Here is a 52,723-nt window from a genome sequence, read left to right on the forward strand (position 1 = left end):
ATCCAGCACCTCGCCGGCATGAAGGATTCCAAGACCATCGTCGCCATCAACAAGGACGAGGACGCGCCCATCTTCCAGGTCGCCGACATCGGCCTGGTCGGAGACCTGTTCAAGATCGTCCCGGAACTCACCGAAAAGCTCTGAGGGCGGCGCCGAATTGCCCACCGCTTCCGCGGACGGAAGCGAGCCTGGGCTCATTGAACCTCCGGCGATTCAGACCTGCATGTCGGGATTGTCGAGGCCCAGCAGCACCGCGCCATAATTGCGGGCGGTCACCTGGCTCTGGTTCGAGACATGCTGCCGCGCCGCGATGAGGTCGCTGTAGATCCGGCCGAGCGGCATGGTTTCATAGAGGCCGTGCCCGCCTGCCGATCGGAACAGCTTGCTTGCCAGCTCGAGCGCCCGTTCCGCGACCAGGGAGCTCTGATGCTTGTAGAAGAGGCGCAGGTTGGTCGGCGCCTGCTCGCGCCGCTCCGCATAGCCTTCGAGGACCTCGAAGTTGCGGTGCAGGACGAGCTTCATCTCGTCGACCGCATTGGCGATCTCGGTCACCGCACGCTGCGCGTCCGGGTCGCGCGACGTCGGCGACCCGGTCGTGCCGATGCGTTTGGAGCCGTAGGCGAGGAAGGCGTCGAGCATCGCCTGGAGGGCGCCGATGCAGCCGTTCGAGACGACGCGGCTGAACACCTGGACGAAGGGGACGCGGTAGAGCGGTCCGCTATTGACCGCCCAGCCGGGATTCTCGTCGCGATAGGCGGCGCGCAGGTCGTGTACGCGATAGGCGGGCACGAACACGTCTTCGACGACGATATCCTGGCTGCCCGTCCCCTTGAGTCCCATTACATGCCACGCATCCTCGATCCGATAGTCGGAGCGCGGAAGCAGGAAGGTGCGGTAGTCGCCGTCCGCCGGATCCCCGACCAGGCCGCCGAGCAGGATCCAGTCGCAATGCTCGCTGCCGCTAGAGAATTTCCATTTGCCCGTGAAGCGGAAGCCGTCCTCCACGGGCGTCGCCCGGCCCGTCGGCATGTAGGTCGAGGCGATCAGAACGCCGTCATCCTTGCCCCAGACGTCGGCGGCGGCGCGGTCGTCGAACAAGGCGAGCTGGAAGGGATGGACGCCGAGCACGCCATAGACCCAGGCGGTCGACATATCCCCTTCGGCCAAGGCGATCTGGATCTCGGCGAAGACGCGCGGGCTCATCTCGTAGCCGCCCCATCTTTTCGGCTGGAGCACGCGGAAGAAGCCGGCTTCCTTCATCGCCTCGATCGTCTCGGACGAGAGCCGCCGATCGCGCGCCTGCTGGTTGGCGCGCGACGCGAGGTCGGGGATCATGGCCCGGGCGCGCGCGATCAGCTGCTCTCCGTCCACCTGGATCTTCTCGGCCATGTTCATCCTTCTTCCCTCGTCCTAATACGCCACCACCATTTCCGGCGCCGGCTCCTCCGCGGGCTGCGCCGCCGCAGCCTTCACGATCAGCGCGTCGACGGCGACGATCGAATCGGCGCTGCAGATCAGGGGGTTGATGTCGATTTCGGCGAGCCGGGCAGCCTGGTCGGCGACCAACTCCGAGATCCGGCAGATCGCGTCGGCGAGCGCCCCGCGGTCGGCGGCGGCGCCGCCGCGGAAGCCGTCCAGCAGGGCGGCCCCCTTGAGGCGCGCGATCATCTCGAGTGCCTGCTCGCGTCCGACCGGCGCGAGCGCCAGCACCTTGTCATTCAGCAATTCGACGAGAATCCCGCCGCTGCCGACGATCACCATCGGTCCGAACAAGGGATCGATGCGGCCGCCGACGATGATCTCCACCCCGGCCGGCGCCATCGCCTGGACGAGCACGCCGTTGATCCGCGGCGCCGGATCGAGCTTCGCGGCAGCGACCATGATCTCCCGATAGGCGGCGCGCACGGCTTCCTCGCCGGAGACACCGAGCCGGATCACGCCCGCCTCGGTCTTGTGGAGGATGTCCGGCGATTCGACCTTGAGCGCTACTTTCCCGCCGAAACGGGCCGCCGCGGCGGCCGCCTCCTCCGCGTTGCGGACGAGCGCCTCGCCGATCACAGGCACGCCATATTCGGCGAGCACCGCCTTGGCCTCCCGCTCCGTGAGCGCCGCTGCGGGCGCCGCCTCGATGAGGGCGGCGGCGCGACCCGCCGCCTCCGCGGGCTCAAGGTGGGATGCGGCGCCGCGCGGTTCGGAAAGCCAGCGCGCCCGCCGCGCCTCCCACTGCTGGTACAGGCCGATGGTGGCGAAGCAGCGGTTCATCGACCGGAACACGGCCGATCCGGCGCTCGACTCGGCCTCTATCAGCCCAGGCCCAGCCAGATATTCGGTGATCCAGACGTGGCAGATGAGCTTGCCGTGCTTCTCGCCGAGCTCGCCGAAGCGGCGGACGCGATTGGCGGTGTGGACCGAATAGGGATGCGCCGTGACGAGCTGGCCGTAGCAGGGCTCGGCGAGCAGCAAGTCGACGCAGGCGAAGAAGGTGTCGAGATCATTCGCGACGCCGCCGGTCACGTCGCAGGGATTGCGGGCGGTGCCGAAATCAGGGAGCTGCCGCTGGATCTCGGCCCGCGTCTTCTCGCTTGGCTGCGGCAACGGCACGTCATGTATCTCGGCCTTGTCCGCCGCCATGACGGAGGCGCCGCCGGACGAAGCCAGGACGACCGTGCCGGCCGGAACCTCCCTCCGAGCCTTGGCGAAGTAAGTGGCGGTCTCGATCAGCTCCTCGAAATTGTCGACCAGAGTCATGCCGGCGCTGCGGAACAGCTCGACATAGACGTCGTGCGATCCGGCCAGCATGCCCGAATGGGTCATTGCCGCCGCCGCGCCCTGCTCGCCGGTGCCGAGCTTGTTGATGACGATAGGCTTGCCCGCGTCCATTGCGATCGCGGCCGCCTCGAGCAGCCGCTCCGGGTTCGGCATCGCCTCGAACACGCAGGCGATGGCGCCGCAATGCGGATCTTCGGCCAGGAAGGCGACCAGATCGGCCACATCCACATCGCAGCTGTTTCCGGAGGTCAACAAATGGCTGAAGACCACGCCCCGCTGGATCGCCTGGGCGGCGGCGAAGCCGAGGCCGCCCGACTGGCTGACGAGGCCGATCGGCCGATCGTGCGCCCGCGCCGCCTCGATGCCGCCCTCGGGCAGCGGAACGTTGGTGTAGGTGAGCGCCGCCCCGCTCCAATAGTTGACCGCCCCAAGGCAATTGGGGCCGAGGATACGGATTCCCGTCTCGCGGGCGATCGCGGAAAGGCGATCCTGCTCGCGACGACGTTCCGCCTGCCCTACCTCGCTATAGCCGGCGGCGAAGATGATGGCCGAGCGCGCCCCCGCCGCGGCGGCGTCGAGCACCACCTCCTCCACGCCGGCGCGCGGCACAGTGATGATGACCGAGTCGGGTGCCTCGGGAAGCGCCGAGACCGATGGGTAGCAGGGCCGGTCCGCTATCGCCTCGTAGCGCGCATTGACCAGGTCAATGCGGCCTCCGAACTTGAGCTTTTCCAGCTGGCCGAGCGCACGTGCGCCCGCGGCGGTCGGCTTGGGCGTCGCGCCGACGATGGCGACGCTGGCGGGATCCAGCACGCGCGCCAGCTCGCCACCCCGATAGACCGAACGCGAACCCGCTCCCACTCGTCCACTCCTCACGCAGCCTCGCCGCAACCAGCACCCTTATTCCCGGCGCCCGCACGGCTGGCTAGCGCCCTCCCCTCGGGTTGCTCCCGACAAAAAATCCGTCTGCCTCAAGGGCCAAGGACTAGGAGGCCGCGGGCATAACGCCCTGCTGCTTGAGCATGTCGAGCGCCACGTCGACGATCATGTCCTCCTGGCCCCCGACCATGCGCCGGCGGCCCAGCTCGACCAGGATCGCGCGCGTGTCGAGCCCGTAATCCGCGGCGGCCTTTTCCGCGTGACGCAGAAAGGAGGAGTAGACGCCGGCATAGCCGAGGGAGAGCGTCTCGCGGTCGACCCGTACGGGCCGGTCCTGCAGCGGCCGCACCAGGTCCTCGGCCGCATCCATCAGCTTCATCACGTCGCAGCCGTGGTTCCAGCCCTTTCGGTCGACGGCGGCGGCGAAGACCTCGAGCGGCGCGTTCCCGGCGCCTGCGCCCATGCCGGCAAGGCTCGCGTCGATGCGCACGGCGCCGCCCTGGGCGGCGACGATCGAATTGGCCACTCCCAAGGAGAGATTGTGGTGCGCGTGCATGCCGCGCTCGGTTTCGGGTTTGAGGGCCTGGTCATAAGCGAGGAAGCGCTCGCGAACGCCGTCCATGTCGAGCGCTCCGCCCGAATCGGTGACGTAGACGCAGTGCGCGCCATAGCTTTCCATGAGTTGCGCCTGACGGGCGAGCTCGACCGGGCCGATCATGTGACTCATCATCAGGAAGCCGGAGACGTCCATGCCCAGATCGCGGGCGAAGCCGATATGCTGCTTCGACACGTCCGCCTCGGTGCAATGGGTCGCGACGCGAACCGACCGCACGCCCAGATCATAGGCGCGGCGCAGCTCGTCGACCGTACCCACGCCGGGCAGGATGAGCGTCGTCAGCACGGCCCTGGTCAGCACGTCGGCGACGGCCTCGAGCCATTCCCAGTCGGTATGGGCACCGAAGCCATAATTGAACGAGGCGCCGGACAGGCCGTCGCCGTGGGCGACCTCGATGGCGTCGACGCCGGCCTCGTCCAGCGCCTTCGCGATCGCGCGCACATGTTCGATCCCATACATGTGCCGGATGGCGTGCATGCCGTCGCGCAGCGTCACATCCTGGATGTAGAGCTTGTGCTGAGTCGGATCGAAGCCGGTCATTGGTCGTCTCCGAGCATGCGCCGGGCGATCAGCTCGCCCGTTGCCTTGGCGGCGGCGGTCATGATGTCGAGGTTGCCCGAATAGCTCGGCAGATAGTCGCCTGCGCCTTCCACTTCGAGGAAGATCGAGGTCTTTATCCCGGTAAATTGGCCCTGCCCCGGGATGCGCAGCGGGTTGTTGTCGCCGAAGCGCTCGAACTGGAGCTCCTGCTTCAGCCGATAGCCGGGAACGTAATGCTGCACGCGCTCGACCATCCGCTCGACGGAGGCGCGGATGGCGTTCTCGTCGCCGCCTTCGGACAAGGTGAAGATCGTGTCGCGCATGATCATCGGCGGCTCGGCTGGATTGAGGATAATGATCGCCTTGCCTCGGGCGGCGCCCCCGACCTCCTCGATGGCGCGCGCGGTCGTGCGCGTGAATTCGTCGATATTGGCGCGCGTTCCCGGGCCTGCCGATCGGGATGAGACCGAAGCGACGATCTCGGCATAATGGACCGTCGCCACCTGCGAAACGGCGGCCACCATCGGAATCGTGGCCTGGCCGCCGCAGGTCACCATGTTCAGATTGGGCGCGTCGAGATGCTCTTCGATATTGACCGGCGGGACGGTGAACGGCCCGATCGCCGCCGGCGTGAGGTCGACGACCTTCTTCCCGTCGGCGCGCAGCGTCTCGTCGTGCGCCTTGTGGGCGTAGGCCGAGGTAGCGTCGAAGACGATGCCGATCTCCGCATAGTCCGGCATCGTTCTGAGTCCTGTCAGCCCCTCGTGGGTGGTGGCGATCCCCCGCTCGCGCGCCATGGCCAGGCCCTCGCTCGCCGGGTCGATCCCGACCAGAGCCGCAAGCTCCATATGCTGCGGATATTTGATCATCTTCATCATGAGGTCGGTGCCGATATTGCCCGACCCGATGATCGCTGCCTTGATGCGGCCCATCACCTTTTCCTTACGCGAATCCGATGCAGGCGCGCCCGACGCCGAAAAGCTCCATGTCGAAGCGGTCGCCCGGTGCCGCCGGCTCAAGCGGGACGAGCGAGCCCGACAGGATGACCTCGCCCGCAAGCAGGGACACGCCGTGACGGCCGAGCGTATTGGCGAGCCAGGCGACGGCCGTCAGCGGTGAGCCCTGCACCGCCGCGCCGAAGCCCTCGCTGAGCGGCGCCCCGTTCTTCCACACCTTCACGGCGAGCGAGGGCAGGTCGAGCGTCCGCGGATCGGCGCGGGCGGCGCCGAGAACGAAGATGCCGCAGGAGGCATTGTCGGCGATGGTGTCGACGATCCCGATCTTCCAGTCGCGGATGCGGCTGTCGACGATTTCGAAGCATGGCGCGATTGCTTCGGTCGCTGCGAGCACGTCGGCCTCGGTGACGTTCGGGCCCTCTAGGTCGGATTTGAGCAGGAAGGCGATCTCGGCTTCCGCCCGAGGCTGGATCAGGCCCCGCCGGGCGATGTCGACGGTCTCGCCGTCCTCCGCCACCATCGCGTCGGTGAGGAATCCGAAGTCGGGCTGATGGACGCCCAGCATGTCCTGCACCGCCTTCGAGGTGACTCCGATCTTCTTGCCGACCACCCGCTCGCCTGCGGCCAGCCGCAGGCGCAGGAGTTCAAGCGAGATCGCATAGGCGTCGTCCACGTCGAGACCGAGGCCGCGCGAGGAAAGCGGCTCCAGCGTGCGGCGTTCCCGAAGCGCCCGGTGGAGCTCGGCGCCGATTTCCCGCAAGCCGCTCAATGGAAGGTCCTCCCGCCGTCGACGGCGAGGGCGATTCCGGTCACGAAGGCGGATCGATCGCAGGATAGCCACAGCACGGCCTCGGCGATCTCCCGCGGCTGCGCCATCCGCCCGAGCGGATAGTCCTTGAGCGTCGGCACCCCGGCCTCGCCCCCGCCGGACCGGCGGACCGACTGGACCATCGGCGTGTCGACGATGCCCGGACAGACCGCATTGGCCCGGATCGCCGGAGCGAGCTCGCCGGCCAGCGCCTTGGTGAAGGTGACGACGCCTGCCTTGGACGCGGCATAAGCGGCGCTCGCGCCGACCGGCCGCAGCGCCTGTGCGGAGCCGATATTGACGATGGTAGCGCCCTGCGCCTGGCGAAGCCAAGGCAGCGCCGTGCGGCAGACCAAATATGGAGCGGTGAGGTTCACGCCGAGCATGCGCTGCCACGCGTCGAGATCCGTCTCGGCGAGCGACGTGACCGATACGATGCCGGCGGAGTTGACGACGGCGTCGACGCCGCCCAGCGCTTCGGCGGCCGAGGCGACCGCCTGTGAGACCGCAGCGGGATCGAGCAGGTCGACCAGCACGGCGTGGCCGCCGGTCTCCGCCGCCGCCTCGCCCAGCGCCGAGGCGTCCCGATCCAGCAGGGCGACGTGCGCGCCCTCCTCGGCGAACAGGCGCGCGATCGCCCGCCCGATGCCGGAGGCCGCCCCGGTCACGATCGCCCTCCGGCCCGCCAGCCTCGCACCTTGCCCTCCCGCCAAAATTAGACCTCCCGAAAACGGCACCTTTGCGCCGGGATAGAGGCTCAGCGGCCGAATGCGCCACCCCGGGATCGATCGGGTGCCAACCAAGTTTCGGGAAGCCGGCGAGGGCCCGAGAAAAGCTTGGATGGCACCCGATCATTCCGGCCTAGCGCAGTCCGGCCGGTTGGGTGAGCCTCGATAGGCTGAGCGGTCCGCACGCTGCGGAGGCTCCATTCCCTTTCTGCCGGCGAGATCATGACGGGACAGCCCTCTTCCAGGACGAACCGCCCCGGGCACCTCGATCAGCTCGAGGCGGAGAGCATCCACATCATGCGGGAAGTGGTCGCCGAGACCAGCCGCCCGGTCATGCTCTATTCGGTCGGCAAGGATTCAGCGGTGATGCTGCATCTCGCCCGCAAGGCCTTCCACCCCTCTCCCCCACCCTTCCCGCTGCTGCACGTCGACACGACGTGGAAGTTCAGGGCGATGTACGAGCTGCGGGACCGGATGGCGGCCGAGAGCGGCATGGAGCTGATCGTCCATCGCAACGAGGAGGCGCTGGCCAAGGGAATCAATCCCTTCGACCATGGCGCGCTCCACACCGACATGTGGAAGACGGAGGGACTGAAGCAGGCGCTCGACGCGCACGGCTTCGACGCGGCCTTCGGCGGCGCCAGGCGCGACGAGGAGAAGAGCCGCGCGAAGGAGCGCATCTTCTCCTTTCGCACCGCCAATCATGTCTGGGATCCGAAGAACCAGCGGCCGGAGCTTTGGCGCCTCTACAATGCCCGCAAGTCCAAGGGCGAGAGCATCCGCGTCTTTCCCCTGTCCAACTGGACGGAGCTGGACGTGTGGCAGTATATCCACCGTTACGACATTCCGATCGTGCCGCTCTACCTGGCGGCGCGCCGGCCCACGGTCGAGCGCGACGGCATGATCGTCATGGTCGATGACGACCGCTTGCCCCTGAGACCGGGCGAGACGCCGGTCTGGCGCTCGATCCGCTTCCGCACCCTCGGCTGCTATCCGCTCACCGGCGCGATCGAGAGCGAGGCGGCCACCCTGCCCGATATCCTTCGCGAGATGCTGCTGACCACCACGTCGGAGCGGCAGGGCCGTGCCATCGACCGCGAGGAATGGGCAAGCATGGAGAAGAAGAAGAGGGAGGGCTACTTCTGATGAAGATCCCTTCCGACACGCCCGCCCCCGCGCCGGAGGCGGCCGCCGAGGATATCGGCGCCTATCTCGCGCGGCATGAGTGCAAGGACCTGTTGCGCTTCTTGACCTGCGGCTCGGTCGACGACGGCAAATCTACCCTGATCGGACGCCTTCTCTACGACACCAAATTGCTGTTCGACGACCAGCTCGACGCGCTCGAAGCGGATTCGAAAAGGCTGGGAACTCAGGGTGACAAGCTCGATTTCGCGCTGCTCGTCGACGGCCTGGCGGCCGAGCGCGAACAGGGCATCACCATCGATGTCGCCTATCGCTTCTTCACGACCGACCGGCGCAAGTTCATCGTCGCCGACACGCCAGGGCATGAGCAATATACCCGCAACATGGTGACCGGCGCCTCGACCGCCGACCTCGCCGTGATCCTGGTCGATGCGCGCAAGGGCGTGCTGACCCAGACCCGCCGCCATTCCTATCTCGCCCATCTGCTCGGCATCCGCCGGATCGTGCTCGCCGTGAACAAGATGGACCTGGCCGGCTACGATCAGGCGGCGTTCGACGCCATCTGCGCCGAATATGCCGCCTTCGCCGCCGGGATCGGCATTCGCGGCCAGCTCGCCATCCCCATCTCCGGTCTCGCCGGCGACAATATAGCCGGCCCCTCCATGCACATGGACTGGTATTCGGGGCCGACTTTGCTCGAGCATCTGGAGACGGTCGAGATCGATGCCGATCACGCACGCCGCGCAGGCTTTCGCATGCCGGTTCAATGGGTGAACCGCCCGAACCTCGACTTTCGCGGCTTTTCCGGGCTGGTCGCGAGCGGCCGGATCGCGGCCGGCCACAAGGTGCGCGTGCTCCCGTCCGGCGCCGCCTCCAAGGTGACGAGGATTGTCACTCTGGATGGCGACCTCGACGAAGCCGACGCCGGCCAGTCGATCACGGTCACTTTGGCCGACGAGATCGACTGCTCGCGCGGCAGCGTCCTGGTCGCGGCGGATGATCCGCCGCAGGTCGCCGACCAGTTCGAGGCAACCCTGGTCTGGATGTCCGATGAGGAGATGCTTGCCGGCCGCTCCTACCTGCTGAAGCTCGCGACCCAGACGGTGAACGCACGGGTCCAGGCCCCGAAATATCAGGTGAACGTCAACTCGCTCGAGCATTTGGCGGCCAAGACGCTGGGCCTCAACGACATCGGCGTCGCCAACCTCACCACCGACCAGCCGATCGTCTTCGAGCCCTATCGCGACAGCCCGGACCTCGGTGGCTTCATCCTGATCGATCGCGCCACCCACGCCACCGTCGCCGCCGGCATGATCCATTTCGCGCTGCGGCGGTCGCAGAACATCCATTGGCAATCGATCGATATCGGGCCGGAAGCGCTTGCCCGGCTCAAGAACCAGGAGCCCGCGCTCGTCTGGCTGACCGGCCTGTCCGGCGCCGGCAAGTCGACCATCGCCAATCTCGTCCAGAAGAAGCTCCACCGGATGAACCGGCACACCTTCCTGCTGGACGGGGACAATGTCCGCCACGGGCTCAACAAGGATCTAGGCTTCACCGACGCCGACCGGGTCGAGAATATCCGGCGGGTCGGTGAGGTCGCCAAGCTCATGGCCGACGCCGGCCTCATCGTCATCGCCGCCTTCATCTCTCCCTTCCGGGCGGAGCGGGAGATGATCCGGCGGATGCTGCCGCCGGGCCGCTTTCTCGAAGTCCATGTCGATACGCCGCTTGGTGTTGTCGAGCAGCGCGATGTGAAGGGCCTCTACGCCAAGGCGCGCGCCGGCGAGCTTGTCAACTTCACCGGCATCGACTCGCCCTTCGAAACTCCCGACAATCCGGAGCTCAGGATCGACACGCTGCGCATGAGCCCCGAGGAAGCCGCGGACGAGATCGTCGAGAGGCTGCTGGGATGATCATCGAGGACGATGCCGAGCTGGCCGCGCGGGTCGCCGAGGAGGCCGGCAGGATCCTGCTCGCCATCCGCGCCGGGGGGCTGCTCGCGGGCCAGCCTCTCGGCCGCGCCGGCGACGCGACCGCCAATGCCTTCATCCTCGCCGCACTCGGGCACCACCGTCCCGACGATGCCATCCTCTCGGAGGAGTCGGCCGACGCGCCGGAGCGCCTCGCCCGCCGGCGCGTGTGGATCGTCGATCCGCTCGACGGCACTCGCGAATATGCAGAAGGCCGTTCCGACTGGGCGGTCCATGTCGGCCTCGCCGTGGACGGGATTCCTGCGGTGGGCGCCGTGGCGCTGCCGGGCCAGGGCCGGGTGCTGCGTTCGGATCAGGCGCCGGGAGCGGTGGTACGCCCGGCGCGGCTGCGCATCCTGGTCAGCCGCACCCGACCGCCCGCCGTCTCGACGGCGGTCGCCGAGCGGCTCGGGGCGGAGCTGGTGCCGATGGGCTCGGCCGGCGCGAAAGCGATGTGCGTCCTGCTGGGGGAGGGCGACATCTACCTGCATGCGGGCGGCCAGTATGAATGGGACAATTGCGCGCCCGCCGCGGTCGCGCTTGGCGCCGGCCTCGCCGCGACCCGGCTCGACGGCTCGCCGTTGCTCTACAATCGGCCCGATCCGCTGCTGCCCGACCTGCTCATCTGTCCGTCCGACATTTCGGCGCGCGTGCGGGCGGCGCTTTCCGACCTCAGCATCGAATAGGAGGAGAATCGATGGCAGCCCGAATCCGGGTCATCACCCGCGACGGCAGCGAGGTGGCGGTCGACGGCGAGGACGGCCTCTCGCTCATGGAGGCAATCCGCAGCCGCGGCATAGACGAGGTGGTCGCCTTGTGCGGCGGCTGCTGCTCCTGCGCCACCTGCCACGTCTATGTCGACCAAGCCTATTGGAAGGACCTTCCGCCCCTCAGCGAGGACGAGAACGACCTGCTCGACAGCTCCGGCGCCCGCCGCCCGACCTCCCGTCTCTCCTGCCAGATCGTCTGCGGACCCGCCCTCGACGGCCTGCGCGTAGAAGTAGCGCCCGAGGATTAGGCGGCGAATCCCGCTCCCCATGAGGCAGGAGCTTCTGCATCACCGCGCGACGAATCCTCCGTCCACGGGCAGGGCATGGCCGGTGACGAAGCTCGCTTCGTCAGAGCACAGCCAGAGCACCGCCTCGGCCACTTCGCGCGGGCGGCCTATCCGGCCCATCGGGTGCAAAATCTCGATCGTCTCGCGAAAGCCCGCGGCGATCGACCGCGCCACCATCGGCGTGTCGACGGCGCCAGGGCAGACCGCGTTCACGCGGATACCTCGCGGCGCATAGTGGGTACCGGCGGACCGCGTCATGCCCACCACCGCATGCTTACTGGCGACATAATGGAGGCTGCTCACCGCCACGAGCCCAGCCACCGAGGCGGTGTTGACGATCGTACCGCCGCCATGATCGAGCATCCAGGCGATCTCGTGCTTCAGGCAGAGGAAGACGCCGCGCGCATTGACCGCCATCGTCCGCTCAAAGACGCCCACGTCCCACGCCTCCTCGGGCCCATAGCCTTCGGAGATGCCTGCATTGTTGAAAGCACAGTGGAGGCCGCCCAGCTCGCCCGTCACCCGCTCCACCATCGCGGCGACCGAACCGGGATCGGCGACGTCGACCGGAACGAAAACCGCCCGGCCGCCGCCCGCTGTAATCTCGTCGCTGGCTCTGCGGCCGCCGGCGGCGTCGATGTCGCAGACGGCGACGGCGGCACCCTCCTCGGCAAAGGCCAGGGCCGCGGCCCGCCCCATGCCACTCGCGGCTCCGGTGACGAGGGCGACCTTGCCCTCGAAGCGGAGCCTTTCGGTCATCAGAACCGCGCCGTCAGTTCGACGCCCCAGGTCCGCGGCCTGCCGAAGAAGGAGGCGACGGCGCCGCCCAGGCCCGACCCGAAGTCGATGCCGAAGATCCGCGGCCGATCGTTGGTAATGTTGCGGACGAAAGCCGCCGCCTCGAGCGTGCCGCTGCCAAGACGGATCTCGCGGAAAGCAAGACGCGCGTCGAAGATCGCATAGGACTGGGCACGGGTCGAGAAAGCGTTCTGCGCGTCGTCGCGGTCGTTAGAATAGGCGTAAAGGAAGAAGCCGTCGGAATGCCTGAAGTCGAGCTGGGCATGGAGATTGCCGGCGCGGCTTTCGAGCAGCCGGGCATCGACGCCTACCGTCGACGTCCAGCGCGGAGCGAAGGGATAGGCGCGTAGGTCGGCCACGTTGACGTCCTGCTCGATGAACTCGTCGTAATGCGCATCGAGATAGCCCAGGCCGGCGCGCAGCTGCAGCCAGTCGGCGGGCTGGGCAAAGAGCTCGATCTCGACGCCCTGGACCACCGCCTTCCCCGCGTTGCGGATGGCCGTGCTCACCCCCGCGGAGGCGCCAAGGAAGATCGACAGCTGCATGTCGTCATGGACTTCGTGAAAGGCGGCGGCGCTGAGCCGCAGGCGCCGGTCGAACCATTGGCCCTTGAAGCCGATCTCGTAAGAGGTGAGCGTCTCCGGCCGATAGGAGCGCGTCGCCTCCTCGACCGACTGGGCATCGCCGTCATAGCCGCCGCTCTTGAAGCCCTGGGCGAAGCGCGCATAGACGTTGAAGTCCGGGTTGAAGGCATATTTGGCGGTGAAGCTCGGCGTGAAGGCGCTGAAGCTGTCGGAGGCCGAGACTTCCGGCACGGTCACGAGAAAGGGCCCGCCCCCCGAGCTGACCTGCTGAAAGCGCGAGGTGCCCTTTCGCTCATGGCTGTAGCGCAGCCCGGCGGAGAGCGTCAGCTGCTCCAGCCCTGGCGGGGTATAGTCTACCTGGCCGTAGAGCGCGTAGGAACGAGTCGTCGACCCGTAGAGGGAATCGATGAACGTATTGCCGAAGATCTGCTGGGGATTGTCGTTCTCGGCCTGGTCGTCGAAGAAATAGGCGCCGAGCGTGTATTGGAGCGGTCCGAGACTCCCGATCGCCTGGAGCTCCTGCGAGAATTGCTCGTAATCGACGAAGAGCTGCAGCGCGAGGATCGGCAGCGGCGATCCGTCGAAATCATTGCCGTTGCGGTAATGCATTCGCCGGTAGGAGCTGATCGATTTCAGGGTGAGATTGGACGCGACCTCCCATTGCGCGATCAGCGCGTGGGTCGAGATGCGCGTCCGCTCGCCGGGCGCCGCACCCATGTAAGCCGCCGTCTGATAGCCGTAGTCGACCGCACCGCCGGGGACGAGATACAGGTCGAGCGGAAAGCCGAAATAGGTGTCGCCGACCAGACCGCCGGCGTAGAAAGGCGAGGCGGGATCGAAGATGTTGCCGGGATCGACCTCCGTGAGCTGCGGATTGATCGGCGTGACGTCGGTCCGACTGTAGTCGAACGTATAGTCGAGGGTGAAATCGGCGCTGGGCTGATAGCGGGCGGCGATGCGGAACGCCTGCTGATCGGCGCCGTCGGTGCGCCTCAGCGTCCTTGGCGTCGCGGTGACCACGTTCGGAAAAGGATTCTCGCGAATACGCGTATAGCCGCGATGATAATCGTAGAGACCCGAGAGCTTGATGCTGAGGTCGCCGATGGCGGGCAGGTCGAGGCTCACGCGGGCATAACGTTGCCCGAAATTGCCCAGCGCCACTCGGCCGGTCACGCCGAATTCGCCGGTCGGCCTGCGCGTGGTGATGTTGATGGCGCCCGACAGCGTATTGCGGCCGTAGAGTGTGCCCTGTGGCCCGCGCAGCACCTCGATATGCTCGATGTCGGAAATGTCGAAGGCAGAGCCGGCGGCCTTGCCGATATAGACTCCGTCCACATATAGCCCGACCGTCGGCTCGAACGAAGTGGACGGATTGATGGTCGCGCCGCCGCGTATCGCGAGATTGGACGTAGCGGCATAGCCTTGGACGATAGTGACGTTGGGAGCCGCGCCGGCGAGATTCTCGACGCTCGTGACCGCCCGGTCTTCGATCCACTGCTCGTCGAGCGCGGTGACGGCGAGCGGCACATCGAGCAGCCGTTCGTCGCGCCGGCGGGCAGTCACCACGATCTCTTCGAGGCCGGTGTCGGTGACGCCGTCCTCGGCGATCGCCATGTCGGTTGCTGGCGGCGCCGCCGGCTCCTGCCCGTCCCCCGCCTGTGCGGCAGCGGGGCCCGCCGCGAAGCCGATGGCGAGGAGCGACGCCGCCCCGAGCAGCGCGCGTATCAGCTTGGATGAGGCCAAGGCATTCTCTCCCTTGGGCGTCGTCGACACGGACGGCGCCTCGCCGGCAGAAGGCTAGGATCGCCCTGCTGGCGCGGGAAAACGCCAATCGGTACGCCACCCGGCAAATTATTGTCGGGTGACGGCCCCGGACCGGACGTCGCATCCTCGAAGAAGAGGGATTGCGCGATGCTGGACGGAAATCGCACCTCCGGAAGGGCGCGTCGGAGGCCGGATGGCTGACGTGCCGGAAATCCAGGACGCCGAAGACGAGGCGGAGCTGGACTTCAGCCCCAGGCGAGGTGCGCTGGTGCTCGCGCTGCTGATGGCGCTCTACATCCTCTCTTATGTGGACCGCTCGATCCTCAGCCTGCTGATCCAGCCGATCAAACGCGATCTGGGGCTCAGCGACACCCAGGTCAGCCTGCTCGTCGGCGCCGCCTTCTCGATCTTCTACGCGACCACCGCCCTGCCGCTCGGCTATGTCGCCGACCGGTGGAATCGACGCAACCTGATCGCGATCGCCGTCGCCTTGTGGAGCGTCATGACGGCCCTCGGCGGCATCGCCCACAATTACACGCTGCTCTTCCTCACCCGCATGGGCGTCGGGCTCGGAGAGGCGGCGCTGGCGCCGGCAGCTTATTCCATGATCTCCGACATCTTCCCCAAGCGCCTGCTCGGCCGGGCGATGGCGCTGTTCGCCCTCAGCGCATCCGTCGGCAGCGGCCTGGCGCTGATCCTGGGCAGCTTCGTCGTCCATCTCGTCGGCCAGGCGGAGACGGCTACGCTTCCAGGGATCGGCGAGACCGCCACCTGGCGGGCCGTGCTGATCGTCGTCGGCCTGCCCGGCCTTCTTCTCGCCGCCTTGATGTATCTGGTCACCGAGCCCCGCCGCCGAGGCCTCACCGCGGTGCCCGCTTCGGCTTCCGCGCCTCGGCGATCGGCCTTAGCCTTCGTCCGGCGCAACGCGCGGGTGCTGCTGCCGCTCTATTTCGGCCTGGGGAGCATCAGCATCGTCTATTACGGCATGCTGACCTGGACGCCGACCCTGTTCCTCCGGCGGTTCGGGATCGCGCCGGCGGACATCGCGCTTCCCCTCGGCCTCGCCTTCGCGATCGGCGGCGTTGCCGGCATGCTGGCCGGCGGCTTCTGGGCCGATCGGCTGTGGCAGCGGGGCGTCAAGGACGGCTACATGCGCGTCATCTTCTATTCCGCCGCCGGTAGCCTGCCCTTCTACACGGCCATGCCGCTCATGCCGACCCCGGCTTTGGTGCTAGCCGCCCTCTTCGGCGGTGCCTTCTGCCAGGGCCTGCAATCGGGCCTCCCGGCCGGAAGCGTCCAGATGATCACGCCGAACGACCTGCGTGCCCGGGTCATCGCCGGCTGCTTCCTGACGGTGGGGCTGATGGGCCTCGGCCTCGGCCCCACTGTCGTCGCGCTCGGCGTCGACTTGCTGTTCGGCGAGGCCGGGCTCGGCCAAGCCATGGCATTGTCGAACGGCATCGTGCTCGCCGCGGCCAGCCTCATCCTGCTCGCCGGTCTGAAGCCGTTCAGGCAGGCCGTCGCGGCGCCGCCGGCCTGAGCCGGCGCTGGCGCATCGCCGGCGCCGCGCCGCTGCGCGCGCCGTGGACCGAGCGCGCGCTCCTGGCCGCGCACAGCCGACCGAGCAGGAGGAGGTCGGCGCACGTGTCGAGATCGAGCGAGAGGCCGTGCCGGTCGACAATGGTAGCGGCAAGACCGGCATTCGCCGCGCCGGTGAGATGCGCCTCGAGGCTCGACGGACCAAAGCCGAACGGCACGGCACCGATCGGACGGACGAGCAGGGCGTTGGTCCCGCTCCCCCATTTGTCGCAGGCCAGGACGACCGGTACCTCGCGACCGGCCTCGACCAGGCTGGAGAGATCCGCTTCCTCCAGCAGCGGGAGGTCGCAGCTCAGCGCGAGCAAGCCGTCGGCGCCAAGGGACGCAGCGGCGGCGGCGGCCTGCGCGAGGGCGGCATTCTGGCCCTCCTGTGCCTCGCGAAGCCCATGAGCACCCAGCCTTTCCGCCAAGCCCAGATATTCGTGTGAGCGCGACACGACGAGGCAGCGCGAGGGCCCGGCGAAGCGGCAGGCGGTGCGGACGACATGATGAAACAGCAGACGGCTGAGCCGCTCTCTCTGCGCTTGGGGAAGGTGCAGAGCGAGCCGCGTCTTGCCTTCGGCAGGCGGCCGCGCGGGGATCACGATCATCAGGTTCATGAGCGGTCTGCCCTCAGCCGACCGGTAAAAGCGAGGACCTCTCCGGCCAATCGCGCCTGCGCCACAGGATCTGGAATGAGGATGTCCGTTGCGAAGACCGGGATATCGAGCGCCTCGCCCGGCGCATCGGACCGATCGACGACGAGCCCGTCGATCAGGGGCGCATAGTAACGCAGCAGGCCCTCCGCCGTCGGCTCGAAACCGAGATCGCGCAGGTTCCGCGCCGCCGGCCCCTTCAGCGCCGCGCCTCCGACGAAGGGGGAAACGGCGACGACCGGCACCCGCCGCGCACGCAGACGCTCGCCGATGCCGGGAAGGCCCAGGATGGGAGCGATGCTGAGGATCGGATTGGACGGGCAGATGACGATCGCCTCCAGCTCGGGACCTTCGAGCGCCTCGATAAATTCCGGCGAGGCTGCGGCCGCCTCTATTCCCTCGAAGCGCACCGCTCGAAGGCTCGGCGCGCAATGCCGGCGGACGAAATAGTTCTGGAAGGCGAGCAGGCCCTCGTCGGTGAGGACCATGGTGCGCACGGGATCGTCGCTCATCGGCACGACGCGATGAGCGACCCCCAGTCGGGCGAACAGGTCCGAGATGACCTTCGACAGGCGTTCGGTGCGGAGCCGGCAGGTCCGCAGGACGTGCATCGCCAGATCGCCGTCGCCGAGGCCGAACCAGGTCTCGCCGCCGAGCCGCTCCAGCGCCGCCAGGAACGTCCAGCTCTCGCCGTCCAGACCCCAGCCCCGCTCACGATCGTTCAGCCCCGCGAGGGTATAAGCGACGGTGTCGAGATCGGGGCAGATGCGAAGGCCGAGATGGTCGAAATCGTCGCCGGTGTTGACGACGATCGTGAGTGCGGCAGGATCGAGCCGCGCGGCGAGACCATAAGCGAGCTTCGCGCCGCCGACGCCGCCCGCCAGCGCCAGGATTCTCGTCACCGGAACAGGTCCCGGCTTCGCGGCCGCAGCAGGGGGGCGGCGCCGGTCTCGGCCGGAGTCCATCGCAGCCCCCGCACGACCGCGATCGGCCGCCCCTCGTCACCCTGCCCCATGACGAGCGATGCTGCCGCGGCGACCTCGTCGCCCAGCCCCAGCTCGGAGCTGCGCAGCGCGCGGCCGAACATGTCCGGCCGCCCCCTGAGGTCGAGCAGCGGGTCGAACCCGCTCACGCCGATCGCGATCCCGACCGTTCCGTTCCGCCAGGCGCGGCCGACGCTGTCGACGACCATCACCGCCACCTGTCGTCCGCTGGCTTCGACGAGGCTGCGGCGCAGGGCGCGGCAGGTCCGATCGGGGTCGAGCGGAAGGAGCAAAGCCGCCTCGCCCGCCTCATGAGCGATGTTCGACTGGTCGATGCCCGCATTGGCGAGAATCATGCCGAGCCGATGCTCGACGACGAGCACGCCGGGGGCGACGCGAACGACCTCCTTCGCCTCGCCGAGGATCAGCTCGACCAGGCGGGGATCCTTGTCGGCCTGGCGGGCCAGGCTCTCCGCCCGCAAGGAGGGCCGAACCCCGCGCAGCGGCACCAGCCGACCTTCCGCCTTGGAGACGATCTTCTGCGCCAGGACGACGATGTCGCCATCCTCGAGCGGACAGGTAAGCAGGCTGCGGCGGACAATCTCGCCGAGCTCGGCACCGGCCTCGATCCTCGGGACGTCGCCGGGCGCAAGGATGGAGAGGGCGGCGCCGGCCATTCGCCTCAGGCAATTCCGGTGATGCGGATGCCGGCGCTGCGCGCCTTGTAGCGACGGTTGAGAGCGATCAGGACCGAGGTCATCGCCTCGGTCGCGGCCGAATTAGCCAGCGGGCCGGCATGGAAGGCGCGCATGCCGATCTCGGCCGCCATCGCGACCACGGTTTCAGCCGCCGCCGGATCGTCGCCGCAGACCAGCACGTCGCAGTCGATCGGGTGGTCCAGCGACTGGAGATGCTCGGCCGAGATGTTCTGAAAGGCGGAGACGACGCGCACGCCTGACCCCAGCCGCGCCTGAAGCGCCAGCACCGCCGAGCCGGCGGACGGCAGCTGCACGCGCGAGACGGCGGGCGGGACGAGCGGCACGGTAACGTCGATGAGGATCTTGCCCGGAAGCGCCGGCGCGACCTCCTCGGCCGTGGGCAGCTGCACCGAATAGGGGACGGCAAGGATGACGATCTCGCCTTGCCGCGCCGCCTCTTCATTCCCCGTGCCCACGACCGCGGTGCGCCCCAGCCGGTCGTTGAGCCCGGCCGCCGCTTCGCGCGCCCGTTCCGGCGAGCGGCTGCCGACGACTACCGGATAACCGGCATGGGCCCAGCGCAAGGCGAGACCCCTTCCCTCCTTGCCGGTGCCGCCGAGGACGGCCAGGACCGGGCGGCCCGGCTCAACCATCGAGCGCCCCGAGCGGGACCATCGAGGGCTCCTTCGCGGTCCGTCGCGGCGCCGGCATCGCCGCCGGACGCAGGGGCGCGGCCTCGAAGCTGGCGCGGCGGCGGCCTTCGTCCACGAGCCCGTAAAGCGTGGTCCGCTGCCGCGGCTCGCGCCCGGCCGAGCGGATCAGCGCCTCCATCTCCTGCGGCGCCAGCTCCTGACCGTGGCCGCTCCCCGCCGCGCGCGAGATGCTCTCGTTCATCAGCGTCCCGCCCAGGTCGTTCACGCCGCCATCCAGGCAGGCGCGCACGCCTTCCGGGCCGAGCTTTACCCAGGAAGCCTGGATGTTCGGGACGAGGGGGTGGAGGACCAGGCGGGCCACGGCGTGCATGAGCCGCACCTCGCGCATCGTCGGGCCGAGCCGGGTCTGTCCCTTCAGCGCCATCGGCGCTTCCATGTGGACGAAGGGCAGCGGCACGAACTCGGTGATGCCGCCGGTGCGCCGCTGCAGCTCGCGGACCCGCCGCAAGTGGCGGGCCCAGTGAACCGGCTTGTCGACATGGCCGAACATGATCGTCGCGGTGGTTGGCAGGCCGAGCGCATGCGCCGTCTCGATCACCTCTATCCACTCCGCGCTGCTCAATTTGTCCGGGCAGAGTATCGCCCGCACATCGTCGTCCAGTATCTCGGCCGCGGTGCCGGGCAGGCTCGCCAGTCCCTCCTCCTTGAGGCGCGCCATGAAATCGCGTGTCGGGAGACCAAGGCTGCGCGCGCCGGTCATCACCTCGAGCGGCGAGAAAGCGTGAATATGGAGCCTCGGCGCCGCCCGCCGCACCGCTCGACAAATGTCGAGATAGGTGCGGCCGTCGAAGCGCGGATGGATTCCGCCCTGGAGGCACAATTCGGTCGCGCCGCGGTCCGAGGCTTCTGCCGCCCGCCGTGCGACCTCGTCCAGATCGAGCAAGTAGGCGGGGCCGCCCAGGGCCGCGGCCCGACTCCCCTTCGAGAAGGCGCAGAAGCCGCAGCGATAGGTGCAGATATTGGTATAGTTGACGTTGCGGTTCACGACATAGGTGACCGCGTCCCCGTTTACCGCGCGGCGCAGGCGGTCGGCGGCGTCGCAGATCTGCTCGACCTCCTCGGCGCGGGCGGCGAAGAGTCGAACGATCTCCGCTTCCCCGAGCGCCTCGCCTGCCGATGCGCGGCCGAGGATCCGCGCCACCTCCTCCCCGGCGGGCTCGGCGCACGCGCGCCGAGCCGACGGAGGACCGTAATGTTTGCCCGGCGACCAGCCGTCGTCGCGGGCGAAGCCCTCGGCATCGCAGCCCCGCCGCACGCGCGGCGCGATCGCCGCATCCAGCCAGCGCGCACCGTCGCGAACGTGGGAGGGGTAGACAGGAAGCCGTTTCACCAGCAGGCGGCCCTTGGCCTCGGTGACGGCACGCAGCCGCTCGAGAGTCGGCCAGGGCGCCTCCGGATTGACGTGGTCCGGCGTGACAGGAGAGATGCCGCCCCAGTCGTTGATCCCGGCGTCGATCAGCTCCCCGAAGCGGACGTCACTCAGGTTGGGCGGCGCCTGGATGTTCATCTCCGGCCCGAAAATCAGCCGCGCCGCGCCGATGGTCCAGCACAACTCTTCGAAATCCGGCTCCGGATGCGTGGCCATCGGTGTCCGGGCCTTGGCGCGGAAATTCTGGACGATGATCTCCTGGATATGGCCGTAGCGCCGGTGCAGCCGCCACAGCTCCGCCAGGGCTTCGATACGCTCTGCCCGCGTCTCGCCGATCCCGATCAGGATTCCGCTGGTCAACGGCACCGCCCGTTCCCCGGCCAGGCGGATCGTCTCCAGGCGGCGCGAGGGCCGCTTGTCGGGCGACCTGAAATGGGGGCCGCCCCGCGCCGACAGCCGCTCGGACGCGGTCTCGAGCATCAGGCCCTGCGATGCCGAGACGCGGCGCAGACGGCCGATCGATTCGCCGCCCATCACTCCGGCATTGACGTGAGGAAGCAGCCCCGTCTCGACCAGAACTAGGCCGCACATCTCCTCGAGATAGGAGAGCGTCGTCGCGTGGCCGAGCGCTTCCAGCTCGCGGCGCGCCTGCGGGTATCGTCGCTCGGGCTTGTCGCCGAGCGTGAAGAGCGCCTCGGTGCAGCCGGCCTCGCGGCCGCGCCGCGCGATCGCCAGCACCTCGGCGGGCGTGAGATAGGCCGCTTCCCCGCGCGACGGCGGTCGCGAGAAGGTGCAGTAATGGCACAGGTCCCGGCACAGGCGGGTGAGCGGGATGAAGACTTTCGGCGACCAGGTCTGGATTCGGCCATGGCCCTGGTCGCGCAACTGGGCGGCGCGATCGAGAAGCGCCCGGTGCGGCAGCGCTTCGATCAGCCCGATCGTGGGCACGAGGGGCTCTTCGTTGCGAGGCAGGGCCACGTCCATCGCCGCATCATGTCCCGCGGCGGTCCGACCCACAGCAGACCAAATTTCGGTCGCGACCCTAGTTTCTCGCGCGTGCGAGCCAGGCCCCAACGACACTTTCGCGGCAACCAACCAAATCTAAGTGGAGAAGGCGCTGGGGCTGGGCCAGTGACGCGCGCAGTCAAGGGAGAGCGTGATGGGGCCCGGGGAATCGAAGTTTCTGACTTATGCGCTGGCGACGGTCGCGATCGCGGCCATGTGGTCGGGCAGCGCCCAGGCGCAGGACGCGGCGGCGCCCGAGGCGCTCGCCGCCACGGCCGAGGACGAATCGGGTCAGATCGGCGACATCGTCGTCACCGCGAGGCGCCGCGCCGAGACGCAGCAGACCGTCCCGATCGCCATCACCGCCCAGACCGGCGAAGCACTCGACGCGCGCGGCTTCACCCGCCTCACCGACCTCGCCCAGATCACCCCCAGCCTGCAGTTCAGCGGCGGCCGAGGCGGCAATGGCGGCGGAGTCGCGCCCTTCATCCGCGGTGTGGGCGAGGACGATTTCATCATCACCGCCGATCCGGCGGTCGCTTTCTACATCGACGGGGTCTACGTCGCCCGCAACTTCGCCATCTCGACCGAGCTCATGGACATCGACCGGGTCGAGGTCCTGCGCGGGCCGCAAGGCTCGCTGTTCGGCAAGAATACGATCGGCGGCGCCATCAGCGTGACGACCCGGCTCCCGAGCCAGGACGAGACCAGCTTCCAGGCGGACCTGCTCGGCGGCTCGCGCAACACTTACCGCGCCCGCTTCAGCGCCCAGACGCCGCTCGGCGGCGGCTGGTCACTCGGCCTGTCCGGCCTCGCCCGCATTTCAGACGGCTGGCAGGATCTCGCCAGCAGCAACGCGAACCAGGGCGACGATCGGACGGGCACCGGACGGATCGTGCTGCGAAGGCAGGCGGACGGGCTCGACGTCATCCTGTCTCTCGACGCGCTGTCGCGCCGCGCCCGGGGGGCGCCCCACAGCCTGCTCGATTTCCAGCCGACCATCTTCTCCGATCTCTATTCGGCCTTCATCGCGCCCTGCTGCACGCCCGACACCGATATCGACCGCACCGATGCCGACATCGAGCTGTCGCGCAACGATGCCGACGCCGCCAATGCCACGCTGACCATCGACGTGGACGCCTTCGGTGGATCGCTGAAGTCGATCACCGGCTATCGCTACACCCATGCCGTGTTCGGCCGCGACGGGGACGGCAGCGCCGAGGTCGACTATACGGGCGAGTTGCACGACATACGCAACCGGCAATTCTCGGAGGAGCTGCAGTTCAACCGCGCGCTGTTCGACGGCCGCGTCAATGCGCTCGCCGGACTCTATTATTTCCGCGAGCGATCGAACGAGCATTCGCCGCTCACGCTCGCCTACGGCCTCTATCCCGCGCTGATCGCTGGCGGCTTCGATCCCGCCTTGGCGGCCGCGCTCGATTTCAACATCGACTTTCGCAACCGCCAGACCACGGTCAACTACGCAGCCTTCGGGAACGTGACGATCGGACTCACCGACGCCCTCTCGTTCGATCTGGGCGGGCGCTACACCTATGAGCACAAGCGCTTCACCCAAAGCTCGCCGCGCATCTTCGCCGGCGTGCCGCTGCTGGAGGGAATCCCGTCCTACACGCTCGAGGAGGACTGGTCCTCGTTCACGCCCAAGGCGGTGCTGAGCTATCGTTTCTCGTCCGACGTGATGGGCTATGCCTCATTCTCTCAGGGCTTTCGCAGCGGCGGCTTCAACGGAAGGCCGACCTCGGTGCCGGAGATCAGCTCGTTCGATCCCGAGAGCCTGACATCCTACGAGGCTGGACTGAAATCGACCTTACTGGACGGCCGGCTGCGGCTCAACGGCGCGATCTTCCGCAACGAATATGAGGACATGCAGCTGCTCGTGATCGTCACGCTCCCGGGATCGATCGCGACGCCGCGCATCGACAATGCGGGCAAGGCGGTGATCCAGGGCGCAGAGCTGGAAGCGACGGCCCGTCCGACCCCCTGGCTCACACTCGACGGCGCCGCTTCCTATCTCGACGCCGAATATCAAAGATACGACTCCGGCGGCCTCGATCTCAGCCAGCGCGAGCTCCGGCAGGTGCCTCGCTGGTTCGTCAGCTTCGGTGCCACCGCAGAGGCGTCGCTCGGTTCCGATATCGAGATGCGCCTGCGCGCCGGCGGCACCTACAAGTCGAGCACCTTTCTCGACGTCGAGAACACGCCCGAGCTTCGCCAGGAGGGCTATATGCTCTGGAATGCCGGAGTGACCTTCGAGCACCGCCCGAGCGGCCTCGAATTCTCTATTCACGGCGAGAATCTCGGGAATCGCCGCGTCCTGATCTCGGGTTTCGACCTGAGGAGCAGCTTCGGCATCCTCGAAGGCTATTACAACCAGCCTCGGACGATCTTCGCGACCTTGCGCTTCCAATATTGATCTCATGGCAGGCACGATTGCGCCGGGTGCCGTGACCGAACGATCAAACCGGAGCAGGTGACAACCCACGGAAAGAAAGTACTGATCGGGACGATAGGCGGCTTAGCCGGCGCTGAATCGACGGGTCAGCTTCCAACCGGGGCCGGATCACGCGCGAGGCCGTCCAAACGGCACCTGGCACGGTGCGGCGCAGCTCCCCGGGAGGGGACCACAGCCGCCTCGTCGGGCGGGAGCGCCTTTGCACCAGCAGGTGATCCACGAGCTTCCATTCGGTGTTCGGTGCCCAGCGGCTGCCCTAAAATGTGGCAGACCGTCGCCGGAAGCAGGCCAATCCGGCCCGAGGCTGCTTCGGACCGGCTCTTCTACATCATTATCCTCAGGGGAGAAAATGGTGGGCGTGGCAAGGATTGAACTTGCGACCCCTGCGATGTCAACACAGTGCTCTACCACTGAGCTACACGCCCACGGACGGGGTATCTAGTGGGGCTCGCCAGCCGGCGCAAGCCGGCTGTGCTACAATCTTCCGTGCTGGTCCTCGGACTGGAACATCCGCTCCACCTCGGCGACGAGATCCTTGAGGTGGAAGGGCTTGGACAGCACCTTGGCGTCAGGCGTCTTGCGACCCGCCTTGAGCGCGACCGCGGCGAATCCGGTAATGAACATGACCCTGATGTCGGGCGAAATCGCCGCCGCCTTCTGGGCAAGCTCGATCCCGTCCATCTCGGGCATGACAATGTCGGTGAGGAGCAGGTCGAAGGGCTCGCTTTCGAGCAGGGGCACCGCCGCGGTGCCGCGATCGACCGTGGTCACCGCATAGCCGACGCGCTCGAGCGCGCGGGCCAGATAGACCCGCATCGACTCGTCGTCCTCGGCAAGAAGTATCCTGAGCATTCCGGCTCCCAAAGGGTTGGCGGGCGCGCCCGCCTCGCCTCGCGCTTATGCGCGAACCGCTTAAGATTTTCCAGCCGCCGCGGCGACATGCGATTGCGCCTGTCCCAGCCTGGCTCTACTTCCTGAAGGTTCATGAGCGAGTCCGCGCCCCCCGCCGCGTTCGACAGGTTCGGCCCCGAGCGCCCCCGCTCGCCCGTCATCCTCTCCGTACCGCATGCCGGCCGCGACTATCGACCGGAGCTGCTCGGGGCCTGCCGCCTGCCGCTCGCGATGCTCGAGACGCTCGAGGACCGGCTGGTCGATCGCCTGATCTGGCGCGCAACCGAAGCGGGCGCGGCCGCCTTCGTCGCGCGCGCGCCGCGGGCCGAGATCGACCTCAACCGCGACGAGCGCGAGATCGATCCCTCCTTGATCGCGCCGCCGCTGCCCTCCGGAAGCATCCTGCAATCGGTCCGAAGCCGTGGGGGTATCGGGCTCATCCCGTCGCGAATCGCGGGCGTAGGTGCGATCTGGCGCGAACGGGTGCCGCGCGAGGAGCTGGTCCGCAGGATCCTGCACATCCACCGGCCCTATCATCAGGCGCTCGAGCAGGCGCTTGCCGAAACCCGGGACCGATTCGGCGTGGCGGTACTGCTCGACTGCCACTCCATGCCGCCGCGGGCCGATGGCAGCCAGGGCCAGGTCATCTTCGGCGACCGCTACGGGTCCAGTGCCGGCGCTCATCTCGTCGAGGCCGCGGTCGCCGCCTCGCGGGCGCTTGGCTATCGGACGGCCTGCAACGCGCCTTATGCCGGCGGCTACATAGCCGGCCGCCACGGCCGCCCGGACCGCGGGATTCACGCCATCCAGATCGAGATCGACCGCTCGGCCTATCTGGATGCGGAGCTGCGCGCACCCGGTCCCGGCTTTGCGGAGGCGTGCCGCCTGATCGGAACAGTGGTGGAGGCGATCGAAGCCCGTCTGTTCGATGACCGCGCCATCGCCGCCGAATAGCGCCCGTCGTACCCCAAAAGCAAAATGACCACCCCGCGAGATCGCGGGGTGGCCAAGTTCAGGGAGGAGCGCCACCTCAGGGAGGAGGCGCATCACGCCGCCGTAAAGGGGGGGATACGACGACGCATCCCCAAGATAGGAAGGGGAAAGTGCGTTTCAAGCCGCGACCGGCAGATTATCCCGGTCTCGGCGCGCCTCTAGGTAGCTGCGCAATCCAGAAGGCGAAGAGCCGGGCGGGACGGCGGTCGATGCCGGGAGCTCACTTCACCTTCGCAGGGTGAAAGGCTCCCGGACCGGACCCGATCCGGCGATGCAGCGGCGCGCGACTGGCGCCCCGCTTGGGCTCGTCGCCGGAAAGCCTGGTCAGACCCCCGTCGGGATCGGCTCGGGCGCCTGATTGGGCACCTTGCCCTGCGCCATCTGCCGGCCGAAAATGTCGCGCATCAGGGACAGTGAGAAGAGATGGGAGACGATGAGCGGCAGGATTCCGTTCTGGTTGATCTTGCGCAGCTGGTCACCGTGGAGATCGCGGAACTTCTGCTCGTCCACCATCCGGAAGCCGCGATAGACGAACGGCGTCTCACTGTCCGTGGGCTGGATCGAGACCTCCCCGTCGATGAGCAGGTCCATCTCCTGAAGTTCCTTGACGAAGGCGGTCGTGCGCTGGCCCGCCACCTCGAAATCCTCGCAGAATTTCAGCACGGCATTGAGATGCTCGGATGGCTTGTCGCCGTCGAACAGGGCGGTCCCATCCGCGAAGTCGCCGACCAGACCGCTCTGCGGGTCGAAGCAGAGCGAAAGCTCCTGCGCGTTCTGATCGAGCCGGGCGAGCACGTAGGGATAGCGACGGACATAGGCCGGCACGTAGAATTGCTGCAGCGGCTTGCCCTCTTGGTCGACGAAGACGTTGACGCCCTCGTTGAGGCCGGTCAGCGCGAGCGGAACCGGATTGTCGCCGGCGGAAAAGACGATCGGCATGTAGCGCTGGGCGTGGATGAACTCGTCGACTGTCAGCGGGATGGCGTGGGCACTGGCGAAGTGCGGCGCCTTGTCGGTCGTGCGCGCCCGAAAGCTGCCATGCTGGTTGGTCGAGAGCGGCTGCAGGTTCTTGTAGAAGAGCGGCAGGTTTGACGGCGGCTGACTCGCCATTGGCATTCTCCATGATGGGTCTGAAAATCGGCCGGCAGGGCGAGCCGAGGCTTTTCAGCGCTTGGTCTATGGGCGGGAGGGGAAATCTGCAAGCGGAACCAGCTTGCCCGGATTCATTATCCCCTTGGGATCAAGCGCCTGCTTGATCGCCCGCAACGCACCCAGACGCGTCGCGCCGCCCAGGCGCGCGAATTCGACAAGCTTCATCTGGCCGATGCCATGCTCGGCGGAGATCGAGCCGCCCGCGGCGGTGACGAGATCGTGGACGAAGGCGGTGACCTCCTCGCCCTCTTGCTCCAGCCAGTCGGCGCCGCGCCCGGCGGGCGCACGCACGTTGAAGTGTATATTGCCGTCGCCGAGATGGCCGAAGGCATTGACCCTCACCCCGGGGAAGCGCGCCTCGACCGCCGAAGCCGCCTCGACCAGGAAACGCGGCATGTCCGCGACGGCGACCGAAATGTCGTGCTTGGCGGCGGGACCGTCCTTTTTCTCGGCTTCGGAGATGCTGTCGCGCAGCCGCCAGAGCGCCTCGGCCTGCGCCTCGCTGACGGCGATGGTCGCGTCGGCGACGATCCCTGTCCCCAGCGCCGATGCGAATGCTTCGAACAGCGCCTTTTCGGGACTCGCCACCGCCATCGGCACGACCGCCTCGATCAAGGCGTTCCAGGGATGAGCGCCGGCCAGCGGCGGGCGCGTGCCGGGAATGTGGGAGAGAACGAGATCGAGGGCGCTGGCCGGGACGAGCTCGAAGCCTTCGATCGCGTCGCCGACCAGTGTCTCGAGGTGCCGCAGGAGGCGCATCGCGGCCTGCGGGGTCTCCATTCCAGCCCAGGCGACCACCCGCTCGCCGACCGCCGGCACCAGCCTCAGGCTGGCCGCGGTGACGATTCCAAGGGTTCCCTCGGCGCCGATCAACAATTGGCCGAGGTCATAGCCGCGATTGTCCTTCTTGAGCGGCGACAATCCTTGGTAGAGGCTGCCGTCGGGAAGCACCGCCTCGACCCCCTGAACGAGCCGGCGCATGTTGCCGAAGCGAAGTACCTGGGTGCCTCCGGCATTGGTCGAGACGAGCCCGCCGACGGTCGCGGAGCCGCGGGCGCCGAGGGTGAGCGGAAAGCGCCGGCCGGCAGCGAGCGCCGCCTCGTGGAGATGGGCGAGGATCACTCCCGCCTCGCAGACGGCGAGATTGGCGGCGGAATCGATCGTCCGTATCCGGTTCATCCGCCGCATCGACAGCAGCAGGGCGGCACCGGACGGGTCGGGCGTGGCCCCGCCCACCATCGACGTATTGCCGCCCTGCGGCACCAGCGCCGCGCCGGCCGCGGCACAGAGAGCGACGGTGGCGGCCACCTCCTCGCGATCGGCCGGTGACAGCAAGGCGGCCGCGCGGCCGTGGAATCGGCCGCGCCAGTCGCTGAGCCAAGGTGTCATCGCCTCGGCTTCGCGGGTAAATCCCTTGGGCCCGAGGCGGGCAGCCAAGTCGTCGAGCAGGTCCTGGGACGGAAAAACCATGATCCGGGCGATAGACGCAGCCTTGGCGCGCGGCAATTAATCGCCGGTTCAAGCGCAAGGGGGAATTCGGGAAGCCTATGGAGAATGGCCGATGATCCTGGCGGGTGCCGCCGCCATGCTGCTGCTTGCCTTTGCGGGTGGGCAGGACCGGCCCTCGGATTCGCGGGCGAGCGGCACGGTGACGGTCCGGCACCAGCAGATCATCATCCGGATGCCGCGCGGTCCGCGCCGGGTGACGCCGGCAGGCACCTCGCTGATCCAGTGGCGCGAAAGCCGTGGCCCGCGCTGCGTCTCGGCCGGCCGCCTCGCCGGCGCGACATCGATGCGCCCGAATAGCGTCGACCTGATCCTGCGCGACAATAGCCGCATCCGGGCGCAGCTCCAGCGGCGCTGCCCGGCGCTTGATTATTATCGCGGCTTCTACATCAACGCGACGGAGGACGGCCGGATCTGCGCCGACCGGGATTCGATCCGATCCCGCGCGGGCGGCGAGTGCCAGATCGAGCGCTTCCATACCCTCTCACCGGAGCGGCGGCAGCTAACCCCGGCTTCGGTCCGACGCTGAGGTTCGCTTGACAAGCACGCCTCCATCGCACAACGGGCACCCCTACGCGGCTTCTTCATGAGAAGAGCCCAAATCCCGGATTCTGCATGAGCTTTGCCGATCTCGGCCTTTCCGACGAATTGCTCCGCGCGGTAGCGGACTCGGGCTATAGCGATCCCACGCCGATTCAGCGTCAGGCGATCCCGCCGGTGCTGATGGGGCGCGACATCATCGGCATCGCCCAGACCGGAACCGGCAAGACCGCCGGATTCGTGCTGCCGATGATCGACATATTGAGCCAGGGACGCAGCCGCGCGCGCATGCCGCGGTCGTTGATCCTGGAGCCGACCCGTGAGCTAGCCGCCCAGGTCGCCGAGAATTTCGAGAAATACGGCAAGCATCACAAGCTCTCCATGGCGTTGCTGATCGGCGGCGTGAGCATGGGCGACCAGGTGAAGGCGCTGGAGAAGGGCGTCGACGTCCTCATCGCGACCCCGGGCCGGCTGATGGACCTGTTCGGCCGTGGCAATATCCTGCTCACCGGCTGCAACCTCCTCGTCATCGATGAGGCGGACCGGATGCTCGACATGGGTTTCATCCCGGACATCGAGCAGATCTGCACCAAATTGCCGGCGAGCCGGCAGACCTTGCTCTTCTCGGCGACGATGCCGCCGCCGATCAAGAAGCTGTCCGACCGTTTCCTTTCCAACCCCAAGACGATCGAGGTCGCGCGGCCGGCCACCGCCGCCGCGTCGATCGACCAGCGCCAGGTCCGGGTCGATTCGCGCAAGAAGCGCGACGTGCTGATGCGGCTGCTGCGCGGCGAGGCCGTGCGCAACGCGATCATCTTCTGCAACCGCAAGACGACGGTGCGCGACCTTTCCACCGCGCTCAAGCGGCAGGGCCTCGCCGCCGGGCAGATCCAGGGCGACATGGAGCAGGCGGAGCGGATCCGCGAGCTCGACCGGTTCAAGACCGAGGAGATCAACATCCTCGTCGCCTCGGACGTCGCCGCACGGGGTCTGGACATCAAGGGCGTGAGCCACGTCTTCAACTATGACGTGCCCTGGCACCCGGACGACTATGTCCACCGCATCGGCCGCACCGGCCGGGCGGGGCGGACCGGCGTCGCCATCACCTTCGTCACCAAGGAAGATGCCGAGGCGATCGAGAATATCCAGAAGCTGATCGGGACCCGCATCGCGCCGCTCGACGACCAGCCCGCGACCGAAGCGGACACCGATGTCGCCGTGCCGAGCGAAGCCGCTGCCGAGGCGGAAGAAAAGCCGCGCGGCGGCAGGAGCGGTCGCCGAAAGCCTGCCGAGAAATCCGACAAGGCGGAGCCTCCCCCGCGCGCCCGTGCGGAGGCGCGCGAGCCGGCGGCCCCGACCAAGGCACGCCGCGCCGAGCCGCGCTCGCCGCGGCGCGAACGGGAACATGAGGCCGAGCCCGCCGACGAGGGCTGGAACGGCCCCGTTCCCAGCTTCCTCGGCACCGGCTTCGGCCATTAGCCGAGCCGCCGAGGCGGAGCGACGCAGGACGATCCGCCACCGGTTGCCTTCGCGCGCTTTCTGCGAAATGAACGGCGCCGACGGTCCGGCCGGCTAGCGGTGGTCGTGCGTTGGAATCCGCCCGTTGGGCCAGTCGCGTCCCGTCTTATCCTGTCAGCCTGCCCCTCCCCGGAGCCAAGGACGACCGCATGAGCTTCGATCTATCCCGCACGGTGCTCCTCCCGGTCGACGTCCAACGCGGCTTCGACGACCCGAGCTGGCCGGCGCGCTGGAACGGCGAAATGGAAGCCAATGGCCGCGCGCTGCTCGCCTGCTGGCGCCGACTGGGGGCGCCGATCATCCACGTCCGTCACGATTCCGTACAGCCCGGTTCCTCGCTCGCCCCCAGCCACTGGGGCAACGCCTTCCGGGCCGGCTTCGAGCCGCTGGACGGGGAGCCGGTGGTCGCGAAGAGCGTCAATTCCGCCTTCATCGGCACCGATCTCGATCTCAGGCTGCGGCGGATCGATGCCGACCAGGTGGTGGTGTTCGGCATCTCGACCGACATGTGCGTTTCCACGACCGTACGGACCGGCGCCAATTTGGGCTGGAAGATGGTGCTGGTGCCGGACGCCTGCGACTGCTTCGATCTCTCTGACGGCGAGGGCGGGACGATCCCGGCCGAGACCATCCAAGCCGCCCATGTCGCCACCCTGCGGACGGAGTTCTGCAAGACCATGTCGACGGCCGAGGTGGTCAGCCGGGCCAGCGAACCGGCCCCGTCCCGCGCGGCCTGACCGCCTTCAGGCCGAGCCCGGCGCCTCTTCGGCGCGCGCGCGATAGCCTTGGCGGAAATCGGCGGCGAAGGCGGCGAGCCGGCCTTCGGCGATGGCCGCGCGCAGTCCTGCCATCAGCTGCTGATAGAAAGATAGGTTGTGCTCGGTCATCAGCATCGCGCCCAATATCTCCCCCGAGCGGACGAGGTGGTGGACGTAAGCGCGCGTCCAGGTCGAGCAGACAGAGCAGGCGCAGCGCGGATCGATCGGCCCCCTGTCCTCGGCGAATCGGGCATTCTTGATGTTGATGGGGCCCGTCCAGGTGAACGCCTGGCCGGTCCGTCCGGAGCGGGTCGGCAGCACGCAATCGAACATGTCGATGCCGCGCTCGACCGCGCCGACAATGTCGTCAGGTTTGCCGACTCCCATCAGATAGCGGGGGCGGTCCTCGGGCAGCATCGGTGCGGCGAAATCGAGCACCCGGAACATTTCAGCCTGCCCTTCGCCGACGGCGAGGCCGCCGACGGCATAGCCATCGAAACCGATCTCGAGCAGGGCGTCCGCCGAGGCGCGGCGCAGATCCTCTTCCATCGAGCCCTGCTGGATGCCGAACAAGGCCGAACGGCCGGCATGATCGCCGCCGGCGTCGAAGGCATCGCGCGAGCGTCGCGCCCAGCGCATCGACCGTTCCATCGATCGCGCCGCCTGATCCCGGGTGGCGGGGAAGGGGGTGCATTCGTCGAACGCCATGACGATGTCCGATCCGAGCAGGCGCTGGATCTCCATCGAGCGCTCGGGCGTCAGCATATGGGCCGAACCGTCGAGGTGGCTCTGGAACCGCACCCCTTCCTCGCTCATCTTCCGCAGATCGGAAAGGCTCATCACCTGATAGCCGCCGCTGTCGGTGAGGATCGGCCGTTCCCACCCCATGAACGCATGGAGACCGCCGAGCCGGTAGATCCGCTCGGCGCCGGGGCGCAACATCAGATGATAGGTATTGCCGAGGATGATATCGGCGCCGGTGGCGCGCACGTCGGCGGGCTTCATCGCCTTGACCGTGGCCGCCGTGCCGACCGGCATGAAGGCCGGCGTGCGGATCTCGCCGCGCAGCATGGCGACGGCGCCGGTGCGGGCGCGCCCGTCGGTGGCGGAGACCGAGAATGCGAAGCGGGAGGTCACCGCGCGGACCTAGCGCGTCGTCAGTCCAGCGCAAGCTCCCAGGTCTCGCCCTGCTCGGGCTTGCCGAACGCGTCGTGGACATCGGTCGACACGATCCGGAAGCCGGCGGCGGCGTAGATGCGGCGGGCGCTCTCCAGCACGCTGTGGGTCCACAGCCTCACCCGGCCATAGCCGGCGGCGCGCGCGAAGCGCACGCATTCCTCGACCAGCGCGCGACCGATGCCCAGCCCCCGGGCCCAGGCTTCGACGTGGAGCAGGCGGAGCTGACCGGTCCCTTCGCCGGCATCGACGAGGAGGACCGCGCCGGCCATCAATCCGGCACGCTCGGCGACCCAGCATTGCTCGCGCCCGGGCTTGAAGTTGCGGAGGAAGTCGGTGGTGACCTCTCCCTGCAGGATCTCCATCGGGCGGCCCCAGCCATAGCCCTCCTCGTAGAGGATCGACTGGCGTGACGCGATCGCGGCGAGATCGCCGGCGCGAAATGTCCGGATCGACCAGCCGGCGTCGCCGCCGCCGAGCAGCGCCTCGGCCGCTTTCAGCGCTTCGACCAGCGTCTCGCGGTCGCGCGCCGGAAGATGGGCGATCCGTTCGGCGACCTGCTCCCGGCTGGCGGTGTCGAGCGCGGCGAAACGCGCGCGGCCGGCCTCGGTCAGCCGGATCGGACGACGGCGCGCGTCGGCCGCACGGATGCGGCCGATCCAGCCGCGCGATTCGAGCCGCCGCAGGAGCCGGCTGACATAGCCTGGATCGAGGCAAAGGGCTCCGCACAAGTCGGCGGCGACCGGCGCCTCGCGAGTCGCGACCTCGTAGAGCAGTCGCGCCTCCACGAGGGTGAGCTCGCTTTCGAGGTAATGGGCGTCGAGCGCCCCGACGAAGCGGGTATGGAAGCGGTTAAAGGCCCGCAGCTGCGCGACGGCGTCCATCGATCGATCATCCGCCGATTAGTTGACAATGTCAACTAAAGCGCATCGGTCGTGCGTCGTCGGAACTGGCCCTCGTCGGCATTGCCAAGCCGCGCCCTCTTGGCGGATAAAGCCGCGGAAGGGGATCGCCATGACCAAGGCTAGCTGGAAGGGCGCCATCGTGGCCGTGAGCGACGACACCATCGTGATCGAGGGCAACCATTATTTCCCGCCCGACGCGGTCGACGCGGATTGCCTGCAACCGAGCGGGACGACGACGATCTGCCCGTGGAAGGGCGTCGCCCATTATTTCCATGTCGTCGTCGGCGACGAGGAGAATCCCGACGCGGCCTGGTATTATCCCGACCCCAAGCCAGCGGCGGCCGAGATCAGGGACCGGATCGCCTTCTGGAAGGGCGTCGAGGTGGGCTGACCGGCAGGCGGCCGACGCAGAGATTCATTCCATCGGCAGCAACAGGCTGGCGTCTCCGTAGGAGTAGAAGCGGTAACCCTCGGCGACGGCGTGAGCGTAGGCGCGGCGCATCGTCTCGAGGCCCATCAGCGCCGAAACCAGCATGAACAAAGTCGAGCGCGGCAGATGGAAGTTGGTGATCAAGCCGTCGATGGCGCGGAACCGGTAACCTGGCGTGATGAAGATGGCCGTGTCCCCCTCGAAGGGCCGGATCGAGCCGCCCTCGTCGGCGGCGCTCTCGAGCAGGCGCAGCGATGTCGTGCCGACGGCGATGATCCGGCCGCCGTCGGTCCGGGTGCGATTGAGCCGCTCCGCAGTCTCCGCGCCGATACGTCCCCATTCGCTGTGCATCCGATGATCGGCCGTGTCTTCCGCCTTGACGGGGAGGAAGGTGCCGGCACCGACATGGAGGGTCAGCGTCTCGTGGCCGATGCCGGAGTCCGCCAGCCGTTCGATCAGCCGAGGGGTGAAATGGAGCGCCGCGGTCGGCGCGGCGACCGCGCCTTCCTCGCGAGCGAACATGGTCTGATAATCGTCCTGGTCGCGTGCGTCGGCCGCTCTCCGGCCGGCGATATACGGGGGAAGCGGCATGCGTCCGGCCCGATCGAGCAGCAGCTCGACCGGCTCCTCGCCGTCGAAGCGCAGGAGGATCGAGCCGTCTTCGGTCTTTTCCTCGACGACCCCCGTGACGTCCGCGCCGAAATCGATCCAGTCGCCCGGCCGGAGCCGCTTGGCATTGCGAACGAAGGCGCGCCAGGATCGCGGGCCCTCGCGCTTGTGGAGCGTCGCACCGATCCGCGCCTCGCCGCGCCGCCCCTCGAGTTGGGCCGGAATGACGCGCGTGTCGTTGAAGACCAGCCGGTCGCCGGGCCGGAGCAGGCCTGGCAGGTCGAGCATCTCGTGGTCGGAAAGCGCCGATCCGCGCGCGGCCAGCAGCCGCGCCGCGTCGCGCGGCGAGGCCGGGCGGAGCGCGATTCGATCGGCGGGAAGGTCGAAGTCGAATAGGTCGACGCGCATGGCGCGCCGGCTCTAGAGGGTAAGGACCCGACGGGAAAGCTCAGCTCGGCGGACGGCGAGGCTCCGGCCCGCGCGCCGGCTCGAGCTGGCGCGGCGCCGCAGGCGGCGGCGGGACCGGGGGACCGGCCCGCCCGCTCGGGATGACCAAGGGGCCTGCGGGGGCCGTCGCGGCCGCCATGCGCTCGGCCGCCGCACGAAGGTCCTCCGGCGACATCTCGGCGACATTGTCCGCGCCGATCGAGGCCCGCACGATCCGGCTCGGAGCGAGCGGCGGCTCACCGCGTTCGATCGCATCGACGAAGTTCATGCCGCCGACGACACGGCCGACGACGGTATAGTCGCGGTCCATGGTGAGGCGCGGCACGAACATGATGTAGAATTGGCTGTTGGCGCTGTTGAGATCCTGTGCCCGAGCCATTCCGACGGTTCCGCGGACGTGCGGGAGACCCCTGATTTCCGCAGCAAGATCGGGGAGCTCCGATCCGCCGGTGCCGGTCCCGGTCGGATCGCCGCCCTGGGCCATGAACCCCTCGATCACGCGATGGAAAACGAGCCCGTTATAGAAACCTTGGCGGGTGAGAGTCCGGATCCGCTCGACATGGCCGGGCGCGGCATCGGGACGGAGCTGGATGGTGACCCGGCCGCCCGTGGAAAGGTCGAGATGCCAGAGATTCTTCGGCTCGGCCGCTGGCGGGATCGTCGAGATCGGCATCGGCGTCGCGGCGGGCTCTGCCGGGGACTGGGCGGCCACGGCGCCAGCCGAGAACAAGCCGGCGAGGCCGGCGAGAAAGGACAACAGACGCATTCTTACCCCAATTCCGCTGATTGGCCCCGATAGTAGAACGCCGCCCGTCCTGCCTCAAGCATGGATCGGGACGCGTGGCGCGATCAGCTCCCTTTTCGGCCGATCCGCTCGACCCGCTCGCGCACCTCGGCGGCGACGGCGGGCGACACGAACTTGGAGACGTCGCCGCCATAGAGGGCGATCTCCTTCACCAGCCGCGAGGCGATCGGCTGCAATGACACGTCCGCCATCAGGAAGACGGTTTCGATGGCGTCGTTGAGCTGCTGGTTCATCCCCGCCATCTGGAACTCATATTCGAAATCGGCGACGGCGCGCAGGCCGCGGACGATCATCGAGGCCCCTTCCCGCTCGGCAAAGTCCATCAGCAGCGAATCGAAGGAGACGATGCGGACGTTGCCGGGCAGCCCCTCGGTCTCGCGCGTGACCATCTCGAGTCGCTCGTCGAGCGTGAACATCGGCGACTTGGAGGGATTGGTCGTCACGCCGATCACCAGCCGGTCGACGAGGTGGGCGGCCCGGCGAATGATGTCCATGTGGCCCAGGGTGATCGGGTCGAACGTACCCGGATAGACGCCGATTCTCATGCTGCCCCCGCCGCTCGCGCTCAATGGTCCCGCTCCACCGCGAAGCGGGCGACGGCACGAAGCAGGTCCGCTTCGTCGCCGAAGCTTCGAAGATGATCGATCGCCTGCGTCACCAGGGCCTGCGCCTGCTGGCGTGCGCGATCGGCGCCGAGCAGCGAGACGAAGGTCTCCTTGCCCGCCTCCTGGTCCTTGCCGACGCGCTTGCCGGCTTTCTCCTCGCAGCCCTCATGATCGAGCAGGTCGTCGGCGATCTGGAAGGCGAGTCCAAGATCGCGGGCGTAACCGCGAAGGCCGGTGCGCCCTTCCGGTGGCACGCGTCCCATGATCGCCGCTGCCTCCAGGCACCAGCCGATCAGCGCGCCCGTCTTCAGCTGCTGAAGCCGGGTGACGGCGGCAAGATCGAGGGCGAGACCGTCCGCAACCAGATCGATCATCTGGCCGCCGGCCATACCGGCCGGCCCCGCGGCCCGGGCGAGCTCGAGAACCAGCTCGGTACGGACGAAAGGATCCTCGTGGGTCGCCTCGTCGGCGAGCACCTCGAACGCCAGAGCGTGCAGGGAATCGCCGGCGAGGATCGCCGTGCACTCGTCATAGGCGCGGTGGAGCGTCGGCTTGCCACGACGCAGATCGTCATCGTCCATGCAAGGCAGATCGTCGTGGATCAGCGAGTAGACGTGGATGCACTCGACGGCGACCGCCACCCGCACCGCGCGAGCCCGATCGACGTTGAACAGGTCACAGCCGGCGATGACAAGGAGTGGCCGGATACGCTTGCCGCCGCCGATCGCGGCATAGCGCATCGCCTCGTAGAGCCGATCCCGCGGATCGGGCGGGACCGGCAGGAGCCGGTCCATCGCCCTGTCGATCTCACCAGCGACCTCGGCAAGCGCGAATCGAAGCGTGTCGGCCGGCCGGTTCACCGCCCGATCATTCGCCGCCGAACGGCGCGGTGCCGACAGCGCCGCCGTCGCGGCCGAGCTGGATCTGCTCGATCCGCGCCTGCGCCGCCTGCAGGCGCGACTCGCATTGCTGCTTCAGCCGATCCCCCTCGCCGTAAAGAGCGATCGCCTCGTCGAGCGACGCCTCACCGCTCTCCAGCTTGCGCACGATTTCCTCGAGCCGCGTCAGCGCGGCTTCGAAGGAGAGATTCTCGACGTCCTGCAGGTCTTCCCCCATGCGCTTGCAATGATCCCGCGACGCTCGACGGTCAAGCCGACCGAGCCTGCCGATAGTGGTGCACGCCGTCGCGAACCTCGCGCACCGCTTTTCCTTCTACCTCCAGCCGGCGCAGATGGGCCAGCGCCTCGCCCGTGGCGAGACCATAGACGCCGTCGCCGATCTTGCGGCCGAACAGGATGCCGAAGCAGTCCACGGCCCGCCGCGGCTCGGCCAGCGCTTCCTCCAGGGCGTCCAGCCGCCCGCGATGGCCCAGAGCGAGCGCGTCCAGCCGGGCATGGAGCCCGAGGAAAGGCTCGCCGTGCGACGGCAGCACCAGCAGGTTCTCATCCAGCGTCCGCAGCCGTGCGATCGAGTCGAGCCAGTCGCCGAGCGGGTCGGCCTCCGGCTCGCTCAGGCTCAGCGAGACGTTCGAGGTGATACGGGGCAGAACCTGGTCACCGGCGATCATCAATCCGCCGCTCTCGTCGACAAGGCAGACGTGCTCGGGCGAATGGCCGCTGCCGATGACGGCCTTCCAGCTGCGCATGCCGATGCGGAGCGTATCGCCGTCCTGGATGCGGATGTGGGAAACCGGCACCGGGCTGACCGCCGAGGCAAAGCGCCCCCAGCCCTTCTCCACCTCGGCGGCGATCCGCGATTCCTCCCAGCCCGCGGCGCGCCAATATGACAGTGCCTCCGGCGGCGGGGCTTCCCGCACGTCGCTGCTGAGCATCCGGGCGAACAGCCACTCGCCGCGGCTCATCCACAAGGACACTTCGAACCTGGCGGCCAGCCAACCGGCCAGGCCGATATGATCAGGATGAAAATGGGTGGCGATGACTCGGGTGACTGTGCGTCCCCGGAGCGGGCCGGAGAGCAGGGCTTCCCAGGCTTCGCGGGAAGCGGCGAGATCAAGGCCGGTGTCGACGATAGCAATCCCCGCCCCGTCGGCCGGGCCGTCGTCGAGGATCCAGATGTTGATATGGTCGAGCGATCCTGGAACCGGGAGCCGCGCCCAGCCGACACCGTCGGCAATCGCGATCAGCTCGCCCGGCTCCGGGGCCTGCCGGCCCCGCGGATAGGTCAGGCCGCGATGGGTATAGGCTGTTTGCGCCAGCGACTGATCGGGCGACGGCGCATCATTCTCCGCTTGCGATGCGATAGCCTTAGCTCCGGAAGGGATCGACGAAGCCGCTTTGGCCCGGCCCCTCTTCGCCGGCGCCCTCGGCGGAATGCGCCGCCTCGACCTCGCGCGCGGCGGCCTCGCGCTCGGCGCGAAGCTCTTCAATCAGTGCCTCCCGATCGCGAGCGAAACCGGTATCGTTCGCCACCAGGTCGGTTCCGGCCGCCTTGGCCGCCTTGGCGACGGCGGCATCGAGCTCGCGCTGGGAAGTCAGCCCGAGCGTCACCGGATCCTTGGGTTGGATGTTGGCGATGTTCCAGTGGCTGCGGTCACGAATCGCCTGGATGGTCGTGCGCGTGGTGCCGATCAGCTTGCCGATCTGGCCGTCGGACAGCTCGGGATGGTTGCGGATCAGCCACGCGACGCCATCGGGCTTGTCCTGGCGCTTGGAGACGGGCGTGTAGCGGGGGCCCTTGGTACGGATCGCCTTGTCCGGCTCGCGGTGCATCCTGAGGCGATAGGTCGGATCGTCCTGACCGCGCTCGATTTCGTCCATGGTCAGCTCGCCGGACCGCAGGGGATCGCGCCCGGTGAGCTTGGTGGCCGCGGTGTCGTCGGCGATCGCCTGGACCTCGAGAATGTGCAGTCCGCAGAATTCCGCGATCTGCTGAAAGGTCAGGGACGTGCTGTCGACGAGCCAGCTGGCCGTCGCATGGGGCATGAGCGGCTGGGCCACCTTCGAATCTCCATATACAATAAGGGCCGCCCCTCACGGAGCGGCCGGTGCCGTCGTCGATGTAAGACGGGCGCCTGTCGCGTGCAAGCCAAAGCTTGGCGGACGAGTGCTGTGTCGCCGGTTGTTGCCAGCTTCACTCGGCCGACTTATGCCCTGCATCGGAAAGGAATTTCGACGATGTTGCTGACGGCGCTGACGGCGATGGCGATGACCACGAGCGAGCTCCCGCCGCAGCCGATGACGATCGAGATCGTCGCCGACCCCATTACCGATCGGGTGCGCGCCTCGGCCACGCTCCGCGAGGACGGCCATCGGCTCGTGGTGAGCTGCGATCCGTCGCGCTACGACGGCGCCAGGATAGCGGTCCATTCCCGGCGCTGGCTCGCCAGGGGCAACGTCTTCAGCGGCAACCGGCCGATGATCCACCGCTTCGACGATCAGCCGCCCCGGCGGATGATGTGGGACGTTCAAGACCGGCGCGGCCTGCTCACGCGCGAACGGCGAGTGGACTCATTCGTCGATCACCTGCTCGCTTCGGAGACGCTGGTCATCCGCACCTACGACATCGAGCGGCACCGCTTCGACATGATCTTCCGCCTGGAGCAGGTGAGGCCGGCGGTCGAGCAGGTCCTGCAGGCTTGCGAGGCGGATTGGGAGGCGCATCGCAATCCCGAGCGCAACATCTTCAAGCGCTGGTGGCATGAAATGACCGACGGCATCGGCGGCTGAGCCGGGCGGCGCCTTCGGGAAGCGCGGCTCGTCCCGCTTACAGCATGTAGGGCATGATCCGGCGGAACATGGCCTCGCGCGAGGAGACGTCCAGCTTCACGTAGATCTGCCTGATCTGATAGCGGACGGTCTCGATCGACACCTGTTTCTCGGTTGATATCTCGTCGGCGGTCCTGCCGTCGAGAAGCAGGAGCAGGACACGGTGCTCCGCCCGGGTAAGGCCGAACACCTTGCCGAAATCGGCATATTGCGGTGTCTGGACACTGCTCCGGTAAAACTGGATGCCGATGCTGCGCTGGCCCAGGGACCGGCCGACGAGCTGCGCGCGCAGGAGGACGTGCCCGTCATGGTCCTCGCAAGGCAGGGCGATCGTCGCCGGGCCCTCCACGGCCTCGCGAACGAGACCGTCCAGATCGTCGGCATGGATCGGATTGGTCGCGGCAAGGCCGCCGTCGCGCACTTCCAGCTCGCGGCGCGCCGAGAGCTCACGGTCGGCGGCTTGATTGGCCCAAAGAATCATCAGCCTATCGGTGACGAACAGCCGGGGCTGCGCGTCGCGCATGATCCAGTCCATGGCGAGAGCCGGCACGTGGCTCCCCGAACGGCTTGAAAGTCCGTCCATTGCGCGCCCCCTTTGTCCCGTCGCGCGGGACGGGACTACCATATCGACTAAAGACGCGGTTTGAAGACCGTAGTCTTGCGGTGTCGCCGATCGGAAGCAGCGGGGTGAGCGGCAAGATCCTCGATTTCCGGCCGTCGAGCGGAGCGCTGGCCTCACCGCCGCGCAAGAACGGATTCGCGCCTCAGGGCTGATCGGATGCGCGCGCGACGATCTCGTAGGGTTCGCCGCCCGCAGGTTCGAACCGCAGCCGGGCGGTCCATCCCTCGGCATTTCCGAGCGTGAGCGACATCAAGGTGGCGGCACGTCCAGGCGCCAGGTCCACCGTTCCGCGCTGGGCGGTGCGGTTGCCGCCGCTGGCGGGGTCGCTCTGGACATCGAGCGAGTATCGGCCGCGGACCGCCACCGGCGACTCACCGACAACGCTGAGACGGACGCCGCCGGCGCTTTCCTCCGAGACGAGCCGCACCGGAGGCTCGGCCGCGGCCGCACCAGTCGCGCTCATCGGCGAGAGACTGGCGAGCAGAAACAGGATGTGCATCTTTCGGGTCCTTCCCGTCTCATGGGTTCGGCGGGCTTCCCTGTATCCCGCTCACGATCGCCTCGATGATGGCGGCCGAGGGCTGAGACGGAAGTTCCGGTTCGGGCGGCGGCGCCGGTTGCGCGATATCGTTGAGGACGATCGAGGCGACGCCCTGTTCCTCCAGCGAATTGGGATCGCCGACATTGCTGGCGAGCCGGCGAGCCGCCCCCTCGGTCGAAGCCGCCCGCTCCGCCCTCTGCTGATCGATCAGCAAACGCTGCTCGGCAGACAGGACCGGTTCCGGACGCTCGAATTCGGCCGACCGGGTCTCGATCACCCGAGCACATTCCGGCCGGCGTTCTGCGCGAGCCTCGGCCGCCGGATCGCAACGATCCGCGCCTTCGACCCGGGCGACCGCCGAGGTCCTCCCCTCGCTGGGCCGGGAGAGCGGCGCCGAGGGCAAAGCGGTTCGGCCGCCTTGATAGAGCTGCGACGGCGAGGGCATTGGCTCGTCTTCGTGCGTAAGCTGGGGAAGTGCGTCCCGGCTTTCGCCCGTGCCGCTGATCTGCGTCACCGGGCCCGTGGGCTGAGGCTCGATCGGCGCGGCCGGCGCCGTCGGCGCGGATTCGGTCGCGATCTGTCCGACCACGGCGGACGCGCGGTTCTCGCCGATCTGGTCGACATCGCCGCGCACGGCCTGTCCGGCGGCCGGCACTGCCAGCGCAACGGCGGAAAAGACGGTCATGAGCCTCAGCGGCATCGATTTGATCATATCCGCCACCCTGACGCAGCCCGGGTCGGCCGCGAAGGCTGAACGCTCCACGGCAAAGATGGGCTCATCGGGATGGGCAGCGGCCGCATCGCGGGCCTAGCGCCCTCCGGTCTGAGTGATCTGGATGGCCTGCGCGCCGGTCTGGGCCACGCCGAGGCTCGGCAGCCCGAAGCCGTCCTGGGTCCAGGTGAGGCGGTTGCCGTCGCCGGTCTGGCTCGCCGCCATCTGGTTGCCGTCGCCCTGCTGGGTCAGCACCGCTTGATTGTCGCTCCCGTCCTGGGTGAGCGCCATCACGTTCTGGTTGCCGACCTGCGTGAGGATGGCGCCATTATGCGCTCCGGGTGTCGCATTCTGCTGCGCCGCCGCCTGATTGTCCTGTCCCGACTGGGTCAGAGTGAGAAAGTTGCTGCCCGGACCGTCCTGGACGATCGCGGCCCGGTTGCGATCACCGGACTGAACGACCTCCGAATAGGCGATGCCGTCGCCGCGCTGGTCGACCACCGCCTCGTTGCGCTCGCCCTCCTGGCGAACATTCGCATAGGCGTTGGGTGCGGACTGGCTGACTTGGACTGTGTGGGACTGGCCGATCTGCGTCACATAAACGCCGCGACCTTCGACGACCGGCATGCCTGCTCCCCCGGCGGGCGCGCCGCCGCTCTGTGCCAAGGCCGGCGCCGCAGCGACAGCGATCGGAATCAGGAAAGGCGAGAGCATACGCATGATCTACTCCAAAACGGATGGGGCAGCACGAAGTTCGTGCTGCCCCGTCCAAGGTCGTCAGGGCGTAGGCGAACCCTGCGTCACGATCGCGACATGGCCGGTTCCGGCCTGGGTCACGTTCGAGGTGTTGCCGTCCGAATACTGACCGACGGTGGCGCTGTTTCCGGTCCCGGACTGGATGATGAACGAGTCGTTGCCGTTGCCGTCCTGGGTGACGTTGGCGGTGTGACCCGAGCCGCTCTGGTCGATGTCCGACAGGTTCAGGTCGCCGGCCTGACTGGCGACGGCATACTGATCCGAGCCGGTCTGGGTCGTCGTCGCGTCATTGTCGCTGCCGCCCTGGGTGATCGACGCATAATGGTCGGACCCTGAGTTGGTGCCCTGGTCGATCAGCGCCGAGTTGAGGTCGCCGATCTGCTCGACATAGGCGTCCTGCTGCTCGCCGCGCTGGACGACCTCGGCTTCGTTGCCGTCGCCCGACTGGATGATGCGGGCGTCATGGTCGCTGCCCGCGCCGAGACCGAAGATGATCTGGTCACGGCCCTGGTCGACGATGGCGGAATTGCCGCCTCCGGACTGCGTCACTTCGGCATTCTGCTCGTAACCGCGCTGGAGGACGTCGGCGCTGTTGCCGTCGCCCGACTGGGCGACCAGCGCGCGATGATCGCTGCTGATGGCGCCGCCCTGGTCGATCTCGGACAGATTGTCGTTGCCCGACTGATCGACGACGGCTTCGGCCAGCGCGCCGCGCTGGAGGACCGTCGAACCGTTATTGTCGCCCGACTGGGTGACGCTCGCGTCATGGGCGGCGCTGATCGTGCCGCCCTGGTCGACGCTCGACGTGTTGCCGTCGCCGCTCTGCTCGACGAAGGCCGACTGCAGCCCGCCATTCTGGACGATGGTCGACCCGTTGCCAATGCCGCTCTGGATGACGCCGCGAACGTCGGCATCGCTGGCATCGCCAGCCTCGTTGAGCAGGCCGCCCTGGGTCACCGAGGAGGTGTTGCCGTCGCCCGACTGGAGGACGTTGGCGCTGTTCGCGCCGAGGCCCTGCTGGGTGATCGTCGAACCGTTGCCGTCGCCGGTCTGGTCGATGGCGGCGAGATTGGCGCCGCTCGACTGGGTGACGATCGAGCCGTTGTTGACGCCGCTCTGAAGGACATCCGCGCCATTGGTGTTGCCGGACTGGGTGACGAGAGAGACGTTGTCGCTGCCGGTCTGAACCACGGTGGCATCGTCATTGTCGCCGCTCTGGCTGACGACCGAACTGTGGCCGTCGCCGGTCTGCTCGACATCGGCCTCGGCGCCGTCATTGCTCTGGACGACGCTGGAATAGCTGTCGCCGTCCTGCGTCACGTTGGCCCGGTTATTGTCGTCGCTGCTGCCGGTGCCATTGTCCTGGTCGATGAAGGACTCGGCGCTGTCGCCGCTCTGGGACACGGTGGCCGCGTTGTTCGCACCACCCTGCTGGACGGTGGAGAGCCCGTTCGAGCCGCTCTGGCCGACGGTCGCCTGGCCGCCGCTGCCGGTCTGGTTGACGAGCGAGTTGTTCGACTGCGCCAGCGCCGGAGCGGCGGTGAGCAGAGCCAGCGTCGACACGCTGGCGAGGATGATCTTCTTCATGGTCAATTACCTTCCCCAAAAAATACCGGGTCGGCGCCCACCGGACGCCGACCCTGTTCCCTTAGATTCCGCCGCCGGGCGTGCCCTGTGTCACGGTGGCGACATTGCCCGTGCCCGACTGGGTCACGGTCGAGACGTTGCCGTTCGAATACTGGCCGACGGTGGCGATGTTGTCGGTGCCGCCCTGAGTGACCAGCGAGCCGTTGCCGATGCCGGCCTGCTCGACGAGGGCGACGTTGCCGTCACCGCCCTGGAGGACGTCCGACTCGTTCGACTCGCCGCCCTGAGTGACGGTGACGAGGCCGTTCGACCCGGTCTGCGAGACGAAGCTGTCCGCGGCGAGGCTGCCCGATTCCTGCGTGACCAGAGCGGTATTGGCCGCCCCGGACTGCTGAACGTCGGAAAGGCCGTCCGTGCCCAGCTGATCGACCGTCGCGCTGGAGCCGCCGGCCGCCGCCGTCTGCACGACCGTCGACAGGTTCCCGTCGCCGATCTGGCTGACATAAGCGTCCGAATCCGACTGCTGTCCCACGGAAGAGTCGTTGTTCTCGCCCTCCTGCGTGACTTCCGCCGTCGCCGACGCCCCCTCCTGCGTGACCGAGGAGTCGTTGTCGTCGCCGTCCTGGCTCACCAGGGCCGAATTGTCGCCGCCGGACTGCAGCACGCCCGACATGTTGCCGAAGCCGCTCTGCGTGACCTCGGCGAACTCGTTCGCGCCCTGCTGGTCGATCGTCGACAAATTCTCGTCGCCGGTCTGGCTGAGGGTGGCCGACGAATCGGCACCGGACTGGGCGATGAGCGACACGTTGGTCGGCGCATTTTCGGGAGCGCCGAGATTGGCACCGCGCTGGGTGACCGAGGCGCTGGCGCCGTCGGCGGTCTGGGTGATCCGCGACGCGTTACGGGCGAAGTTGCCCGACGTGCTGCCCTGGTCGACAGTCGCCGAGGCGCTGGCCGTCTGATCGACGATCGACGTGTTGTAGACGCCCGACTGGGTCACTTCGGCCACGGCACCTGCACCGCTCTGATCGATGCTGGATCGGTTCAGGATGCCGTTCTGATCGACCATGGCGCTCGCACCTTCGGCCGACTGGTCGATCAGCGAGACGTTGTTCGCATAGGACGTGCCAGCGGACGACGGCGGCAGGGTGTCGCCATCCCAGCTGCGCGGCCCGAGATTGTTGACGCCGCCGCCCTGAGTGACGCTCGCGGTCGCGCCGGCGCTCTGGGTGACGCTGGACGTGTTACCGTCGCTCGCCTGGAGCACGTCGGCCGTGGCGTTGGCTCCCGACTGGCCGACGAACGAATTGTTGCTGTCGCCGGTCTGGGTGACGGTGGCGACATTGTCGGTATTGCCCGACTGGGCGACCCCGGAATCGTTGAAGTCGCCGGTCTGGGTGACCGTGGCGGTGTCGCCGCTGCCCGACTGGACGACGCTCGACAGGTTGGACTCTCCGGTCTGCGCCACGGTCGCATCATTGTCGTCGCCCGACTGATCGACATACGAATCGTTGAGCGTGTCGTTCTGGGTGACCAGCGCCGTGTTCAGCTCCCCGCCCTGGTTGATGTACGACAGATTGTCGTCGCCCGTCTGGACCAGAGTGGCGTTCTGGACGGCCGGCTGATCGTCGCTGTTCTGGAAGATGTCGGACGCGTTGCCCTGGCCGGTCTGGGTGACGCGGACTTCCGAACGATTGGCGCCGGCGCCGCCGCGCGACTCCTGCTGCACGTTCGAGAAATTGTCGTCGCCGGTCTGGGTGACGTTGGCGGTGGTGTAGGTGGCGGGATCCTGATCGACGATCGAGCTGTTGCCGCTGCCGGTCTGGATGACCCCCGCCGCCGAACCGTTGAGCGCGTTGCCGGCCTGGTTCGAATTGCCGTTCTGGCTGATCAGCGAGTCGTTGCCGTCGCCGGTCTGACGGACCTCGGCTTCCTGCGAGGTGCCGTTCTGCGACACCACGGAATTGCTGGCACCGTCCTGGATGACTTCCACCTCGTTCCGGTCGGAACCGGACTGGGTGACCTCGGAAGCGGCGCCGGCGCCGCTCTGGCGGACGCGGACCTCGTTCTGGTCGGTGGTGTTTTCGCCGTCGCCGCTCTGAGTGACGGTCGAGATGGCGCTGCTGCCGCTCTGGGCGACATCGGCGCTGTTGAAGCCGCCCGATTGGGTGACCGTGCTGTCATTGTTCTGCGCGAGCGCCGGAGCGGCCGCGAGCAGCGCGAGCGTCGATACGCTGGCGAGAGTGAGCTTTCTCATTCGGATTTCCTTTCAGGCTACAGCGGAAAGGCGGCCGGCGCCGAAGCGCCGGCCGCCCATCTCCGGATCAGAGCGGGTTGCTGCCCTGGGTAACCGTGGCGCTGTTGCCAGTGCCGGTCTGGGTGACCGTCGACGTGTTGCTGTCCGAATACTGGCTGACGTCGGCGGTGTGGCCGCTGCCGGTCTGCGAGATGTCGGACAGGTTGTCGCTGCCCACCTGGGACAGCGTGGCGCTGTTGTCGGCGCCGTTCTGGAAGATGTCCGAGTCGTTGAAATCGCCGTCCTGGCTGGCGCTGGCGAAATTCTCGGACGAGGCACCAGCGATGAGCGAATTGGTCTGGTTGATCAGGCTGGTGTTGTTGCTGCCTTCCTGGCTGGACGAGGCCGACATCAGGCGAGCGCTGACGGTGCCGCTACCGCCATATTGGTTGATCGTGCTGCTATTGTCGTCACCGCCCTGGCTGATGGACGCACTGGCCACGCGCGGATCAGTGCCACCGACCGGATTCGGCGCGTTGCTGACGCTCTGGGCGATCGTTGCCGTGTTGTTGCTGCCGATCTGATCGACATAGGCGTCGGAGAGCTGGCCCGACTGGGTGACCATCGCGTCATTGTCGTTGCCGCTCTGGTCGATGCCGACCAGGCCGATATTGTCGCCGGCCGAATTGTCGAAGCCGGACTGGCTGACGTTCGACAGGTTGTTGTTGCCCGACTGGTCGACGTTGAGGTCGCCCGAAGAGCCGCTCTGGCTGGCATTCGACACGTTCGAGTTGCCGCTCTGGTTGATGTTCGCCTGCTGACCATTGGTCTGGAAGTCGTTGCCATTGCTGCGGCCCTGGGTCAGCGTCGACTGGTTGTCGGTGCCGCTCTGGTCGACCGTGGCGTAAGAGTTGACCGAGGTCTGCTCGACGCTGGACGTGTTGGAAGCGCCCGACTGATTGACGTTGGCGTAGCCGCCGGCGTCGTCCTGCTGGAGGATGGTCGAGGTCTGGTCGGCACCGCTCTGGTCGACGATCGCGGTGGCGGTCGACGCGCTCTGGGTCACCGTCGAAGTCTGGTTGGTGCCCTCCTGGTTCACATTCGCCGAATTGCCGGAGCCGCCCGACTGCAGGACCGTCGAATCGTGGCCGGTGCCGTCCTGGTTGACGATCGCCTCGTCGTCGCTGCCGGACTGGTCGACGAGCGACAGATTGTCGGTGCCGTTCTGGGTGACGCCGGCGCTGTTGCCGTTGCCGCTCTGCGCGACGTCGGAACCATTGTTGATGCCGTCCTGGCTGACGTCGGCGCTGTTGTCGTCGCCGCTCTGGTCGAGGTCGGACGAATTGTCCGTGCCGTCTTGCGTGACGCCGGCAAGGTTGTCGTCGCCGGTCTGCAGGACGTCGGAGGCATTGCCCGAACCGCCCTGGTCGACGGTCGCCGACGAGTTGTTCCCGCTCTGCTCCACCGTCGAGACGGCGTCGCTTCCGGACTGCCCGACGACGGCGGTATTGGCGCTGCCGCCCTGATCGACGGTCGAGCTGTTGTTCTGCGCAATTGCAGACGTGGCGGCGAGCAGAGCGATCGCCGAGACGGTGGTGTAAATGCTACGCTTCATGGCTGTCATTCCTCACTTAAGGGTGATAACCATGCCCCGCCGGCGCGAAGACGCCGGGCGACATGATCCGAAATACGCTTCACTTCCCTACGCATCGGAGCTGCCACTCCGATGCGTCTCCTTGTGCTCATCATCCTCGCGGAGCTGCCACTCCATGGGATGGGCCTGGCCCCTTGTCTGCGCGACGAACGCCAGGCTGTCCGTCGCCTTCATCGGCCCGCGAGGGGGGGCCTGTCCTCATCTGCTCCCTTCGGGTTGCGCCGGCCGAAGCGCGGCTGAAACTTGCGATGGCGAGACTTCGCGAGCGGGCACTTCACGCGGGCTTACCCGCATGGGCGGAGCGGCACGCGCCGCGTCCATCGCTGCCTCGACCTGCTGCGGGCTGAACACTCCATCCCGCTCCTGCCGGTACCGCCAGACGTGCGGCCAGCCGGCTTCGGCGTCGGCGAAGCCCCAGAGATTGAGATCGACGCCCTCCATGATGAGGGCATAGACCGCCTTCTCGATCGCCTGCTGCAGGGCGACATGATCGGGCTCGTTGACGGTGAAGCCGGCTTCGGCCTCGAGCAGCTCGCGGAAGGCCACGAACCTGAAGGCGCTGCCGCCCAGAGCGTGTGACGCAATCGTCTTCGACGCGGTGACGGTGGTCAGAACCTCGCCTGTGCGCACGGAGATGGCGCGCAGATAGACCGTGACCGTGTCCTGCCGATATTCGGTTCTCCCGCCGATCCCCAGGAAAGCGGCACCGGCGCCGCCCGTCACGGTGTTGGTGTCATAGCTGACGATGCCGCCTTCCAGCAGGACGCCGGCGAACAGCATGGCGGGGAGCGCCTGGGGGTTGACGTTGGTCTCGCCGAGATAGCGCTCGCGCATCTCGCGGATGATGTTGCGCTCGTTGAGCAGGTTGCGAAGCTGCTCGCGCTCCACGATCGTGAACCAAGCGCGATTGCCTGCATCCTGGAGCGCCCGCACGAGAATCGAGGCGCCGCCCTGCGTCACCGCGCGCGACAGCGTCTGCTGACCGTTCTCGGTGGTGCGGAACTGCCCGGTCTGGTCGGCAAAATTGTACACCGCGATCGCGACCGGCCGCGTCGGCGGGGGAAGCTCCATCAATTGCCGCTGGGCCTGCGTCTGCTTCGGATAAACCGCGAGCCGGTTCGTCGCCGGGATGTCAGACGGCGGCTCGCCCGGTCCGCCCACGCTCATGCAACCGGCCGAAAGGAGCGACGCAACAGCCCCAACCAAAAGCCTGAACTTCATTTCGATGCCCCCCGACCTGTTCAGGGGACGTCGACGAAGGTGGGAACGACGATCACGGTCTGCTCGCCGGTCGCGTCGTCGAAGATGGTGATCGTCACCTCCTCGAGGCCGCGAACGAACTCGATCGTCTGGCCGCCGAAGCTGATCGTGCCGCGCTCCTGGGGGTTCTCGCCGAAGATCGCGTCGACGAGTTGCGAGGACAAGGCCGAAAGCAGGCGCGACTGGAGCTGGCGCGCAAAGATGTCCGCCTGGGAAGAGCCGGTGGTCGAGCGCGGATCGCGATAGTCGTTCTGGGCATTGGCGATGCCCAGCAGGTGCGCCGAATTGAACGGGTTGCCGCCGAAGGTCGGGTTGTTGGGCGTGTAGACCAGATCGCTGGCAAGCGCTGGGCCCGCACAAAGGACGCCGGCCAGGATGAAGGCGGCGGTGCGCACTTTCCTCGGGTATGAACGTTCGATTCGATAAGCTACGCTGGACATCTACCCCCCTCCCCGGTTGAGGCAACAGGCCCGACTCGACTCGGCCGTTAACGTTTTGTTTAGATGTGCGGATTGCGTCACGCATCCCCAACATAGGGTATGCCGGGAAATTACGGTAACTGGCCGCATTCGTTTCGGTTACGTGACGGAATTCCGGTCCAGAAGATATCTCCGCACGTCAACGACAGCCAAGACAAACTAACTCTGCGTTGCCTGTCTTGCCAGCAACTCTTCTTGTTGAAGTCCATCCTTGACCTGCGAAGATCGCAGCGACGACGATGAACTGTTCATCGACATTACCCGTGCCTATCAAACGCGTGCATGACATTAGCCACCAGGGTCTATGGATGACGGCCTGCCTCCTCATCCGGGCCGCTGAGGTCCCGAAGCGGCCCTGAGTCGCTGTTCCAGTTTGAGACAAAGCAGAATTGAAAGATTGCGACGAAAACGTCGTGGGGTGCGGCGAAGCTGCAAAACAGGCTGGCGCGCCCTCAGCGCGTGAAGCCGAACCGCTCCATCAGCTCCGCCCGCGTCGCGACCTCGCGTCGGGCACCGGTGACACGCCTCACATGCTCGTAGACGCCTGGAGATGTCTCGCGCCACCAGGGCAAGTCGATCGCGCCCTGTTGCTCGAGATAAGCGAGATACTCGTCGAGAGAATGGAAGACTCGTCCACGGGCATAAGGCAGGTTGGCCACCCCTTCCCCCGATGAAGCGCTCCCCATTTCAGTCTCCGGCGTCGGCGTGCTGCGCCCGGGCGACGTTTCGGCATCCGCCGTGCAGGCCGCGACGAAGAGGGTGGCGGCCGAGATCGCCAGGTTCAGTACGCGCATCTTTCTTCCCATCGAGACCCTGTCCGACCCGACACCGGCCAGACCGATATTTAAGTTTCGGCCAAGTCGACGGCGAGGCTTCCAGCCTCCGATTTGCCCTCCTCAAAATTGAGGACGCGATCGGAGAAGGCCCCCTTCAGGTTCCGCCGCATTCCATAGCAGGTCGACGAAACCTATTGAAATGGTAAATTTTTCGTGTTTCACCTTCGCCGTTCGCCTGATTCCCAGGTCGACCTATTCATTCAATCGGGGGCTCCATTCATGGCATCGCCTTACATTCGCGCAAATGAGTTCGGACAGCTGATCCCTGACGATCATCACCACAAGGCTCCTCTCGAGCCGATAGCCGGCGACTACACGCTGTCGGACCTGTGGAACGTGGCCGCCCCGCCGACCCTTGCCGACGAGCCCAACGGTACCGGAATCGTCGTTGGCGGGTCCGCGAGCGGCGCCATCGATTTCAGCGGCGACGTCGACATCTATTCCGTCACCCTCGTCGCCGGCCAGACCTACAGTGTCTCGCTGCGCGGCACGGGCGCCGCGGCGCTGACCGACAGCTTCCTCCAGATCGGCAGCCCGACCGACACCCTCGTCATCCAGGACGATGACGGCGGCAACGGTCTCTACTCGGTCGTCACCTTCACGGCTTCGGTCAGCGGCACCTACTCGATCGTCGCCAGCTCGTTCGCCAATCCCGGCGATCCCGGGCTGGGGACCTACACGGTCGACGTTTGGCAGCGCGGCGCCGACACGGTGGGCGCCACCAACGGCACCGCAGTCGCGATCGACCTGGGCACGGTCTTAGGGTTCCGCGAGACCGGGACGGACGTCGACCGCTATGCGGTGACCCTTGAGGCCGGCCAGCTCTACACGTTCGAGGTAGCCGGCGGCGCCGACTACAATACCAACTGGCTCTCGGTCCCCACCGGCGAGCTCGATACCATCCTGCGGCTGCGCAATGCCTCCGGGACGATCATCGCGTCCAATGACGACCTCAGCTTCCCGAGCGACATCAGCTCGGGATTCAGCTTCCTGGCGACGGCGTCCGGCACCTTTTACCTGGATGTCACCGCCTATTCCGGCCAGACTGGCGGCTATGTGCTGGACTATGGCCAGGTCGACCTGTCCACGCTCGACCCGCTCGACTCGATCATCTGGGGCAGCGCCGGCAACATGGATCCCGGCGATGACGGCATCCTGACCGTCTATTTCGCCGAGGCCGGCGAGAATTTCGGCGAGACCGGCGACAATGGCGTCGATCCGCTGCCCTCCTTCGGCTGGAACGCGTTCGAGCAGCAGCAGGTGATGCTGGCGCTGGAGGAATATTCGAAGATCCTGGGCTTCGAATATCAGGTCACGACCGATGCCGAGACGGCCGACTTCAGGCTGGTGACGACGACGTCGGAGCAATATGGCGCCTATTTCTACCCGCAGGACCCGACCTACGGCACCCAGCAGGGCATCGGCGCCTTCAACGTCGACAGCGGCGCCTGGACCTTCGATCAGCAGCAGGCGCTGGTCCAGGGCGGCTATGCCTTCGCCGTCATCCTGCACGAGTTCGGCCATGCCCACGGCCTCTCCCATCCGCATGACCGGGGCGGCGGATCCGACGTGATGCTCGGTGTCAGCGGATCGACCGGCAGCTACGGCCTCTACGACCTCAACCAGGGCGTCTACACGGTCATGTCGTACAACGACTCCTTCCCGCGGGGCCCCAATGGCGAGACGCCGTTCACCGTCGCCAATGTCGATAGCGGCTGGTCGGGGACGCTGAGCGCTTTCGACATCGCCGCGCTGCAGGAGCGCTACGGCATCATCAACGCCTATGCGACCGGCAACAACGTCTACGAGCTCGGCGACGCCAATGATCCCGGCGTCTATTACGAGACGATCTGGGATACCGGCGGCACCGACGAGATCCGCTATTCCGGCAAT

The 52,723-nt window shown here is 67.4% G+C and carries 48 protein-coding genes, 1 tRNA gene and 1 pseudogene; 14 read left to right on the forward strand and 36 right to left on the reverse strand.

Annotated features, from left to right (window positions below):
• A pseudogene (locus tag DDE10_RS21350) lies at positions 1-144 on the forward strand (electron transfer flavoprotein subunit alpha/FixB family protein); the annotation flags it as partial.
• Between the two features lie 69 nt (positions 145-213).
• On the opposite strand, the gene DDE10_RS21355 reads toward DDE10_RS21350, so the two are convergent.
• The 6 genes from DDE10_RS21355 to DDE10_RS21380 form a co-directional block, all read right to left on the reverse strand.
• The gene (locus tag DDE10_RS21355) at positions 214-1,389 is read right to left on the reverse strand and encodes an acyl-CoA dehydrogenase family protein (protein WP_284734810.1); all 1,176 of its coding nucleotides are present in this window, start codon (positions 1,387-1,389) and stop codon (positions 214-216) included.
• 21 nt (positions 1,390-1,410) lie between these two features.
• Positions 1,411-3,630, reverse strand: a complete 2,220-nt coding sequence (locus DDE10_RS21360; protein ID WP_162806778.1) for an acetate--CoA ligase family protein — start codon at positions 3,628-3,630, stop codon at positions 1,411-1,413.
• Between the two features lie 124 nt (positions 3,631-3,754).
• The gene (gene dmpG / locus DDE10_RS21365; RefSeq protein WP_114954839.1) at positions 3,755-4,804 is read right to left on the reverse strand and encodes a 4-hydroxy-2-oxovalerate aldolase; all 1,050 of its coding nucleotides are present in this window, start codon (positions 4,802-4,804) and stop codon (positions 3,755-3,757) included.
• Positions 4,801-5,736, reverse strand: a complete 936-nt coding sequence (locus DDE10_RS21370; protein WP_114954840.1) for an acetaldehyde dehydrogenase (acetylating) — start codon at positions 5,734-5,736, stop codon at positions 4,801-4,803. Before DDE10_RS21370 ends, dmpG begins: the two co-directional genes overlap by 4 nt.
• A gap of 10 nt (positions 5,737-5,746) precedes the next feature.
• Positions 5,747-6,529, reverse strand: a complete 783-nt coding sequence (locus DDE10_RS21375; protein WP_114954841.1) for a fumarylacetoacetate hydrolase family protein — start codon at positions 6,527-6,529, stop codon at positions 5,747-5,749.
• On the reverse strand, positions 6,526-7,236 hold the full coding sequence (locus tag DDE10_RS21380) for an SDR family NAD(P)-dependent oxidoreductase (protein ID WP_432653748.1): 711 nt from the start codon (positions 7,234-7,236) through the stop codon (positions 6,526-6,528). The genes DDE10_RS21375 and DDE10_RS21380 overlap by 4 nt, the downstream gene beginning before the upstream one ends.
• Positions 7,237-7,518: 282 nt before the next feature.
• Between DDE10_RS21380 and cysD the strand changes: the two genes are divergently transcribed.
• From cysD to DDE10_RS21400, 4 genes are read left to right on the forward strand one after another with little or no spacing between them, the layout of a single operon-like run.
• Entirely contained in the window at positions 7,519-8,442 is a 924-nt protein-coding gene (cysD, locus tag DDE10_RS21385; protein ID WP_114954843.1) for a sulfate adenylyltransferase subunit CysD, read from the forward strand.
• Positions 8,442-10,352 carry a sulfate adenylyltransferase subunit CysN gene (gene cysN, locus DDE10_RS21390; RefSeq protein ID WP_114954844.1) on the forward strand — a complete coding sequence of 637 codons (1,911 nt, stop codon included), beginning with the start codon at positions 8,442-8,444 and terminating at the stop codon, positions 10,350-10,352. The genes cysD and cysN overlap by 1 nt, the downstream gene beginning before the upstream one ends.
• Positions 10,349-11,095 (forward strand): 3'(2'),5'-bisphosphate nucleotidase CysQ, encoded by a 747-nt coding sequence (locus DDE10_RS21395; RefSeq protein WP_114954845.1) that lies wholly within the window; start codon positions 10,349-10,351, stop codon positions 11,093-11,095. The genes cysN and DDE10_RS21395 overlap by 4 nt, the downstream gene beginning before the upstream one ends.
• Before the next feature lie 11 nt (positions 11,096-11,106).
• Positions 11,107-11,427, forward strand: coding sequence for a 2Fe-2S iron-sulfur cluster-binding protein (locus DDE10_RS21400; RefSeq protein ID WP_114954846.1), 321 nt, complete (start codon positions 11,107-11,109; stop codon positions 11,425-11,427).
• Positions 11,428-11,466: 39 nt separating this feature from the next.
• Here the strand turns inward: DDE10_RS21400 and DDE10_RS21405 are convergent, their stop codons facing one another.
• Positions 11,467-12,225: a glucose 1-dehydrogenase gene (locus DDE10_RS21405; RefSeq protein ID WP_114954847.1), complete on the reverse strand. Its 759-nt coding sequence runs from the start codon at positions 12,223-12,225 to the stop codon at positions 11,467-11,469.
• A complete protein-coding gene (locus DDE10_RS21410; RefSeq protein WP_162806779.1) occupies positions 12,225-14,621 on the reverse strand; it encodes a TonB-dependent receptor in 2,397 nt (798 codons plus the stop codon). The genes DDE10_RS21405 and DDE10_RS21410 overlap by 1 nt, the downstream gene beginning before the upstream one ends.
• Before the next feature lie 184 nt (positions 14,622-14,805).
• Here DDE10_RS21410 and DDE10_RS21415 point away from each other — a divergent pair, with 184 nt between their 5' ends.
• Positions 14,806-16,152 (forward strand): spinster family MFS transporter, encoded by a 1,347-nt coding sequence (locus tag DDE10_RS21415; protein WP_114954849.1) that lies wholly within the window; start codon positions 14,806-14,808, stop codon positions 16,150-16,152.
• On the opposite strand, the gene cofC is transcribed toward DDE10_RS21415, so the two are convergent.
• Genes cofC through cofH form a run of 5 tightly spaced genes read right to left on the reverse strand, consistent with a single transcriptional unit; the run spans position 16,121 to position 21,593 of the window.
• Positions 16,121-16,810: a 2-phospho-L-lactate guanylyltransferase gene (cofC, locus tag DDE10_RS21420; protein ID WP_114954850.1), complete on the reverse strand. Its 690-nt coding sequence runs from the start codon at positions 16,808-16,810 to the stop codon at positions 16,121-16,123. The genes DDE10_RS21415 and cofC overlap by 32 nt on opposite strands.
• Positions 16,807-17,748: a 2-phospho-L-lactate transferase gene (gene cofD, locus DDE10_RS21425; protein WP_284734812.1), complete on the reverse strand. Its 942-nt coding sequence runs from the start codon at positions 17,746-17,748 to the stop codon at positions 16,807-16,809. Before cofD ends, cofC begins: the two co-directional genes overlap by 4 nt.
• Positions 17,745-18,506, reverse strand: a complete 762-nt coding sequence (gene cofE, locus DDE10_RS21430; protein WP_114954852.1) for a coenzyme F420-0:L-glutamate ligase — start codon at positions 18,504-18,506, stop codon at positions 17,745-17,747. The genes cofD and cofE overlap by 4 nt, the downstream gene beginning before the upstream one ends.
• Before the next feature lie 5 nt (positions 18,507-18,511).
• Entirely contained in the window at positions 18,512-19,180 is a 669-nt protein-coding gene (gene npdG, locus DDE10_RS21435) for an NADPH-dependent F420 reductase (RefSeq protein WP_114954853.1), read from the reverse strand.
• Positions 19,173-21,593 (reverse strand): 5-amino-6-(D-ribitylamino)uracil--L-tyrosine 4-hydroxyphenyl transferase CofH, encoded by a 2,421-nt coding sequence (cofH, locus tag DDE10_RS21440; protein WP_114954854.1) that lies wholly within the window; start codon positions 21,591-21,593, stop codon positions 19,173-19,175. Before cofH ends, npdG begins: the two co-directional genes overlap by 8 nt.
• A 175-nt stretch (positions 21,594-21,768) precedes the next feature.
• Between cofH and DDE10_RS21445 the strand changes: the two genes are divergently transcribed.
• Positions 21,769-24,048, forward strand: a complete 2,280-nt coding sequence (locus tag DDE10_RS21445) for a TonB-dependent receptor (protein WP_114954855.1) — start codon at positions 21,769-21,771, stop codon at positions 24,046-24,048.
• A gap of 389 nt (positions 24,049-24,437) precedes the next feature.
• On the opposite strand, the gene DDE10_RS21450 is transcribed toward DDE10_RS21445, so the two are convergent.
• Positions 24,438-24,512: transfer RNA gene (locus tag DDE10_RS21450), tRNA-Val, on the reverse strand.
• 49 nt (positions 24,513-24,561) lie between these two features.
• Positions 24,562-24,939, reverse strand: a complete 378-nt coding sequence (cpdR, locus tag DDE10_RS21455; protein WP_114954856.1) for a cell cycle two-component system response regulator CpdR — start codon at positions 24,937-24,939, stop codon at positions 24,562-24,564.
• Between the two features lie 132 nt (positions 24,940-25,071).
• Between cpdR and DDE10_RS21460 the strand changes: the two genes are divergently transcribed.
• Positions 25,072-25,932 carry an N-formylglutamate amidohydrolase gene (locus tag DDE10_RS21460; RefSeq protein WP_114954857.1) on the forward strand — a complete coding sequence of 287 codons (861 nt, stop codon included), beginning with the start codon at positions 25,072-25,074 and terminating at the stop codon, positions 25,930-25,932.
• A gap of 363 nt (positions 25,933-26,295) precedes the next feature.
• Here the strand turns inward: DDE10_RS21460 and DDE10_RS21465 are convergent, their stop codons facing one another.
• Together DDE10_RS21465 and DDE10_RS21470 are read right to left on the reverse strand one after the other, a co-directional pair.
• Entirely contained in the window at positions 26,296-27,081 is a 786-nt protein-coding gene (locus DDE10_RS21465) for a SapC family protein (RefSeq protein WP_114954858.1), read from the reverse strand.
• 66 nt (positions 27,082-27,147) lie between these two features.
• The gene (locus DDE10_RS21470; RefSeq protein ID WP_114954859.1) at positions 27,148-28,593 is read right to left on the reverse strand and encodes an FAD-binding oxidoreductase; all 1,446 of its coding nucleotides are present in this window, start codon (positions 28,591-28,593) and stop codon (positions 27,148-27,150) included.
• Between the two features lie 91 nt (positions 28,594-28,684).
• Between DDE10_RS21470 and DDE10_RS21475 the strand changes: the two genes are divergently transcribed.
• From DDE10_RS21475 to DDE10_RS21485, 3 genes are all read left to right on the forward strand, one after another.
• Entirely contained in the window at positions 28,685-29,158 is a 474-nt protein-coding gene (locus tag DDE10_RS21475; protein WP_284734813.1) for a hypothetical protein, read from the forward strand.
• 86 nt (positions 29,159-29,244) lie between these two features.
• Positions 29,245-30,648 carry a DEAD/DEAH box helicase gene (locus DDE10_RS21480; RefSeq protein ID WP_114954860.1) on the forward strand — a complete coding sequence of 468 codons (1,404 nt, stop codon included), beginning with the start codon at positions 29,245-29,247 and terminating at the stop codon, positions 30,646-30,648.
• A gap of 188 nt (positions 30,649-30,836) precedes the next feature.
• Entirely contained in the window at positions 30,837-31,424 is a 588-nt protein-coding gene (locus DDE10_RS21485; protein ID WP_114954861.1) for a cysteine hydrolase family protein, read from the forward strand.
• A gap of 6 nt (positions 31,425-31,430) precedes the next feature.
• Here the strand turns inward: DDE10_RS21485 and tgt are convergent, their stop codons facing one another.
• Both tgt and DDE10_RS21495 read right to left on the reverse strand, forming a co-directional pair.
• A complete protein-coding gene (gene tgt / locus DDE10_RS21490) occupies positions 31,431-32,582 on the reverse strand; it encodes a tRNA guanosine(34) transglycosylase Tgt (protein ID WP_114954862.1) in 1,152 nt (383 codons plus the stop codon).
• 20 nt (positions 32,583-32,602) lie between these two features.
• Positions 32,603-33,505: a bifunctional helix-turn-helix transcriptional regulator/GNAT family N-acetyltransferase gene (locus DDE10_RS21495; RefSeq protein WP_114954863.1), complete on the reverse strand. Its 903-nt coding sequence runs from the start codon at positions 33,503-33,505 to the stop codon at positions 32,603-32,605.
• Positions 33,506-33,635: 130 nt separating this feature from the next.
• Between DDE10_RS21495 and DDE10_RS21500 the strand changes: the two genes are divergently transcribed.
• Positions 33,636-33,917: a DUF427 domain-containing protein gene (locus DDE10_RS21500; protein WP_114954864.1), complete on the forward strand. Its 282-nt coding sequence runs from the start codon at positions 33,636-33,638 to the stop codon at positions 33,915-33,917.
• 24 nt (positions 33,918-33,941) lie between these two features.
• Here the strand turns inward: DDE10_RS21500 and queA are convergent, their stop codons facing one another.
• The 7 genes from queA to DDE10_RS21535 all read right to left on the reverse strand — a co-directional run bounded on the left by queA (position 33,942) and on the right by DDE10_RS21535 (position 39,379).
• On the reverse strand, positions 33,942-34,973 hold the full coding sequence (queA, locus tag DDE10_RS21505) for a tRNA preQ1(34) S-adenosylmethionine ribosyltransferase-isomerase QueA (protein ID WP_114954865.1): 1,032 nt from the start codon (positions 34,971-34,973) through the stop codon (positions 33,942-33,944).
• Between the two features lie 40 nt (positions 34,974-35,013).
• Positions 35,014-35,778 (reverse strand): peptidylprolyl isomerase, encoded by a 765-nt coding sequence (locus DDE10_RS21510; protein ID WP_114954866.1) that lies wholly within the window; start codon positions 35,776-35,778, stop codon positions 35,014-35,016.
• A gap of 83 nt (positions 35,779-35,861) precedes the next feature.
• Positions 35,862-36,362, reverse strand: a complete 501-nt coding sequence (gene coaD / locus DDE10_RS21515) for a pantetheine-phosphate adenylyltransferase (protein WP_114954867.1) — start codon at positions 36,360-36,362, stop codon at positions 35,862-35,864.
• A gap of 20 nt (positions 36,363-36,382) precedes the next feature.
• Entirely contained in the window at positions 36,383-37,282 is a 900-nt protein-coding gene (locus DDE10_RS21520) for a polyprenyl synthetase family protein (RefSeq protein WP_284734814.1), read from the reverse strand.
• Positions 37,283-37,289: 7 nt separating this feature from the next.
• The gene (locus DDE10_RS21525) at positions 37,290-37,538 is read right to left on the reverse strand and encodes an exodeoxyribonuclease VII small subunit (protein WP_114954868.1); all 249 of its coding nucleotides are present in this window, start codon (positions 37,536-37,538) and stop codon (positions 37,290-37,292) included.
• A 31-nt stretch (positions 37,539-37,569) separates the two neighbouring features.
• Positions 37,570-38,754: an MBL fold metallo-hydrolase gene (locus DDE10_RS21530; RefSeq protein ID WP_284734817.1), complete on the reverse strand. Its 1,185-nt coding sequence runs from the start codon at positions 38,752-38,754 to the stop codon at positions 37,570-37,572.
• Entirely contained in the window at positions 38,687-39,379 is a 693-nt protein-coding gene (locus tag DDE10_RS21535; protein WP_114954869.1) for a DUF1013 domain-containing protein, read from the reverse strand. The genes DDE10_RS21530 and DDE10_RS21535 overlap by 68 nt, the downstream gene beginning before the upstream one ends.
• A 177-nt stretch (positions 39,380-39,556) precedes the next feature.
• Here DDE10_RS21535 and DDE10_RS21540 point away from each other — a divergent pair, with 177 nt between their 5' ends.
• Positions 39,557-40,108: a hypothetical protein gene (locus DDE10_RS21540; protein WP_114954870.1), complete on the forward strand. Its 552-nt coding sequence runs from the start codon at positions 39,557-39,559 to the stop codon at positions 40,106-40,108.
• Between the two features lie 37 nt (positions 40,109-40,145).
• Here the strand turns inward: DDE10_RS21540 and DDE10_RS21545 are convergent, their stop codons facing one another.
• The 10 genes from DDE10_RS21545 to DDE10_RS21590 form a co-directional block, all read right to left on the reverse strand.
• Positions 40,146-40,730, reverse strand: a complete 585-nt coding sequence (locus DDE10_RS21545) for a helix-turn-helix transcriptional regulator (RefSeq protein WP_162806780.1) — start codon at positions 40,728-40,730, stop codon at positions 40,146-40,148.
• Positions 40,731-40,911: 181 nt separating this feature from the next.
• Positions 40,912-41,268, reverse strand: coding sequence for a curli-like amyloid fiber formation chaperone CsgH (gene csgH / locus DDE10_RS21550; RefSeq protein WP_114954872.1), 357 nt, complete (start codon positions 41,266-41,268; stop codon positions 40,912-40,914).
• 19 nt (positions 41,269-41,287) lie between these two features.
• Positions 41,288-42,022, reverse strand: coding sequence for a hypothetical protein (locus tag DDE10_RS21555; protein WP_114954873.1), 735 nt, complete (start codon positions 42,020-42,022; stop codon positions 41,288-41,290).
• A gap of 96 nt (positions 42,023-42,118) precedes the next feature.
• Positions 42,119-42,742 carry a hypothetical protein gene (locus tag DDE10_RS21560; RefSeq protein ID WP_114954874.1) on the reverse strand — a complete coding sequence of 208 codons (624 nt, stop codon included), beginning with the start codon at positions 42,740-42,742 and terminating at the stop codon, positions 42,119-42,121.
• Between the two features lie 57 nt (positions 42,743-42,799).
• Positions 42,800-44,365 (reverse strand): hypothetical protein, encoded by a 1,566-nt coding sequence (locus DDE10_RS21565; RefSeq protein WP_114954875.1) that lies wholly within the window; start codon positions 44,363-44,365, stop codon positions 42,800-42,802.
• A gap of 61 nt (positions 44,366-44,426) precedes the next feature.
• A complete protein-coding gene (locus DDE10_RS21570) occupies positions 44,427-46,622 on the reverse strand; it encodes a beta strand repeat-containing protein (RefSeq protein WP_114954876.1) in 2,196 nt (731 codons plus the stop codon).
• 67 nt (positions 46,623-46,689) lie between these two features.
• Complete coding sequence (locus tag DDE10_RS21575; protein WP_162806781.1) at positions 46,690-48,216, reverse strand: beta strand repeat-containing protein; 1,527 nt, start codon at positions 48,214-48,216, stop codon at positions 46,690-46,692.
• Between the two features lie 237 nt (positions 48,217-48,453).
• Complete coding sequence (locus DDE10_RS21580; protein WP_284734815.1) at positions 48,454-49,422, reverse strand: CsgG/HfaB family protein; 969 nt, start codon at positions 49,420-49,422, stop codon at positions 48,454-48,456.
• A 74-nt stretch (positions 49,423-49,496) separates the two neighbouring features.
• Positions 49,497-49,955: a curli production assembly/transport component CsgF gene (locus tag DDE10_RS21585; RefSeq protein WP_114954879.1), complete on the reverse strand. Its 459-nt coding sequence runs from the start codon at positions 49,953-49,955 to the stop codon at positions 49,497-49,499.
• A gap of 491 nt (positions 49,956-50,446) precedes the next feature.
• Positions 50,447-50,788, reverse strand: coding sequence for a hypothetical protein (locus DDE10_RS21590; protein WP_114954880.1), 342 nt, complete (start codon positions 50,786-50,788; stop codon positions 50,447-50,449).
• Positions 50,789-51,049: 261 nt separating this feature from the next.
• On the opposite strand from DDE10_RS21590, the gene DDE10_RS21595 reads away from it, so the two are divergent.
• A partial coding sequence (locus DDE10_RS21595; RefSeq protein WP_284734816.1) for a pre-peptidase C-terminal domain-containing protein occupies positions 51,050-52,723 on the forward strand: 1,674 nt, incomplete at its 3' end.

The organism is Sphingosinicella terrae (assembly GCF_003347635.1).
Lineage (GTDB): Bacteria > Pseudomonadota > Alphaproteobacteria > Sphingomonadales > Sphingomonadaceae > Allosphingosinicella > Allosphingosinicella terrae.

Excerpts from the sequence above, each read along its gene's own strand:
- DDE10_RS21355 (WP_284734810.1), bottom strand. The coding sequence starts at position 1,389 with ATGGCCGAGAAGATCCAGGTGGACGGAGAGCAGCTGATCGCGCGCGCC.
- dmpG (WP_114954839.1), bottom strand. The coding sequence starts at position 4,804 with ATGACCGGCTTCGATCCGACTCAGCACAAGCTCTACATCCAGGATGTG.
- DDE10_RS21370 (WP_114954840.1), bottom strand. The coding sequence starts at position 5,736 with ATGGGCCGCATCAAGGCAGCGATCATCGGGTCGGGCAATATCGGCACC.
- cysD (WP_114954843.1), top strand. The coding sequence starts at position 7,519 with ATGACGGGACAGCCCTCTTCCAGGACGAACCGCCCCGGGCACCTCGAT.
- cysN (WP_114954844.1), top strand. The coding sequence starts at position 8,442 with ATGAAGATCCCTTCCGACACGCCCGCCCCCGCGCCGGAGGCGGCCGCC.
- DDE10_RS21395 (WP_114954845.1), top strand. The coding sequence starts at position 10,349 with ATGATCATCGAGGACGATGCCGAGCTGGCCGCGCGGGTCGCCGAGGAG.
- DDE10_RS21400 (WP_114954846.1), top strand. The coding sequence starts at position 11,107 with ATGGCAGCCCGAATCCGGGTCATCACCCGCGACGGCAGCGAGGTGGCG.
- DDE10_RS21405 (WP_114954847.1), bottom strand. The coding sequence starts at position 12,225 with ATGACCGAAAGGCTCCGCTTCGAGGGCAAGGTCGCCCTCGTCACCGGA.
- DDE10_RS21415 (WP_114954849.1), top strand. The coding sequence starts at position 14,806 with ATGGCTGACGTGCCGGAAATCCAGGACGCCGAAGACGAGGCGGAGCTG.
- cofC (WP_114954850.1), bottom strand. The coding sequence starts at position 16,810 with ATGAACCTGATGATCGTGATCCCCGCGCGGCCGCCTGCCGAAGGCAAG.
- cofE (WP_114954852.1), bottom strand. The coding sequence starts at position 18,506 with ATGGCCGGCGCCGCCCTCTCCATCCTTGCGCCCGGCGACGTCCCGAGG.
- npdG (WP_114954853.1), bottom strand. The coding sequence starts at position 19,180 with ATGGTTGAGCCGGGCCGCCCGGTCCTGGCCGTCCTCGGCGGCACCGGC.
- cofH (WP_114954854.1), bottom strand. The coding sequence starts at position 21,593 with ATGGACGTGGCCCTGCCTCGCAACGAAGAGCCCCTCGTGCCCACGATC.
- DDE10_RS21445 (WP_114954855.1), top strand. The coding sequence starts at position 21,769 with ATGGGGCCCGGGGAATCGAAGTTTCTGACTTATGCGCTGGCGACGGTC.
- cpdR (WP_114954856.1), bottom strand. The coding sequence starts at position 24,939 with ATGCTCAGGATACTTCTTGCCGAGGACGACGAGTCGATGCGGGTCTAT.
- DDE10_RS21460 (WP_114954857.1), top strand. The coding sequence starts at position 25,072 with ATGAGCGAGTCCGCGCCCCCCGCCGCGTTCGACAGGTTCGGCCCCGAG.
- DDE10_RS21465 (WP_114954858.1), bottom strand. The coding sequence starts at position 27,081 with ATGGCGAGTCAGCCGCCGTCAAACCTGCCGCTCTTCTACAAGAACCTG.
- DDE10_RS21470 (WP_114954859.1), bottom strand. The coding sequence starts at position 28,593 with ATGGTTTTTCCGTCCCAGGACCTGCTCGACGACTTGGCTGCCCGCCTC.
- DDE10_RS21475 (WP_284734813.1), top strand. The coding sequence starts at position 28,685 with ATGATCCTGGCGGGTGCCGCCGCCATGCTGCTGCTTGCCTTTGCGGGT.
- DDE10_RS21480 (WP_114954860.1), top strand. The coding sequence starts at position 29,245 with ATGAGCTTTGCCGATCTCGGCCTTTCCGACGAATTGCTCCGCGCGGTA.
- DDE10_RS21485 (WP_114954861.1), top strand. The coding sequence starts at position 30,837 with ATGAGCTTCGATCTATCCCGCACGGTGCTCCTCCCGGTCGACGTCCAA.
- DDE10_RS21495 (WP_114954863.1), bottom strand. The coding sequence starts at position 33,505 with ATGGACGCCGTCGCGCAGCTGCGGGCCTTTAACCGCTTCCATACCCGC.
- DDE10_RS21500 (WP_114954864.1), top strand. The coding sequence starts at position 33,636 with ATGACCAAGGCTAGCTGGAAGGGCGCCATCGTGGCCGTGAGCGACGAC.
- queA (WP_114954865.1), bottom strand. The coding sequence starts at position 34,973 with ATGCGCGTCGACCTATTCGACTTCGACCTTCCCGCCGATCGAATCGCG.
- DDE10_RS21510 (WP_114954866.1), bottom strand. The coding sequence starts at position 35,778 with ATGCGTCTGTTGTCCTTTCTCGCCGGCCTCGCCGGCTTGTTCTCGGCT.
- coaD (WP_114954867.1), bottom strand. The coding sequence starts at position 36,362 with ATGAGAATCGGCGTCTATCCGGGTACGTTCGACCCGATCACCCTGGGC.
- DDE10_RS21525 (WP_114954868.1), bottom strand. The coding sequence starts at position 37,538 with ATGGGGGAAGACCTGCAGGACGTCGAGAATCTCTCCTTCGAAGCCGCG.
- DDE10_RS21540 (WP_114954870.1), top strand. The coding sequence starts at position 39,557 with ATGTTGCTGACGGCGCTGACGGCGATGGCGATGACCACGAGCGAGCTC.
- DDE10_RS21545 (WP_162806780.1), bottom strand. The coding sequence starts at position 40,730 with ATGGACGGACTTTCAAGCCGTTCGGGGAGCCACGTGCCGGCTCTCGCC.
- csgH (WP_114954872.1), bottom strand. The coding sequence starts at position 41,268 with ATGCACATCCTGTTTCTGCTCGCCAGTCTCTCGCCGATGAGCGCGACT.
- DDE10_RS21555 (WP_114954873.1), bottom strand. The coding sequence starts at position 42,022 with ATGATCAAATCGATGCCGCTGAGGCTCATGACCGTCTTTTCCGCCGTT.
- DDE10_RS21560 (WP_114954874.1), bottom strand. The coding sequence starts at position 42,742 with ATGCGTATGCTCTCGCCTTTCCTGATTCCGATCGCTGTCGCTGCGGCG.
- DDE10_RS21565 (WP_114954875.1), bottom strand. The coding sequence starts at position 44,365 with ATGAAGAAGATCATCCTCGCCAGCGTGTCGACGCTGGCTCTGCTCACC.
- DDE10_RS21570 (WP_114954876.1), bottom strand. The coding sequence starts at position 46,622 with ATGAGAAAGCTCACTCTCGCCAGCGTATCGACGCTCGCGCTGCTCGCG.
- DDE10_RS21575 (WP_162806781.1), bottom strand. The coding sequence starts at position 48,216 with ATGAAGCGTAGCATTTACACCACCGTCTCGGCGATCGCTCTGCTCGCC.
- DDE10_RS21580 (WP_284734815.1), bottom strand. The coding sequence starts at position 49,422 with ATGAGCGTGGGCGGACCGGGCGAGCCGCCGTCTGACATCCCGGCGACG.
- DDE10_RS21585 (WP_114954879.1), bottom strand. The coding sequence starts at position 49,955 with ATGTCCAGCGTAGCTTATCGAATCGAACGTTCATACCCGAGGAAAGTG.
- DDE10_RS21590 (WP_114954880.1), bottom strand. The coding sequence starts at position 50,788 with ATGCGCGTACTGAACCTGGCGATCTCGGCCGCCACCCTCTTCGTCGCG.